Here is a 51,176-nt window from a genome sequence, read left to right on the forward strand (position 1 = left end):
ATTTTTATTGGGTATTCCGCTGAAATCAACGATAATGTAGTAGGGTTTGGTGACGCATTGGTTTTGCCAGGGTGCTTGTTTTGTGTCACCGTTGATTTTTTACCATGGAAGATTATCGATCAATACGCATTTCTGCACTGGCAGAAGAAGACCGGCCAAGGGAAAAATTATTACTCAGGGGCAAGTCCCATTTAACGGATGCGGAACTGATTGCCATTTTAATTGGGTCTGGTACCCGGTACCTCAGCGCTGTGGACCTGTCCAGGATCATCCTGAAGAGTGTTGGCAATGACCTGGCCCAACTGGCCAAACTTTCTGTCAATGATTTAAAAAAATTCAAAGGCATAGGGGAGGCAAAAGCCATAAGCATCGTCAGCGCCTTGGAATTGGGTAGGAGGCGAAAGGTATCTGAACCCCAGAAAAAAACCAAAATCAGCTCTTCGGCAGATGTCTACCAGTTGATGCGTCAGGAATTGCAGGACGAATCAGTCGAATTTTTTTATGCCTTATTTTTAAACCGCAGCAATTTGGTCATCAAAAAGCAATTGATCAGCCAGGGCGGCACTTCGGCCACTATCGCTGATCCCAAATTAATTTTTAAATATGGAATGGAATACCTTGCCAATGCGATAATATTGGTACACAATCACCCTTCAGGAAGCCTTAAGCCGTCTACAGCGGATATTAACCTCACCAAAAAATTGTGCCTGGTGGGTCAAAATTTGGAGCTTCCTGTATTAGATCATGTTATTTTCACAGATGTTGGCTATTTTAGCTTTGCAGATGAAGGCATGATTTAAATGAAAATGAATAAAAACAGCATATTTTGGACTTTAGTTGCCCTGGTGATAGGGATTTCCCTGATTTATACCTTTACAGGTACGGAAAACCCAGAATTGTATCAGGAGACCATAGAAGCGGAAAGAGAACGACAATTTAAGTTTTTGAAGTACAACCTGGAGTCCCCTCTCAAGGAGGACCAGAAACAAGAGCTGGACTCCCTGGATTTTTATCCCATTGATCCATCTTATAAAGTACGGGCAAGGATGGTGCCTGTCGCAAATAAAAGAATTCTGGAGATTCCCATGACAGATGGATCCATTGAGCGCTATATCAGGCATTCTTTTGCGGAATTTGAGTTGTCAGGAAAACCAGTAAAGTTATTGTTGCTTCAAGCCGAGGATGAAACGGATCTGCGGAATTTTTTTCTTGCTTTTGCGGATGAAACCAGCGGGGAAGAAACTTATGGGGGAGGTCGGTATTTAAACCTCAGGCAAGATGGGCAATCTTCCATTACCATTGACTTCAACCTGGCTTTTAATCCCTATTGCGCCTACAACCCTGATTTTGCCTGCCCTATTCCGCCTCGGGAAAATATTCTTGAAATTCCCATCAAGGCGGGGGAGAAAAATTACGATAAATAACCTTTCAGTAGAGGCCAATTATCGTAAATTTGTATTTAAGTCAAAATCATAATAATGAAAATTTCGATCAACCGTCTTAAAGATTATATTCCTTTTGATCATTCTTCTGAGGAAATTGCCCATTTATTGACAGCTTCCGGATTGGAAGTGGAAGGAATGACGACCTATGAATCCATAAAAGGAAGTCTTAAGGGGGTAGTCGTTGGGGAAGTTGTCAGTTGTGAGCCCCACCCCAATGCGGATAAACTTAGCCTGACAAAGGTGGATATTGGTGGTGAAATTGTGCCCATAGTATGCGGCGCACCCAATGTGGCCAAAGGACAAAAAGTGCCTGTGGCTACTGTAGGAACAAGCCTTTACCCAAATGATGGCAAGCCATTTGAAATCAAAAAGGCTAAAATCAGGGGAGAAGTTTCTCAGGGAATGATTTGCGCCGAGGATGAATTGGGGTTGGGTAGCAGCCATGAAGGTATTCTGGTTTTGGACACTGATTTACCCAATGGAAGCCCGGTTGTTAAATTATTTGACATAAATACCACAGATGTGCTGGAAATCGGACTCACTCCTAACCGGGCCGATGCAGCTTCCCATTTGGGCGTGGCCAGGGATTTGAAGGCATTGTTGGGCAAAGCATTGGTTTTACCAGATATCAGTGACTTTAAAGTAGACCATGAAGAGCGAACCATCAATGTATCCGTGGCCGATAGCGGAGACTGTCCCCGGTACGCCGGATTAACCATCAGCGGTTTGAAAATCGGTCCGTCTCCCAAGTGGCTGCAGGATTATCTGAAAGCACTGGATCTGGATCCTATCAACAATGTGGTGGATGTGACCAATTTTATTTTGCATGACCTGGGCCAGCCCTTACATGCTTTTGATGCGGATAAAATTAAGGGAGAAGAAATACAGGTAAAGAAATTACCTTCAGGAACAAAATTTATCACCCTGGAGGGAAAAGAACGAAAGCTGACCGGAGAGGAATTGATGATCTGTGACCGGGAAGAAGGGCTGTGTATGGCAGGTGTCCTGGGAGGACTGGATTCCGGGGTGAGTGAAACTACCAGCTCAATTTTCCTGGAAAGTGCCTGTTTCGGTGCTGATATTATCCGTAAAGGGGCACAACACCACGGAATCAAAACAGATGCCTCTTTCCGCTTCGAACGTGGCACAGATCCAAACATGCCCGTCTTTGCACTGAAAAGGGCAGCCATGCTGATCAAAGAACTGGCAGGAGGAGTCATCAGTTCCGGAATTACAGACCTTTATCCCGAGCCTGTTGCCGACTTTCAGATTCCGGTAAAATTCAGGCATATCGACAGGTTAATCGGTAAGTCAATTGACAGGCGGGAAATCAAAAAAATCCTGGAATCCCTGGATATCCGGGTGAGTAGTGAAACAGCCGAGGGATTTGTGGCATTGGTTAAGCCTTACCGGGTAGATGTAACAAGGGAAGCAGACATCATCGAAGAAATACTCCGGATCTACGGATTTGAGGCCATCCCTCTAGAGGAAAATTATCAGTCTGACTTTTTAGCAGAACATCCTGAGAAGGACTTGAACAAATTGCAATACAGGGTTTCTGAAATGCTGGCAGGGATCGGGTACAGTGAGATAATCACCAATTCACTCACGAAATCTTCTTACTCGGAAAAGTCCTCCTTCCTGGATTCCAGGGAAGATGTGGTGATATTGAATAAGTTGAGCGAGGACCTGGGTGTTTTGAGGCAAACCTTACTTTTTACCGGGCTGGAAGTTTTGGCGCACAATATCAACAGGAGACAAAAGGATTTAAAATTTTTTGAATTTGGATCCGTTTATTCGAGAAAGAAAGAGGGGTACAGAGAGATGAAAATGCTGTCCCTTTTTATGACTGGAAATTCCAGGCATGAAAACTGGATGGAGGCAGTGAGACCGGTAGGTTTTCCGGACTTATATGCCATAGTAGAAGCCTTATTGACCAAGCTGAACATCCATCAAACGGAGGTAGATGTGGTTGAGGATGCTCCGTATGCTTATGGTCTTGTATTGAAAGCAGGGCAACAGGAGGTCGGAAGAATAGGATTGCTGGAAGGTGCCCTGAGCAAAATGGCTGAAGTGAAGCAGGAGGTTTATTTTGCCGAACTGAACTGGAATGTGTTGGCTAAGCTTGCCAGAAGCAGGGAGAAATTCCAGGAGATTTCAAAATTTCCGGAAGTCAGAAGAGATTTGTCTTTGGTCATTGATGAGGCCGTAAGTTTTGATCAATTGCGTCAATTGTCCTTCAAGGCAGGCGGGAAGTTACTTAAACGGATCAATGTATTTGATGTTTATAGGGGAGATAAAGTGGAAAAAGGTAAAAAGGCCTATGCCTTGAGTTTTTATCTGCAGGATGACCAACAAACTTTAACAGATAAGGTAATAGATAAAACCATGAATAAATTAATGGCCATGTTTGAAAATAATACCGGTGCTTTGATCAGAAAATAAAATGAGGGTTTTCGATGAGCTTCAAAGGTTGGAAAGGTTGTCTGAGCAGGTTGAACAGAAGGTCAGCAGGCTTGAAGAGGAAAATATTGCCCTTAAAAATCAACTTTTGGAGTACCAAAAAAAACTATCAGATCAGGAAGAAGCATTGGAGGATTTTAAAAATCAAATTAAAATTAGTAAAATTGTAAGAAACATACCGGTAGAAAATAAAGCGTCTGCTGAATTGAAGGGAAGAATTGATGACTATATAAAGGAAATCGATAAAATTATTACTTACCTGTCTGAATAAATATGGAAACACTTTCGATCAGAATAAAAATAGGAGATAGGGAATATCCTATGAAAGTGAAGGCCGATGAGGAGGCCAGAATCAGGCGGGTTGGAAAATTAATTAACGATAAAATTAAAAAGTATAGGGAAGAGTTTGGACTAGAGGACCGGCAGGACCTGCTGGCCATGGTGGCATTTGATTGCATGGTAGAATCCATGGAGTTAAATGAAGATCATACCGAGGGCAGCGAGCAGGTTAAAAATGTGATCCTGCAGGTAAACCAACGCCTTGAAGCCATACTTTAATAATTATAGCCGCTTTTATCCCATCACAGTGGACGATGTTTTTTTCCGGTAGATAAACTCAAATATATCTATGGGAATACCAATATACATCATTTTATCAGGAGCTGTGGGCATTTTGCTTGGAGCTTTGCTCGCAGGGCTGTTTATCAAAAATAACAGCAAAAAGTTAGAAGCTGAAGCCAGGGAAAAAGCCAAAAGCATTATAAGGGAAGCCGAAATTACAGCTGAAGGGCTTAAGAAGGATAAAATACTGGAGGCCAAGGAGAAGTATATTCGACTCAAATCCGAATTCGAAGACGAAGTTGGTAAAAAGAAAAACATCCTCATTACCAACGAAAACAAACTCAAGCAGAGGGAGCAGGTTTTGTCTAAGGAGATGGAACAGCTCAAGCGCAAAGAAGCCGAACTGGACAGCAAAAAGGAAAATTTAAGTGCCCAGTTGCATGCTGTTCAGGTTCGGAAGGACGAGCTGGATAAAGTAACCCAGCAGCGGATTACCGACCTGGAAAAAGTGGCCTTGCTCACCCGTGAAGAAGCCAGGGATCAGTTGATAGAAATGCTCAAAGATGAAGCAACTACCAAAGCCTCTTCGCATATCAAGGATATTCTGGACCAGGCAAAGCTGAGTGCCACCAAACAGGCCAAGAAAATTGTTTTGGATACCATACAGCGTACAGCAACAGAACACGCGATTGAAAATTGTGTTTCCGTATTCAATATTGAAAGCGATGATGTCAAAGGAAAAATAATTGGTCGGGAAGGAAGGAATATCCGTGCCCTGGAAGCGGCTACAGGTATTGAAATTGTGGTGGATGATACCCCGGAAGCCATTATCATTTCCGGTTTTGATCCGGTTCGCAGGGAAATAGCCCGCTTGTCCTTGCACAGGTTGGTACAGGATGGCAGGATCCACCCTGCCCGTATAGAAGAAGTGGTTGCCAAAACGGAAAAAAATATTGATGAGGAGATCATAGAGATCGGAGAAAGAACCTGTATTGACCTGGGCATCCATGGCCTGCATCCGGAATTGATCAAAATGGTAGGCAGGATGCGTTTTCGCTCATCCTATGGACAGAACCTCTTGCAACACTCAAGGGAAGTGGCCAAGCTCTGTGCTACCATGGCTGCAGAAATGGGCATCAATGCCAAGCTGGCCAAAAGAGCCGGATTGCTGCATGATATCGGGAAAGTGTATCCCGAAGAAGCCGAATTGCCACATGCCATTTTAGGAATGGAGCTGGCCAAAAAGTACAAAGAGCATCCCGAGGTCATCAATGCCATTGGAGCCCACCATGATGAGATTGAAATGACCTCCATGCTTTCACCCATTGTGCAGGCCTGTGATGCCATCTCCGGTTCCAGGCCAGGAGCCAGGAGAGAGATCATGGACAGCTACATCAAAAGGCTCAAAGACCTGGAAGACCTGGCCCTGAGCTTTGATGGTGTCAACAAATGTTTTGCCATGCAGGCGGGCAGGGAGTTGCGGGTTTTGGTAGATGCAGATAATGTGGATGATACGACTGCCGGTCGCCTCTCTTTCGAGATATCTCAAAAAATAGAAAAAGAAATGCAATATCCCGGACAAATTAAAATCACGGTGATCCGCGAGATGCGGTCTGTGAATTATGCCAAATAGGGTGTAGTTAACGGCATTTCAAAGAATATTAATAGGATATCGGTCCGGAAGGAATGGCTACCCTTTTTTCATTTCAGGTTAAAAAGTGCAAAATATTTTTGTTTTAAAAATTATTTTTTTAGTTTTATTGAGTTCTAGATAAAAAGATCAACTAAATATTCAAATTCTGAATATGCTTTCCACAAGCTGTTTCCAACCTGTCCTGATTGTTTTGCTGATCAGTTTGAGTCTTTCCTGCAGCAGTATCGGTCATGAAAATAAATCAGGCGATGACTTTAACCCCTAAAAAATGACACCATTTCGTCTGGTCATCGCCTTTTTCGTAGTCTCTATCATAGGCTTCGCCTTACTGCCGGAATTGTCGGTGGACCTCAATCCAAGAGAAAAGGAGCCGGTTTTGAATATCAGCTTTTCTGTAAGAAGCGCCTCTCCGGAGTTGGTGGAAAAACTCGCCACTTCTCCGTTGGAAGGCGCAATATCTCAAATTTCTGAACTTAAAAAGACAACATCCGTCTCCAACTATAACCAGGGATCCATTCAGCTTAGGTTTGACAAGCGCACGGATATGGAATACAAGAAATTTGAGGTGGCGGCATTGATCCGGCAGGTATATCCCTCCATGGACAGTAAAGTCAGCTACCCGGTTATCACCCAGTCCTCGCAAAGGAGCATCCAGGAAAAAAGCCCCATCCTTACTTTTAGTATCAATGGCCCGTTCGCCTCTTTTGAAATTAAAAAAATTACAGAGGATGTATTGGTAGCCTCCCTGAACAGTATGGAGGCCATTGAGGAAATGGAGGTCAGGGGGGCCAATGAACTGTACCTTTTCGTAACCTATGATATTCAAAAGCTTCAGGCATTTCAGTTTTCCAGGTCCTTTTTGGAAAATAAATTGCGGAATTCATTTGGCAAAAATTACCCTGGCCTGGCCATGAATGTGTCCGGTGAATCGCTTTTTTTGGAAATTGACCGTTCCCTTCATTCCCTGGAGGCCCTGGAAAATCTGCTTATAGGCAGGATTGAGGGTAAGGATATTTTCCTTAAAGACGTAGCTACCCTGACCATGGAAGAAGCGGCTCCACAGCGATACTACAGGATCAATGGCAACAATTCGGTAAATCTGACCATTTACAGCCGGGATGGGGTTAACAAGGTGTTGTTGGCCCAAAACATCAAAGACAAGGTAAATGCTGCCAAGGCCTTATTTCCAGAAGGCATGGATGTAAGGCTGGAATTTGACAATACCTCTTTCCTGGAAAAAGAACTCCAAAAAATCTATAAAAGATCGGGTCTATCCATATTGATATTGATTGTATTTATCTTTCTGATCAACAGAAACCTGCGCTATCTGCTTACCTTATTTCTGGGTATTTTGGTGAATGTTAGTCTCACTGCCATCATGCTTTACCTGCTTGAAGTTGACATTCACCTGTATTCACTGGCCGGGTTGACCATTTCATTTGGTTTGATTGTAGACAATGCCATTATCATGATAGACCATTTGCACAAACATAAAAACAGAAAGGTCTTTTTAGCATTGCTGGCAGCCTCGCTGACCACCATTGCAGCTTTGTTGATGGTGTTTTTGTTGCCCGAGGAAGACCGTAAAAATTTAGGGGAATTTTCTATTGTCGTGGCCGTGATGCTGGGCAATTCCCTGTTGGTAGCCTTGCTGTTTACGCCGGCCATCTATGATTTGCTTTTTGGGAGGGCCCGGGCCCGGGGCAGGAAACTTACCGTTTCCAGGTTGAGGAAAAGGGTCAGGGCATTCGATGTGTTTTCTCGTACCATTTCATTTTTTGCCAGGTACAGGAAAGCCTTCATTACGGCATTGTTGCTCCTTTTTGGATTACCCATCTTTTATCTTCCCGCAAAATGGGAGGATAAGGAATGGTACAATAATACTGTGGGTAGCACGGTGTATCAGGAAGAAATACGTCCCTATGTGGACAAGGTATTTGGTGGTACCCTGCGGATGTTCGTTCGCGGCGTATTCGAAAAATCAGCCTACAGGGAAGCCGAAAGGACACGTTTGATTGTCAACGCCAGTTTGCCATTTGGCAACACCCTGGATCAGATGGATTTTATCATCAGGGAATTTGAAGACTACCTCAAAGGAGTGGAGGGGATAGACAAGTTCGTGACCAGTGTCAATTCGGGGCAAAGTGCCAGGATAGAGATCACCTTTAAGGAAGCCCACGAAACCTCTGCTCTTCCCTACAGGCTCAAAGGGAAACTGGCCATGAAATCTACAGACTGGAGTGGGGTAAGGTGGAATATTTATGGAGTAGGGCAGGGCTTTTATACCGGTCCCGGAGGGGAAGGGATTCCTTCATTTCGGGCTGAATTGAGAGGGTACAACTTCACGGAGTTGGAAAAACAAGCCGATATTCTGGCAGAAAAACTATTGTCTCATCGCCGGATACAGGAAGTGAACACCAATGAAAGACTGAGTTATGGGGAACAGAAAACAGAGGAATATGTCTTGAGGCTGGACCAGCAACGGCTCGCCATGGCCGGGGCCAATCAGTATGAGCTGGTGAATGCCCTCAATGACATGTCCAGACACGAACAGCCTTCTTTGTTTTTGGAGGTGGCCTCAGCGCAATACGGCTTGGTAGTGAGAGAAAAACAATCTGACAGTTTTTCCAGGTACGATTTAGAAAACAGCAGCCTTATCACAGGGGAAGATAGGATTTTTAAAGTGTCAGGCTTTGGCTCTCTCCAAAAAGAGACTACCACCAATGCCCTGCATAAAGAAGACCGGCAATACATTCGCCTGGTTTCCTTTGATTACATGGGATCTGCCAAATTTGGCGGGGAATACCTGGATGAAGTATTGGAAGAAATGAAGGCCAGTATGCCTATAGGCTATTCCGCGAGCCGGCAAACCTATACCTGGAACTACGATCAGGCCAAAAGACAATATGGCTTGCTGCTGGTGCTGGTGTTGGGGATCTTCTTTATCTGTTCCATTTTGTTTGAAAATTTCAGGCAGCCCCTCTTTATAATATTCATCATTCCCATTTCTTTCATAGGCTTGTTCCTGATTTTTTCGGTATTTGATTTTTATTTTGATCAGGGGGGATATGCAGCCTTTGTGATGTTGGGGGGATTGGCGGTCAATGCAGCTATTTTTATAGTCAATGATTTAAATAACAGGACGGCAGGAAAGTATAACAGAAATGTGTTAAAAGCAGTCGCCGGGAAGGCAACCCCAATTTTATTGACCGTATTGTCTACCTGTTTTGGTCTGATCCCTTTTGTCATGGAGGGGCAGAATGAAATTTTTTGGTTTTCTTTGGCCATAGGGACCATTGGAGGCCTTCTTTTTAGCATGGTAGGTGTTTTCCTGGCTTTACCTGTTTTCTTGTGGAAAAAGCAGCCTTCACAAAAAAATACCATAAATGATTAATACCAGGTTTTTATGAACAAATGCATTTACGCCCTTTTATTGTTCTTCTTTTGCAATGCCTGCAACAGGTCTGAAAATCAGAAAGAATCTGGGCCAATGACAAAACTGACTTTGGGCCTGGTGGACAGCATCATGGTAGACGAACTCAGTCCCCTGGTCATTGATGATTACCTGGAAAGGACAGGTCATTTTTTGATGCGGGGGACCAGGAGCAGAAAGCCTTATTTGGTAAACGATAAAGGCTTTGTATTAATGGAATATGACATCTTGAATGAAAGCCCAAACGGGGTGGGATCCAATGGGGCATTAGGATATGGATTTTTGGACCAGGACCGTTGGGTGGCCCAGGGAATTTTCAATGGCTACCACATTTTTGACATGAAAGGAAACAAGGTGAAATTTCTGGAACCCATTCAATTGGATATTTACGCCATGTCCATTTATAGTTATCGCACTTTTTTCCGAAGTTTTACTAAATCGGGAAAGGGGATTATTATTGGGCAGGAGCAAAATTTATTTGATCCCAAAACCATCGAAAAGGATAAAATTCAAACGCCGGAATATTATGAAAAGGTAAAAACAGTATTTGCCTATGCGGTAGAAAACGGGCAATTGGACCTTTTGGAGACCTATCCTGAGGAATGGACCCCCCGCAAATTGGGAGAATTTGTCGGGCAAAGCCAACCCATTGTTGCTTATCACCGCCACCTGCATGAAATGGCCATTTTACCTGCAATAGGCAATCAACTTTTTATATACGATTTTTCCAAAGCAAATCCTGAATTGAAAAAGGTGGTGGAATTGTCCCATCGTTTTCTGCCTGAAGGACTTCCGGTACGGGAACATGAAGTGGAAGGGTACTCAGATTATCCCAATTTTACGGATGTCAGGTATGTTGGTGAGCGGTTACTGGTTGAGTTCAAGACAAAAATACCTGTAGATCTCATTGCCCAGCTGAGGGCCAAATCAGAGCAATACTACAATTTACCAGAATTTAAAGAGGCCCTGAGGGCTTTTGCAAAACCCTATTACATGGTCGTGGAAAACGGAGAACAAATTGGGGTTTTGGAGGGATTACCAGTGCATGGGGCACTGGATTTTGCAGATGAAAATGGTTTTATTTATGTTAATGATAATCTCGAACCCGAGGTGGAAAGGGAGTACAATATTTTTTATAAACTGAAATTCAATGAATTAGATTAAATAAGATGCTGTTCCAGCTTTTATTTTAATATTATTCTATTTTCGGGTGATTTTTACCACTAAAAAAAATTTTATTTTGTTGAATTCTGTATTTGGAGTGAAAAAATCAACCTGTTGCTGGTTTTTTGTACCCTGCAATCACTACTTCCGAATTTTGGAATACATAATATTTAAGCCTCAATATTAATTAATAGTTAATTTATACATATTTTCATTGATATATTTGCAATGTAAAATCCTCTCTGTTACATTTGTGTCATACTTACGTAAGTAATTCAATTACCCGCCCAAAATAATTAGCCTCAAACAAAAATTTTTCGGGAGGTTCCCGGGAAGAGGTTTTAAAAGTGTCTAAACCTTTAAAAATTTATTACCATGAGATTAATTATTGTAACATTACTCGTTTTTTCTTTAAGCACGGCGGTATTCGCTACAGCACCTGTTGAAAACCCTATCGTTACCCTTGAAAAGGTAGGTGAAAACAAATTCCAGTTGAAATACATGGGAATTCCCGAGGGAAGAATCACTGTGGCATTCAAAAATGAAGACAACAGGGTGATTTTCAGGGATATCATTGAAGCTGAAAAGGTTTTTTTCAAAAATTATGATTTGAACAAATTGGATTTGGGCAACTACCAGGTTGAGGTTTTTGCTGCTGAAGCAGGAAAACTGGAAGATTTTGAAGTTTACTTAGGTCCTAAAAGTGTCGAAAAAACCTATTTTGCAAAAGTGCAGGTTCTGGATAACCAAACGCTCGCATTTGTTTTGAAAAATCTGGATGGTACCGAAAAGAAACTTGAGATTTTCGAAAGGGGAAAATTGATTTTCGAAGAAGCCATCTCAGGGGATACTTTTGGCAAAAAATTCAAGTTTGAAAAAATAGGATCGTTGGAGAACATCAGCTTCAAAGTATCTGATAAAAGCGGATTTGGAAATTATATTTCCGCACTATAATATAAATTTAGCCACCAACAATGCAAATAGGTTGCCTTCGGGCAGCCTATTTTTTTTATGAGATCCTGAAATCAGAAATCCAGTCCGTTTTATGGATAATTCCATTTAAAATCAATCCGTTTTGAAACGGAATTTTTTTCTTGCCCCCAACCCAATTTCATGAAAATATAGTCTTCTCAAACCTTGACGGCTGGAAAATTTAAAACCCGGGTTAGATGGGGTTTTTCAATCTATTGAATTACAATTAATTCACCTGAATTTCATCGGAAGACTCAAAATGAGATGGGCCAAGTAAGCCCATGTTAAGAAGGGGTTACCACATCTTTTTCCCGCATAAAAGAGCCGCAAAAAAGGGTTTTAGGTGAAGGTTCATGCGGTCTTTCAGGTAATTTTGTCCCCCTCTCTACTTTGTAGGATCAATGTCAGGGATAATACAAACAGGCAATGGGGGAGTGATCCGTTTATTTATTTTGAAATTTATTTTCCCTTTACCTTGTTTAAATACCATGCATAAAGTCGGGATCAAAAACATGGTATGCCCAAGATGTGTCATGGCTGTACAGGAGGTTCTCAAATCCATGATGGTGGATTTTGAGCGGGTTGAACTCGGTCAGGTGATGTTTGAGCAAAGGCCTGATGGATCATTTTTAAAAGACTTTGAAGAAAAGCTTGGGCCTTTGGGATTTTCTTTGGCCAGGTCCAGGGAAACAGTTTGGGTAGAAACGACGAAGCTTACCTTAATTCAGCTTTTGGAGGGGGGTAACATAAAAGGTGAATCACCGCTTTCAGACTTGCTGTCGAGTAAAACAGGTCTGCCCTACAGCAGGTTGAGTCATCTTTTCAGCAGTTTGGAAGGAATGTCCATCGAGCAATATTTTATCGGCTTAAAAATTGAAAAGGCAAAGGAATGGCTGAGTTACGAATCAATGAATATCAGCGAAATCGCCTGGAGTCTGGATTACAGCAGCGTACAGCACTTTTCTGCTCAGTTTAAGAAAGTAACGGGTTTAACGCCCAGCCAGTTTAAGAAATTGAATCAAAAACCCAGGATATTTTTAGATCAGGTGGGTAAGTCTCAACATTAAGTGGGATATCGTATGACTTTCAAAAAAGACGAATACCCAATGAAAGCATCAATTGATTTTGCCTTTGATCTGTGGCGAAACCTGCAATGGAGTCTGCATGCTTCCCCAAAGCACCTTCATATTTAAAATCTAAAATCATATTGGCAATATCTAATCCAATACCAGCCTGATAGCCTAAAGTGGTGCTGTTATAATCCGGATCAAAGCTACCGGGAGTATTATTGACTGAGCTGAACTCACTGTCAATGATAAATGTGGCCACCGGGCCGGCCTGAACCCTGAATACACGGGCGATTTTAAATCCGCCCATCAGAGGGATATCAATTCTATCGAAACTGGCGGTATAGGTAACCGTGTTGTTTCCCTGTGAATTTTGAAATTCGCCCCCTGTATTGGTGTAAAGCACTTCGGGTTGGATATAAATACGGTTGCCACCCAGTCTGGCAAATAAACCCGCATGATACCCCAGTTTTTCATTGCCTTTGGTAAAGTCTGTCCCGTTTACGGAAATATTTCCCTGAGATATACCGATTTTGGGTCCAATAGAAAATTCCTGGGCATGTGTTTGGACGAAAGCCAACAGGAATATCATTAAAATAAGGTTATTTTTGAGCACCTTTTTCATGGTGGATCCTTTTAAGTTGAGTTGCAGCATGAAATAAACCAGCTTTGAAACGATCAGGATACCGAGATGGTATTATTTTTTTATTGACAGAATACAAAATTGCTTGATTTTATATCAAATACAAAATTATGGGCATAAACTTGCCACAGTAGCTTGTTATTTCGCAAAGGTTCCTTTAATTTGTCTTTATACTGAAGGTTAGTCACCTGCTTCCTTAATATATTGATGAAAAATAATTAAGTTTGTAAGAAGCCTAAATTTCAAAGAAATGGTTTGTTTAACTTTCTAAGGTCTTGATAGTTTTTAATCTTATATTTAAGAAAAAGGACTTGGTAAATTGTTTTATAAAAGATAAAAGCAAATAAAAATTCCATGATAGAAGTAATAAAGTACCCCAGTGTATTGGAAAGCAGTAATCTTGAGCTCAGGAATGTGGCAAAGGATTTGGTCTCGGGACTTAAAATTTACCATGACAATATTGGTTATTTGGTTGGGGACTTGGCATTGTCCGAAGGCACATCGCCTCACAGGAACATCAATAGTTCACCTGAAGAAATTGATTACAAAATCTTTTTGAAAGCCGGGCTTCTTTTGGCCTCCCAGAAATTGGGCAGTCCCATTACTGTGACTACAGGTTTTCCATTTTCCACTTTTCAGGTTTTTAAGGAAAATGCATATCGGTTGTTGGAAAATGAACACATTATAGAATACGATACCCAGACCTTCGGTGGAGGCGGCAGAAAAAAAATGGCTGTTGAAGTAGACAGGGTAGCGGTAATACCCGAAGTGGTGGGTTGCAGTATGGCTGTAAGGCAAATGTACAGTGATGCACCAAAAAATTTCTTTATGATAAGTCTGGGCTATGGTACTATGGAAGCCATTTTGAGCACAGAAGGAGGCTTGGTACAAAGGTCAAGTGTGTCCACCTTTGGACTGCGGTATGCCATTAATCTGATTACCAGGGAGCTTCAGAAGGACAATTACCTTGATCTGAAAACCGAACATCAGATCGATCAATACTTTAGTGAGGGTACAATTATATTAAACAGAAAACGTTTAGACTTAAGAGAATTGCGCAAGCAGGTGATCACCCAATATTACAATGACGTGATTTCCCCATCCATTAGAAAAGCTTTCTCCGATAGTGATTTTTCTAAATCCGCAGATCTCTATTTGGCCGGAGGTGGGGCCAATTATGTGGAGTTGGTGAATCTTTTCAGGGATGAATTTGATGGGTTGTTAAATGTGCATGTTCCAGATTCTCCAGAACAAATGGCTTCAATAGGTTATTGCTACAATAGTTTGGCCATAGGTGGAGGAGCTAAGGATAAGGCTGTTGGGTTGGACCTGGGAAACAGCTCAACTATCCTTACTACATTCAAACAGGAAAAAGAAGATTAGTCATATAAAATCGAACATGGCTCAGCCGACACACAAATGGATGAATTCCATCATGCGAGAATCTCCTGAAAGTCGGGAACCTTCAGTAGGTACAAAATATGACCTTTGAAAATCAAAATATAATCAGATGAAATTTGGATCCAATAAGCAACAAAACGAAGAACCAAATGTGGGAAAAGTGACGGTTTTGTCACTTGGATTTGAACTTACAGGAGACATCATCTCTAAAAGTGATATACGTGCGGACGGAATATTGGTAGGCAGTATTCGCACTGATAAAAGAGTAGTGGTGGGAGAAAAGGCCTCTATTACCGGCGATATCATTGCAGAAGAAATCAGCATTAGCGGAGAAGTTGTTGGTGACTTGTTCATTAAAGGTGAAACGACCATTTATGCCAATGCAAAGGTTTCAGGTAATATCAAAACCAGTTCCATTTTTATCCACAAAGGAGCCCAAATCAATAGTGGTATTCAGGTATTGGAGCCCAAAGAAGTGGAGGAAGCTTCCAAATCAAGTAAAATCAATTCGGTAAGCAGAGAGGAGCTTTATTCCATGTTAGATGATCGCTCCACTACGAAGCGAAACAAGGAGGTGCCGGTGAAGCCCATATCCCAGCCCAAAACAAAGACGTATACCGATTCTTCAACAGATGGCGATTCTGATACTAACATGGATTATCCCAGGTCCTGGTAAAGTAAATTCACAGATTTTCTAAGGAAAATAAAAAATGGCAATCCCAGAAGGGATTGCCATTTTTTTATGCATATTCCGCCAAATAATCTTAGCCACCTTCTCCCGGTTCTCCAAAAACACCTACCATGTTTAACAATACGAGAATGATCACGATGGGGCATATCCACTTGATAAAAAAGATCCAGGCCTTTTTTGGGAAGCCTTCAAAAGAAGCTGAACCCATGGATAACTCTCCTGCGTATTCCTTGACATTTTTTATCCAGCCGGTATAGAGACTTAGCATCAGACAAATGACCACAATGGCTAGCGTCCCGAAGAAAAAATCCATTAAATCAAAGAAGCCTGAAATTTGTTTTCCAAAAAAGTTGAAACCCATTTTGTTAAAGAAATTGCCCTGTACTGCAGCGAGGGATGAGGGTATGCTTAGGACCATGGCGGCAATACCTATGGTCCATGCGGCTTTTTTTCTGGACCATTTTCTTTCATCAATAAAATAGGCTACAGGTACTTCCAGCATGGAAATGCTCGATGTAAGGGCCGCTACGAGCAAGAGAAGAAAGAACATGCCTCCTATGATATTTCCAAATGGTTCGATTTGATCAAAAACCCTGGGAAGAACATTGAATACAAGAGCGGGACCTTCGTCTGGACTCACTCCTGGCAAAAGGGCAAAGAGGGCCGGAAAAATCATCAAACCACCCATTAAGGCCACCATACTATCCATACCGGCTATCCATCCGGATGAACGGATTACATTGTTATTTTTGGGCAAATAGGAACCAAAGGTTATCATTAAGCCCCAACCAACAGATAAACTGAAGAAGGCCTGTCCAAGGGCTGAAAGGATTACTTTTCCGTTGATTTTGGAAAAATCCGGAGAAAGGTAATATTCTATACCCGCACTTGCTCCGGGCAAGGTTACGGCCCTGGCTGCAATGAGGATGATAATGAGAAACAAAACGGGCATCAAAAATTTAGCAGCTTTTTCAATACCACCGGAAATGCCTCCCAATACCACCATGATGGTCATGAGTATAAAGACCATGCACAGGGGAATAACGTATAAGGGTGTTTGGACAAAATCTTCAAAGTCGATCGGTATATTGATCAATTCAGTAAAAATATAACCTATGGTCCATCCCGCAATGACAGAATAATAACTCAAAACAGCAAAGCAAACCATGACACACAAAACCCCTGCTGATTGCCAGAATTTACTTCCCCCTGTTGTTTTGATCGCTCCGACAGGGTTTCTGCCTGATTTTCTACCCAATGCAATTTCATTCAGGAGTAGTGGAAGACCTATTAATAAGACGCAAAGCACATAAACAAAAACAAATGCACCACCTCCATTTTGACCTGTTATATATGGGAACCGCCAAATATTACCTAAACCCACTGCCGATCCTCCAGCGGCCATTATAAAACCAAATGAGGATCCCCATTGCCCTCTTGAGGGTGTTTTAATAGATTTTTGCATATAGTTAATTGAGTTGAGTGATGTACAAAAAGAAAAAAGATGTCAGGTTTTATATTCAGCTAATTTAATTTGTTTTGCTATAATACCAATTCCTTCGGCGAAACTTTTTGGACTAAAGCCCAGAATTTCTTTGGCTTTGGAAATGATTAGCCCGGTTCGTAAGGGTCTGTTAGCTACCTGACCAAAATGGCTGGAATCTGTTTTTTTGATTTTTGTGGCATCCAGATGGAAAAAACCTGCCGTTATAATAGCCATGTCATAGGGGGTAAGTAACTCCTCTCCGGACAAATTAAAAATCCCACTGGCCTTTTTGGCCACAATGAGAAGGCAGCCTTCCGCCAGGTCCTCTGCCAATGTTGGTGTCCTGAACTGGTCGTCTACCAATTCAAGCGTTTTACCTTGTTCCAATCCTTTTTTAACCCAAAGTATGATATTGGAACGGCTCATGTCATGGGAAATGCCGTATACCAGATTGGTCCTTACTATAGCCCATTTGTAAGGGTACTTTTGGATGGCAATTTCTGTTTCCAGTTTGGTTTGGCCATAATAATTTAATGGGTTTGGTTTGTCTTCTTCATCATAGGGGCCATTTTTGCCATCAAAAATAAAATCAGTGGAAATAAAGATCAGATGAGATTGGCATTGGGTGGCAGCCTGAATAATATTTAGTGTGGCTTTCACATTTTGCTCGTAACAGTTGTGCCTGCTTACCTCGCATCTGTCTACATCTGTCATAGAAGCTGAATGGATAACGTATTGCGGAGAATAGATGCGGAATACCTGCATTACCTCTTTGAAATGGGTAATGTCCATTTCCTCATAATCATATCCTTCCCATTCCCCTGGCAACCTGCATGATCCTATTCCTGTGGCTATGACATCATACTTTCCGTCAATAAGGATTTTCTTGACAATTTTTTGTCCTACCAGACCATTGGCTCCCGTAATTAATATTTTTGGTTTTTCACTCTTCAGGATATTGATATCCATAATCTTCAGATATTTTCTTCTTAGCCACTAATTCAACATTTACTTTGATGTAAACGGGTGTAACAGGTTTGTCATTCGGTCCTTTTTCCAGTTGCGTTATCGCTTCCATTACATCAAGGCCCTTGATTACTTTTCCAAAAACGGTATAGGTGTCATCCAAATGTGGGGTCCCCCCTATACTGGTGTATGCCCTGACTTGATTTTCCCGGATGTCTTTTCCCAAATTTAAGTTAAAAAATTGTTCCATCATTGCTTTTTTGGAAAGCATTAGCGCATTTAAACTATCAAATTCCTGACTTTGGTAAAGTTTACTGTATTTTTCCCTTAATCCCATATTGCTGTCCAGCTGTATGTATTTTGAAAAAGCCATTTGCAGCTTCCGCATATCGGTAGTTAGCTCTTGCTCTTCATATACCCTGCCTTCCACAATGTAAAATTGACAACCACTGGATTCCCGTTCCGGATTCAGGTTGTCACCCTGCCTGGCAGCGGCAATACTTCCTTTTTCATGGATAAGGGAAGGGTCAAACTCCGCAGGCAGTGTGTACCATTCTTCTTTTGGTAAGCCTTCCCTGGTAAAGACGTCGCCTCCCTGGATCATAAAATCATCGATGATCCTGTGAAACTCAGTGGAATCATACCTTCCTGAACTTGCCAGATCAATAAAGTTTTCCTTGTGCCGGGGTGTTTCATCATACAAAACGGCATACATCTTCCCAAATTTGGTGTCTATGGTCACCAGGTAATCCTTTTCCGTGGCGCAGGAAAGGGACAAGCTAAGGTAGGCCACACAGCTTATCCATTGGATTATTTTCAACCTATTCATTTAGCGTTTTCTTGATTTCCTTTAAAACCTGATCCCCTCCCATGGTCAATATGCTTTCCGCAAGTTGGTGACCCAAACTTTCAGCATTTTGTTCCGGACCAATAAAGTGATCATAAAGTCTGTTTTTCCCATCCAGTGACATCAACCCGCCCTTCAGTTCCACCAGGTCCCCTTTCCATTGGGCCAGGGCAAAGGCAGGAATACTGCAGCCACCTTCCAAAACCTTTAGAAAGCTCCGCTCCGCCCGCAGGCAGACGGCTGTCGGAACATGGTTGACGGCCAGAGAAATGGATTCCTTAATTTCCGCAGGGAGGAGTTGGTGGGCTTCTATACCAATACTGCCCTGGCCCACTGCCGGAATAAATTGCTTCAGGGTCAATTCTTTTCGGATCAGGTGGTCATACCCCATGCGGTGTACCCCGGCAAAGGCCAATAGCAAACCATCACAGACCCCTTTTTCCATTTTTGCAATTCTCGTTTGCAAATTCCCCCGGATATCTGTTGTTTTTACATTTGGATAATAATGCTTTAAAGTAGCGATTCTTCTCGTGGATGAAGTGCCCAGCACCAATGGTTTTTCCCGGTTATTGAGATCCGGGAATTCTTTTTGGTGGCTGATGATGACATCATTCACCTTTTCCCTTTCGGTAAAAGCAATGATTTCAAATCCTTCGGGAAGTCGCGAAGGTAAATCTTTGGCACTATGCACGGCAATGTCTACCCCACCTTCAGCCAACTGGTTTTCTAATTCTTCGGTAAATACCCCTTTACTGCCAATTTTTGAAATGGCCACGTCGAGTACCTTGTCCCCTTTGGTTTCAATGATGACAATCTGAGAGGAAATCCCTTTCCTTGTCAATAAGTCTGCTACATGGTGGGCCTGATAAAGAGCCAGTTTGCTTCCCCTTGTCCCTATGCGAATCGGATCCATTACTGCTCGTTTTTTCTTTTTATGGTTTTTTTCTCCACTGCACTTTCAATATAGGAAATGATTTTTCCGGCAATATTTATTCCTGTTGCTTTTTCGATCCCTTCCAGGCCCGGAGAACTGTTTACCTCTAAAATCAATGGACCGCGGTCAGATTGGAGCATGTCCACGCCGGCTACCGAAAGGCCGAGCGCTTTGGCAGCATTTAAAGCGGCTGCTTTTTCCAGTCGGCTCAGTTTTATGACTTCTGCTTTTCCTCCCCTGTGTAAATTAGACCGAAATTCCCCATCTGCTCCCTGTCGCTTCATGGCACCTACCACCCTGTTGTTTACTACAAAAGCCCTGATATCCGCTCCCTTGGCTTCCTTTATGAATTCCTGGACAATAATGCGTGCTTTAAGGCCATGGAAAGCTTCAATGACCGATTGGCTGGCTTTTCTGGTTTCAGCCAATACAACTCCCAGACCCTGAGTACCCTCCAGCAGTTTGATGATAAGCGGTGCACCTCCAACCATCTCCACCAACTGTTTTTCTCCACCTTTCGAAAAATTGGTAAATGCCGTTTTTGGCATTCCCAGACCCTCTCTGGATAAAATCTGTAAAGATCTCAATTTATCCCGGCTGCGTACTATAGCCTGGGACTCAACTGCAGAAAAAACACCCATCAATTCAAATTGTCGGACCACAGCAGTTCCATAAAAAGTAACAGAAGCCCCTATCCTGGGAATAATGGCATCAATTGATTTGAGCTTCTCTCCTTTATAAAGAATATAAGGACCATTTTGCTCGATAATCAAATCACAGGCAGAGTGGTCGATCACCATGGCTTCATGGCCTGCTTCCCTGATAGCCTGTATCAATCTTTTGGTAGAATACAGGTTTGAATTTCGGGACAATACGGCTATTTTCATCACTGATTTTTATACTTAGGGTTTCCGGCCAAATTAACTTTATCCACGTCTACCAAAAACCGGCCTTTCAGGATTTTTCTTCCCAACAACACGGCATTTTTCATATTTGATCGGTTAGAAAGGGTAAATGCTGCCGGAAAGGTAGCGTCTCCAATAGCCAGAGAGGTAAGCACCAGGTAGCGTTTTTCCATCTGGCCGAAGGAATTTTTCACTTTTTTCACTTTATACTTTGCGGTTTGTATTTTTTTTCCTGAAAAGGATTTATGGGAGGGTTCCAGAGGAATAAACTCCAATAATTTTTTTCCTCCTTCCTGTATTTCATTGGCCAGTGAGACGTGAATGGTGCAATTGTATGCACCGGTATCTATTTTTGCATTTATTTTACCAATGTCCCATTCCGGCAGACTAATGCTTTCTTTTCTCCCTAAAATTGTTTTTTCCATTGGTTCAAAGGTAATTTATTTCAATAACTTACAAGGATAATTCCAAAGCTTTATGGGCTAGACTGTCCGGATTATTTTGGCAAGGTTAAAAGCCATGTCCAAAAACAGGATTTTGGAATTTGCATTTCTTTCAATATGGTAGTGGCCATCATTGAGTACCCGATAAATTTCCATGATTTTTTCATCATTCAGCACGGTATTGCTAAAATTCACAATAAACTCCCTGTCAGTTTCGCTGCTCCGCATCAGGTTTGTTAATTGGGTCCTGTTGAGCAGGGATTCTCTGATTACGTTTATACCAGTCAATAAAATAGATTTTTGTACATCTTTACTGCCAGTCCCAATTAGTTCTGCAAAGTCAATAAGGGACTGAATATCCGCTTTATAACAATTTCTCAACCAGTCCCTGAAGAGCAAGGTATTTTTGTCTGCAACATTTTGGGACAGTAGAATAGCCTCGCGCAGGTTGCCGTCTGTCAGTGGGGCAATCTGCTGCGCTTCCATCCTCCCACAAAGTGATTGATCCACCAGATAATTTTGGATTTCTTCATCGGTAAAATTTCTGACATGGATTTTTTGGGTTCTCGATAGTATGGTTGTCAATAGACTTTCCGGCTGTTGACTGACCATTAGGAAGATGGTTTTTGCAGGTGGCTCTTCCAGGATTTTAAGCAGGGCATTGGCGGAAGAAAGGTTCATGGTCTCCGGAGCCCAAATTAACATCATTTTGTAGCCGCCCTCAAAGGATTTAAGGGAGAGGGTTTTTACGATTTGCCTTGCTGCCGCCTTGGAAATACTCAAAGGTTTGTTGATACCCAGATGTAAACTCCAATCCTGAAAATTACCATAGGGTTTTTCCAAAGCAAAATTCCTCCAGAAGGCTGGAAAATCAGGTTGTTCCTCCTCTTTTTTTTCTCCTTTCTTTTTTGAAGGTGCAGGCAGCGGAACCGCGAAATTCAGGTCAGGGTGGACCAGTTTTCCCATTTTTAAACAGGAGGGACATTTGCCACATGCATCTTCCTCTCCTGGCTGACTACAGTTGATATAGGTAGCCATGGCCAAAGCCAGAGCCAGGTTTGGGCTGCCTTCTTTTCCATGAAAAAGTAAGGCATGGGCCAGATGGTCTTTCTGAATGGCCTTTATAAGCTTTTGTTTGGTTTCCCCGAGGCCGGGGATAGATGAAAAAAGCATGGTGTTGTTATTTAAAATTCCTTATCCCAAATCCGGTAAGGCCTGGTGAGCTCAAATACCTTCTGCAATATAGCCCTTTCTTTTTCATCAAATTCCATTCCTTTAAAGGCCATCGCTTTTTGAGCAGTTTCTTCAAACCGCATCAATTTAAAGGTACTGAATCCCGAAGCACCTCCCCAGGCAAAAGAAGAAACAAATTTCCTTGGAAAGCCTTCCCCAAATAAATTAGCCCCTACTCCGATAACGGTACCAGTATTCAAGGTGGATCCAATACCCAATTTAGCATGGTCTGCTACCATTGCCCCGCAAAACTGCAATCCGGTATCGCTGAAACCACCCTTGGTATAATCCCATACCTTTACGGGCATGTGGTTGTTTTTTAAGTTAGAAACTACTGTGTTGGCACCAAAATTACACCATTCTCCAATCACACTGTTTCCCATGTAGCCATCATGCGATTTATTACTATGGCCCATGAAAACTACGTTGGAAACTTCTCCGCCTACTTTGCATTTTGGACCAACGGTAGTGTTTTCCCTTATTTTTGCTCCCATGCTGATAGTGGCATCTTCACAAAGGGCAAAAGGGCCTCTGATCAATGCACCTTCCATTATCTCTGCGTTTTTACCTATGTATATGGGACCATTTGTAGCATTTAGTATGGCGGCCTTTATTTTTGCGCCCTTCTCAATAAAAATATTGGGTTCCTGATACAAATGCGTGTGTGGGTCGTCAGTGCCCCAGGATACACGTCTTTTTGTCAGCAGGTCAAAATCCCTGCGGATTTCATTACCGTTCCATTGAAATATGTGCCAGTTTCTACTTAGTAATTGAATGTCTTTTTCATAATTCACCTTTTTTTTCTGAGGCAAATGGTCAGTTTGAAATTGCTCAGGGCTATCCAGATTGCTGGCCAAAAGGGTGTCCTGGTGCCAGAGGGATTCATTGCCCTTCAAGGCTTCTATAGCATTCACCAAATCCTCATCCGGGCAAAGGGCACCATTGATGTACAAGGCTGGTCCATGGATGGCTGGATATTTTAATTGTAAATAATCCTGGGTCAGAAACCCCATATTTTTTGCTTGCAGGCGGGTTTGCCATTTTTCACAAATTTTTAAAATCCCAACCCTTATTTCAGCTACTGGACGGGTAAAGGTAAATGGCAGTAGGTTACCCCTGCTGCGGGGGTCGTCAAACAACATGATATGATCCATGGTACAAAAATAAAAAAGTCTACCGGAATAAAGCTTCCGGTAGACTTAATCTCAGGCAATATCCTGAAGAAATTAATTTTTCTTGTACCTTCTGTTGAATTTCTCTACTCTTCCGGCAGTATCCAGCAACATTTTCTTACCGGTGTAAAATGGGTGTGAGGCAGAACTTACTTCCACTTTTACCAGGGGATAATCTTTGCCATCTTCCCAAGTGATGGTGTCACCGGTCTCTATGGTAGATTTGGTAATGAATTTATAGTCGCTTGAAGTATCCAAAAATACAACGTCTCTGTAATTGGGATGAATTTCTTTTTTCATTATATGGTTTGTTATTTTTTTACTCCTTCAAATTGAGGCACAAATTTACCTTATTTTATGATTTTCTCCAAAACATTCTCTTTCAAATATAAAATACTTCCTTAATTTTATGCGAAAGTTGATCTTTTAGGACAAGTCGCTATGAAACAGGTATTTCCTTTCAAGGGAAAAGCCCTTTGTAAATGGCCAAACCTTACTGAATCATAATATATGAGATTATTTTTTTTCTTAGTTTTACTGGCAGCTCACCCGATTACCCCTAGCCTGGCACAAAGCCCATTTGTTCCTTTTGACAGGGATTATTACCAGTTGATCGAACGGTATGAAATCAAACAGGGTTTTTTTACTCCTTCGTTTCACACTGGCACAAAACCTTATTCCAGGGATGAGGTGGTTGAGTTTTTGGAAGCGTATAAAAAATCCTCCGGAACGCTTTCCGATACCGATGATTTTAATCTTGATTTTCTAATTCAGGACAGCTGGGAATATGCTTCAGATTCCCTTCCCCTTTCCAGGAATACTATCGGGAAGCGTTTTTACCAGCGGCCTGCTGATTTTTTTTATTACCGGGATCAGTCTCTGGATGTACACATCAACCCGGTTTTGTATTTTCAGGTAGGGGCCGAGACACAGGAAGATAATCTCAGGTTTAGAAATACCAGGGGGCTTTCAGTAAGGGGCAGCATAGATCGCAAAATCGGTTTTTATACCATGTTGGCCACAACGGATCTTGTCTTTCCTTCATGGATCAAAAGGTATGTTACCCATCATGGCGCCTTGCCCGGTCAGGGTTTTTGGAAAAGATATGGGGAGCAGGGGTATAGTTTTTTTTCTGCCAGGGGTCACCTTAATTTTAAAGCAACCGAACATGTTCAGGTGGTTTTAGGGCACGACACTCATTTTATAGGGGATGGGTTCCGGTCATTTGTCCTCTCTGATTTTTCCAACCCTTTTGCTTTTTTGAAGATTAATACCCAGATCGGTAAAATCAATTTTACGAATCTCTGGGGACAAATGACCGCGGATATCATCACCGACCGGGGCTTTCCAACAGATGGCAGGTATCCCCAGAAATGGTTTTCTTTTCATCGCCTGGGGATTAATTTGGGAGAGCGTTTCAACCTGGGAGTTTATGAGTCTGTAATGGCCAGTCAAATGGATTGGAATTACCTCAACCCAGTGATTTTTTATCGTTGGGTGGAGCACCAGTTGGGAACACCAGACAAGGTCATGCTGGGGACTGATTTCAAATGGCATCCGGTTAAGGGAATGCAGCTTTATGGGCAATTTGTATTGGATGAGTTTGTGTTCAATGAGTTTTTCGGGATTTCGGGCAAAGGCTCCAGTCGCAACAAACACGGTTTTCAGCTGGGATATAAGTATGTGTCCGTAGCAGGCATCAATAACCTGGATGTGCAGGTCGAATACAATCATGCCAGGCCCTACACCTATCAGGAGAAATTTGCTTACCAATCCTACACCAACTACCGCATTCCACTGACCCACCCTCTGGGGGCAAATTTCAGGGAATTGATGGCCAGCAGTACCTTCCAGCCCCTTCCCAAACTCAGGTTGAAAGGAATTTTCCTGTTTCAAATGAAAGGTAAGGATCCTGAGCCTTCGGCTAATTTTGGAGGAGATATTCTGAAAGACAGGCTGGAAACCAGTACAACACTCCTTGGTAATTTTATTGGGCAAGGGATAAGGCAGGAGACTTTGATGGTTACCCTTCAGGCGGAATACATGTTGCGCCATAATTTGTTTGTGGATTTTTCCCATACCCTGAGAAAAAATAGTGGCGGGGCAGTTGCTATTCCAGACGTTGCGTTTGGTCAAATAGCTTTAAGATTGAATATGGGAAGATTTGACCCTCATTTTTGATTACTGAATCGTCAGGGAGCCCCAATACCTTTAAAAAGTTGTAAATTGCGCCCCTTAATGAGATAAAACCGTATGAATACCTATTTGCGAATACTTGCCTATGCCCGTCCATACAGGCGGTATTTTCCCATTTATATACTCTATGCCCTGTTGGCCATTGTTTTTGGTTTGCTGAACTTCACTTTGTTGAAGCCACTTTTCGATGTGATATTTGAACAGGTTGGGCCAGACGAATTGCAGGAATACAGCACCAGGCCTGAATTTTCCTTTTCCCTGCAATATTTCATGCACCTGTTTAACCATTATTTTCTGGAAATAGCGACCATTTATGGGAAATTTGGCACACTGGTTTATGTTTGTATCATTATTGTAATTTCGGTTTTTTTAAGTAATCTATTTGCCTACCTGTCGGGAGTGGTCCTGGCAAGGGTTAGGGCAGATATCATTCAGGGTATGCGTATCCATATTTTCAATGCGGTCAGCAACATGCACCTGGGATACTTCTCTGATGAGCGAAAGGGAGATTTAATTTCCAAAATGACCAACGATATTCAGGAAGTGGAAAACAGTATCGTGCAATCTTTGCGGGTAGTGTTCAAGGAGCCGGTTACTGTTGTACTTTATTTTGCGGTGCTCTTTTTTATGTCAGTGCAGCTCACCTTATTTACCATATTGCTTATTCCGGTTTCAGGGGCAGTAATTGGCTATGTGACCAAGAGGTTGAAAAAAACCGCTGAGCAAAGCCAGGAGTCACTGGGAAGAATTGTTAATATTCTGGACGAAACGATTGGTGGGATGAGGGTGGTAAAGGCTTTTGGTGCAAGAAAATTTGTGCAGGATAAATTTGAATCAGAAACAGCGCATTACGCCAATGTAAATGTTGCCATGGCCCGGAAATATGAATTGGCTTCACCTATCAGTCAATTTCTTGGCGTGTCTGTAGTGGCAGGGATCCTTTTATACGGAGGTAATCTGGTATTGAACAATACCTCTTCGTTAAGTGCCAGTGAATTCATTGCCTACATCATCCTGTTTACCCAGGTTTTGAACCCGGCCAAAGAAATTTCAAGAGCTCTCAGCAGTATACAGCGTGGTTTGGCCTCCGCCAGAAGAATTTTCGGAGTGGTGGATGCCAGGCCAAAGATAGCGGATGAACCTGATGCCAAAAATCTGTCGGGATTTTCTGATTCGGTTGTTTTTGAGAATGTGGGTTTCGCCTATCAGGAATCTTTTGTATTGAAGGATATTAATTTTGAACTCAAAAAAGGAAAAACAATCGCTCTGGTGGGGCCTTCCGGTGGGGGGAAATCCACTTTAGCCGACCTGTTGCCGCGATTTTATGATCCCACAGCAGGTCTGATCAAAATTGATGGAATGGATTTGAAAACCTTAAAGATTAATGACATCCGCAAAATCATGGGTATCGTAACCCAGGAATCCATTTTATTCAATGATACGGTATTTAATAATATTGCCTTTGGTATGCAGGGAGTTGCTCCCGAAAATGTGGAGAAGGCAGCATCCATAGCCAATGCCCATGATTTTATCATGGAGCTGGAGCAGGGATACCAAACTACCATAGGGGAAAGGGGAACGAAATTATCCGGGGGACAGCGGCAGCGCCTGAGTATTGCCAGGGCGGTTTTAAAAAACCCGGATATTTTGATTTTGGATGAGGCCACATCTGCTCTGGATACGGCTTCCGAACGGTTGGTTCAAGAGGCATTGGCCAATTTAATGGCAAATAGAACATCTCTGGTGATTGCCCATAGGCTGAGTACCATTCAACATGCGGATGAAATTTTGGTGATTGACGGAGGAAAAATAGTAGAAAGAGGCACCCATGAGGAATTGATTCTGGAAAATGGATTGTACAATAAACTTTCCCAAATGCAGTCTGTTTAGTATATTGTGTTTAGAAACCCTAATCAAAAGTTTTATGAAAAAAGTCAACAGCATATTTCAGCTTTTAACCGCATTGTTTTTTGGCCTCGGCCTGGTTTATTTTCTGACCTATGAAAGAATGTGGAGTGGAAGTCCGGAGGCAGGGGAAGTAGTATCCTGGTTGTTGGCAGGTTTGGTGGTGTACCTGATTACCTGGGGGACAGGCTGGGGGCATACCAGTAGTTTAGACAGCAGGATCAGGAAGTTGGAATTGGAAAAGAAAGAGTTAAAAGCCATGGTTTTTGATTTGGAAAGAGGGGTGAAAATGGGACAGTTGGACAAAAAAATCGAAGAGCAGCCGGATGAAAAAGATTCTTCTTCCATAAAGCCCAGGGAAAATTTTAAATAACAGTCCAATTTTGATGTTGGCCTGAATCAAGTTTTTCAATTGAAGCCGTAGCTATGGTAGCCAAGACTTTTGGAAGTGCAGTATCCGGAGTAGACGCCAACCTGATCACTATTGAAGTCAATGTGGGTCAGGGTACCAGTTTTTTTATGGTGGGACTTCCGGATAGTGCCGTTAAGGAGAGTCAGCAGCGGGTAGAATCATCGTTAAAATTTTACAATTTCCGCATGCCGCGGCAGAAAGTGGTCATCAATCTTGCTCCTGCAGATATCAGAAAAGAGGGATCTTCCTATGACCTTCCCATTGCCATGGGTATTTTGCAGGCTTCAGAACAAGCCTTTTTCCCCGCATTGGGAGAATACGTCATCATGGGAGAGTTGTCTCTGGATGGAAAGCTGCGTTCCATAAAAGGCGTACTGCCTATTGCCATTGAAGCCAGGAAAAGAGGCTTTAAGGGGTTTATTTTGCCAAAGGAAAACGCCAAAGAGGCCTCAATAGTCAATAAACTGGACATTATTGGTGTGGAATCCCTGCAGGATGCCATTCACTTTATGGAAGGGAAGGAGGATATTCCGCCGCTGGTGACGGATACCAGAAATATTTTTTATCATTCCATGGAGGATTATGCCTTCGATTTTGCAGATGTACAGGGTCAGGAAAATATCAAAAGAGCCATGGAAATTGCCGCAGCAGGTGGCCACAATGTCATCATGATTGGTCCACCGGGTGCAGGAAAAACCATGTTGGCCAAAAGGTTGCCTTCCATTTTGCCTCCCCTTAGCCTACAGGAGGCTCTGGAGACAACAAAAATTCATTCTGTGGCGGGGAAGTTGGGGGTGGAGGCTTCTTTGGTGGCCCAGCGTCCATTTCGCTCTCCCCATCATACCATTAGTGATGTAGCTCTGGTAGGAGGGGGCGGTAATCCCCAGCCAGGCGAGATTTCCCTTTCCCACAATGGGGTACTCTTCCTGGATGAGTTGCCTGAATTCAAACGGACCGTGCTGGAAGTAATGCGCCAGCCGCTTGAGGAACGTAAAGTAACCATTTCAAGAGCTAAAATTTCTGTGGATTTCCCGGCTAATTTTATGCTGATAGCCAGTATGAACCCCTGTCCCTGCGGGTTTTATAACCATCCTGATAAGGAATGTGTGTGCGGGCCAGGTGTGGTTCAGAAATACCTCAATAAAGTAAGCGGACCACTACTGGACAGAATAGACCTGCATGTGGAGGTCACACCAGTTAATTTTGATGAAATGACTTCCGAAGGGAAATCAGAGTCAAGCAAATCCATCAGGGAAAGGGTAACCAAAGCCAGAGAGTTACAACTGGCCAGGTTTAACGATAGCCCTGAGGTACACTGCAATGCGATGATGCCGTCTCATACGGTTAAGGAAGTTTGTAAAATCAATCAGGCAGGCAAAACGCTTCTGAAAACAGCAATGGAAAGATTGGGGCTTTCTGCCCGGGCTTATGACCGGATTTTAAAAGTATCGAGAACGATTGCGGATTTGGCCGGAGCGGAAGAAATCAGGGTGGAGCACCTGGCTGAAGCCATTCAATACCGCAGCCTGGACAGGGAAGGTTGGGCAGGTTAACCAACTGATCATCTTGATTATTTGGGCTGAATCACTATGGATTGTATTCCTTATTTGCCTATATTTGCTCCGCCTACTGGTTGTTTGTTACTGATACTATAGGGGTTAAATATTGGTATTAAAGATAAAAATGAGCAGTTGATTTTATGTGGACCAAAGAACGAAAAATTCAGGATGAGATGGAAATGGCTAGCGCAACTTCAGTTTTTGCACCGGGATTGAGTATCAAAGGTAATGTAGAGGCAAGCAGTGATATCCGGATTGAAGGAGAAATCGCAGGAGATGTCACCACCGGTAGAAAGGTGATTGTTGGTGTTTCCGGCAAAATCACCGGTAATATCAAAGCCTCAGAGGTCTGTGTGATGGGGGAGGTCTTGGGAGATATTTTTGTACAGGATCTTGCCAGGTTTACCGCCGAAGCCAGGATGAAAGGAAACGTTTATTCAGGAAAAATTGAAATCGAATCAGGAGCGGATATGGAAGTGACCCTCTCCAAACCAAAGAAAAGTAGTGCAAACTTTACCCTTCCTTCCACAGAAAATCAGGCTAAACCCGCAGAAAACAAGGATACAACCAAAAAAACCGGAAAGGAAATGGTCAGAATGGATCATTAAAATTGGCCCAGGGCCTGCTCCAGGTCTTCCAATAGATCCTCAATATTTTCTATCCCTACTGACATCCTGATTAACTGTTCGGGAATTCCGGGAACTACCCCTTGTACCCTGGATCGTCTTTCAATCAGACTTTCAACTCCCCCCAGACTGGTGGCATTGGTAAAATAATGCAATTTGTCAATCAGCTTATCCGCATCTGCTGCATTGCCCTTGATGACAAAAGACAACATCCCCCCAAAACCCTGCATTTGAGAATTGGCGATCAGGTGCCCATCATGTTTTTCCAAACCAGGATAATAAACTTTTTCCACAAAAGGATGTTGGTCTAAAAAAGTGGCAATTTTTGCTGCATTGGCAGCATGGGCCTTCATGCGATAGGGCAAGGTTTTGATGCTTCTGGTCAGGAAATAGGTATCAAAAGGAGAGGGTACAGCTCCTGCCAGAGCCTGTACATTTTTGATTTGCTTCCAAAAATCATCTTTTTCTTTGGTGATTAAAATACCTCCGACCAGGTCACTGTGTCCCCCAATGTATTTGGTACTGCTGTGCATCACCAAATCCGCCCCCAAACCAAGTGGTTGCTGGAAAACAGGGCTCGCAAAAGTGCTGTCGCACACTACTCTAATGCCATGCTTTTTGGCTTTTTTTGACAACTTTTGGATATCAGAAATTTTTAACAGCGGATTTGAGGGGGTTTCGATCCATAGCAATTGGGTATTTTCACGAATGGCATCCGAAAGTAATTCAGGCTTTGTGAGGTCAATAAAGTCTACTTCAATTTTTTGATTGAAAACTGTCAGGAGGAGGGATTTCAAGCCATGATACATATCGTCTGGTGCGATCATATGCGATCCTGCGGGTAAGGCCTGAAATACTGCATTAGCGGCAGCATTTCCAGAGGAAAAGGCCGCTGCATCATTGCCTTTTTCCAATGCGGCAAGCACGGTTTCCAATGACTTTCGGTTTGGGTTTTCCAGCCTGCTGTAAACCATGGATCCTTCCTGGTGGCCGAAGGTACTGGACAGGGTAATGGGTTGAATGACCGGATTTAAAGGATCATTGACGATGTTTCCCCCGTGGATGGCAATGGTTTCTGTTTTCATTTCAATTTGTTTATTCCGGTTGAAGATTCTTGCCAAATGCCCATTTCAGGAAAATGTCAAATCACCTGATTCTGTCCACCGAACGGATAAGCATTTCATCCTTTCGTATAAAACGGTTGGCAACCAAATTCATTATCAGGGCAAACGCTATGGCATAAAAACCCAGAACAAATGAGCCGCTAACCGCAGGATTAAAATCTTCATTGGCTTTAAAGCTGGTGTATACCACCAAGCCTAAAGTCAGACCCATTAGCAAGGCATTGATCATGTTAAGCATCAGCTGTTTTTTTCTGTTTTTAAATTGCAGCATGCTAAAAATGGCGATAACTGCCGCCAATAGTGCCAGAATTCCAATGTAGATATTACTGGATTGAGAAAGGGTGTTTTTCTGGGGCAGCTCACTGATAGTAATCTGCCATGCGGTCATTTCCATATATTGGTTTCCCATTGCATTTACCTGCAACCAGATCGGGGTAGCCACAGCAGCGATCATGGCGATAGCCACGAGAAGTAGAAATAGGGTCTGAATTCTTTGAATCATGTTATTAATCTTTTGACAAAGAAAACGGGTTATTTGATTTTTCGCAAGGAATACCTTAAATCTGACTTGATCTGTGGGTATATTTTTATCTTTGCGTCTGAAATGAATGACTTCAAACGCTATTTTATCGAGCTTGCCTACAATGGCACAAATTACCATGGATGGCAAATGCAGAAAAATGCTGTTTCAGTACAGGAGAAATTACAAGAATCCTTATCCCTGCTTTTTCGGAAACCAATTGGGATAATGGGAAGCGGAAGGACAGATACCGGCGTGCATGCCAAACAGCAATTTGCTCATTTTGATTTTGACGGAGAAATGAGGAAGGGGGAATTTTTAAAGAGAATAAATGGTTTATTGCCAGGTGACATAGCGGTATTTGATGTGTCACCAGTTACACACAAAGCGCATGCGAGGTTTGATGCGACCTGGAGGAGGTACGAGTACCACATTACTTTCAGAAAAGATCCATTTCAGACCGGAAAGGCATGGCATTGTTATTATGATCTGGATGTTTCAAAAATGGAATCCGTTTCCAAACTATTATTGGGATACCAGAACTTTGAATGTTTCAGCAAAACAAAGACTGACGTCAAGAGTTTTGATTGTGAAATAAAAGAAGCCTTTTGGGAACAAACAAGCCATGGATTGATATTTCATATCAAAGCAAATAGGTTTTTGCGCGGTATGGTGAGGGCAATTGTGGGAACCTTAATCAAAGTGGGTCGGGATCAATTGGACAAGGAACAATTTGTCTCCATCATTGTGGGCAAAGACAGGTCAAGGGCTGGAATAGCTGCCCCTGCACATGGGCTATATTTAAGTGAGGTCAATTATCCTGAAATTATTTTTAAGTAAACTATAGCACTTTGGGACTGGGAAAAGAAAATGTAAAAAGCGGTGATATCATTGATACCAAAGTTTTGAAAAAACTGTATCAATTTGTTAACCCGTATAAACAGCGGTTTTATTTTTTGGTTGTGCTTACCCTGCTATTAGCTGTGTTGGCACCAACAAGGCCGCTATTGATTCAAATTGCCATAGATGATTACGTGGCTTTAGGGGATGCAGATGGTCTTTTGACCATGATGTACTTTTTGGTGGGGCTTTTGGTTTTGCATGCTTTGGTGCAATTTGGCCACACTTATTTGTCCGGATGGATCGGCCAGGTGATCATCAGGGATATCAGGATCAAACTTTACAGGCACCTGCTTAAAATGCGATTAAAGTATTTTGACAATACCCCCATAGGTCGACTGGTTACCAGAAATATATCCGATGTGGAAACGCTCTCAGATGTATTCAGTCAGGGTCTTGCAGAAATTATCGGAGATCTTTTGCAGTTGGTATCTATTCTGGCAGTCATGTTCTATGTGGACTGGAAACTTACCCTGGTCAGTTTGTGTACCCTGCCACTGTTGATCATATCCACCTATGTTTTCAAGGAGAAGGTTAAAGTGTCCTTTAATGATGTGAGGAATGCTGTATCCAATTTAAATTCTTTTTTGCAGGAACACATCACCGGGATGAATATCATTCAGGTATTTAACAGGGAAGACAGGGAGTACGAAAAATTTAAGGCAATTAATAAAGAGCACCGGCAGGCTCATCTGAAATCGGTATTGTATTACTCCATATATTATCCTGTGGCGGAAATTATCCAGGCCATAGGTATTGGGTTGGTAGTCTGGTATGGTGCGACAGGAGTTTTCGACATGCAGTTGAAAGTAGGCGTCCTGATTTCTTTTATCATGTATCTTCAGCTCTTTTTTAGGCCCATCCGCATGATAGCCGATAGGTTCAATACTTTGCAGATGGGAGTGGTAAGTTCATCCAGGATTTTTAATATCCTGGAAAATGACGAGCAAATCCCCAATGAGGGCACGCATACTCCTGAGAAGATCAAAGGGAATATTTCTTTTGAAAAGGTATGGTTTGCCTACGAAAAGGAGGATTGGGTACTGAAAGATATCAGCTTTAATGTCCGTCATGGAGAAACCATTGCTTTGGTGGGTGCCACTGGCGCTGGGAAATCATCAACCATTAACCTGATCAGCAGGTTTTATGATATCAACAAGGGACAGATTAAAATAGATGGAGCACCAATATCTTTTTTTGAACTTTCTACATTAAGAAAACATGTCGGAGTGGTATTACAGGATGTATTTCTTTTTTCAGATACCATATTTCAGAACATCACGCTGGGGAACCCTGATATTTCCAAAGAGCAGGTATTGTATGCAGCAGATTTGGTAGGTGCCAGAAAGTTTATAGAAAGACTTCCCGGAGGCTTGGACTATGATGTAAAAGAGAGAGGTGGCACCTTGTCTGTGGGGCAAAGACAGCTTATTTCTTTCGTTAGGGCCATGGTGTATGATCCGGAAATCATCATTCTGGATGAGGCCACTTCTTCGGTAGATACGGAAACTGAAGAGATGATTCAGGCTGCCATTGAGAAAATGATGCAGGGAAGAACCTCCATTATTATTGCCCACAGACTTTCCACCATCCAAAAAGCCCAAAAAATAATTGTATTGAACAAGGGGGAAATTGTGGAAGAGGGTACGCACGATAAATTACTGAAACTGGATGGCTATTATGCGCAGCTTCACCAGATGCAACTGAAGACAATGGTAATTGGCTGATTTTTTGATTGCTGTGCTGAGGCTGAAAAAAGTTTTGTAATGGCCTGTAACATCCCTCTTCAATGCTTCGTTGCAAGAGAAGTTAATGTAAATAAATTCGATTGGTATCGCTCATGAAACATCTCTTTTTTCTTGCTCTGATGATCGCAGGGTATAGTGGTTTTGCACAACAACATCAGGTAGGGCTAAGGTTGGGAGACCCCTACGGGATTTCGTTTAAAACAGCATTAAGTCAGCAATATGCTGCCGAGGTAATCCTTGGAAGGGGAAGTCCGAACAGCAGCCAGTATTACAGAAGGACCTTTGAACAAAGCAAGCCCCTAAGCTCCGCCATTTACGACGGGCAACAAGTATCAGGAGCTTTTTCCTTGCAGGCAAGACTATCTTATGAGGAGTCGCTGAACGGGGAATTTGATATTGTGGAGGGTAATTTAAAGGGCTTTGCAGGAATCGGGCTACAGTTGAGAAGTGTAGCCCTCAGTTATTTTTACCATACGCCAAATCCGGGGGACATTCCATTGGGAAGAGTTGAAGAGAGGTCAGATATTGATTTTGGCCCGGAAGGTTTTATTGGGGCCTCTTATTTGTTTGAAGATTTGCCAGTCGTTGTTTTTGCCGAAATGGGGCTTTTCATGGAACTAATAAACCGATTAGGCCATTTGAAGGTGCAAGGAGCCCTTGGTGCCCGGTATAGATTTTAAAAATCATGAAGTATAAAAAAATTATTTCATTAGCAGTGGTCTCAGGACTAATACTGTGTGGGATATATGCTTACCTGGGTGGGTTTAATGCCGTAAGCCTTGAGTTGGTAAACTGTCAGGAAATTGAACTAATTGGCTTGGAATACCAGGGTACCCCACAGGATGAAGGAATAGGCTCGATTTTTCAAAATGTAGAAGCGGAGAGAAAAGGAAGCCCCCTTTATACCATTTATTATGTAGAACCCTCCGGAAAGCGTGATACCCTACATGTTTTCGTAGGAGTGGAGGTGGAAAATAGTTTCAATAACCTTTACGACGGTTGGGTTAAGAAAACTTTCGATTGCCAGCGGGCCATAAGAGCCTCTATGGAAATGCATCAATTGGTAATGCCAGGAGCAAATAGTGTAAAGCAAAAGATCAATGATTTTGCAAAGGCGAAGGGGGTTAATCCCAAAGGGCATTTTATAGATAAAATCATTTCCCGGAATAAAGTTGAAGTGTTGGCGCCAATATCGGATTAAAAAAAATTATAAAAATTGGTATTCTGCATCCAACGTGTGATTGAAAAGAAAGTGAGCGGATATGTTGGTTTTAAAATTTGTTAATTTATACTGCTTTTAGCGGCTGTTGGTATGATTTTAGAGAAGGATATACTGATTTCAAACTAAACCTGAAATATAATGAGAAAAGCAAATTTGATGACACCTTCCAGAATAACCTTACTATTTATTTCCGCCTTACTATTTTGGAGGTGTGAAGGCCCCATAGGACCAGAAGGCCCTCCGGGTGCTGATGGCCTCGATGGAGTCAATATTGTAGGCGAAGTTTTTGAAATCGTCGGGGATTTTATTCCCGGGAGTGATTTCCGCCTTCGTGGAGAGTACGGCTTTGATTTATTGGAATCAGATAAAGTTTTGATATATCGATTGGATGGTACAGACCAGGAGGGTACTGATATCTGGAGGCTTGTCCCACAGGTAGTTTTTCATGAGGAAGGTATCTTCACCTATGATTACGATTTTACCTACTTTGATTATACCATCTTTTTGAATGGTGACTTTGATTTGAACAATCTGGAGCCTGCTTTGACCGATGATCAAATATTCCGGGTACTCATTATCCCTGCTGACAGGATTGATTTGAGAATGGATTTTTCAGACCATCAGGGCGTACTTGAAATGCTGGAAATCGATGAGGAGGATATAAAGCGAATTTCTTTAAAATAATAATACCTGAAAAGATTAACATTATCCGAGAAAAACAGTTTATCATAAGGTAAGCTGTTTTTTTTTGTTTGTTGTTGGATATACAAAAATTACCCTTTATCTTTCAAATAAAGCATTATATTATTCAGGTAAACCAAGATTTATGAAAAAGATTTTATACTTGTTAGCATTCGTATTAGTGTTGTCTTTGCCGGCATGCGAGGGCCCCGAGGGACCCCAGGGTCCTCCTGGTCTGGATGGAGTGGACGGTGAGGATGGAGAAGATGGAATAGAGGTCTTGAATTTGGTATTTGAAGGAGTGGTGACCTTCTCCGAGGAAAATGATTTTGCCATTGGATCACAATTTGAACTGGGGCAAGGGGACAATTTGCTGGTTTTTCTGGAATGGGCTCAGGCCGAAGGGAATTCCTTGTGGAGGCATCTTCCACAAAATGTTTTTTTTGATGAGGGTGCAATATTGACTTACAATTATCAATATACGACCACTTTTTTCAATGTGTTCATGCAAGGAAATTTTGATCTTACTCAATTGGAACCGGAATGGACAGATAATCAAAGAATAAGAATAGTATTGCTTCCAGGGTTCTTTGTTGATGAGAATGCGAGAGTAGATTTAAGTGACTTCGATGCAGTTATGAAATTGATAGGTAAGGATGAAAGCGATATCCTAAAGATTGATTTCGATTGATGGTCAGAAGAATTATAAGATGATCTTTATATGCCTTTTTAGAAATAGAAAGGCATTTTTTTCATTTTAATGCATGTTTCTTTTTTGAAATAACTTGGGCTATATTTGTGCCATGCAATTAAAGAATGACCTCCTGTTAAGGGTAATCAAAGGGGAAAAAGTAGAACGCACACCGGTGTGGCTAATGAGACAGGCGGGGAGAATTTTGCCCGAATACAGGGCGGTGCGCAATAGCGTAAGTGGTTTTATTGAACTGGCAAAGACTCCGGAACTAGCCGCTGAGGTAACCATTCAACCTGTTGATCTTTTAGGTGTTGATGCAGCCATTATTTTTTCAGATATTTTGGTAGTGCCGGAGGCCATGGGCTTAGCCTATCAGATGATTGAAAAAAAAGGGCCATGGTTTCCTGAAACCATAAAAAATAGTTCAGACTTAAAGAGATTAAGGGTAGCTGATCCGAAGGCGGATCTCCATTATGTACTGGAAGCTATCCGTATGGCAAAAAAAGGACTAAACGGAAGGGTCCCATTGATCGGCTTTGCGGGTGGGCCGTGGACCATTTTTGCTTATATGGTGGAAGGGTCTGGCAGTAAAACCTTTTCTAAAGCAAGGGCCATGTTGTACCAAAATCCTGATTTGGCGCATCAATTGTTGGAAATGATTACCCAAACCACTATAAGATATGTTAAAGCTCAAGTGGAGGCAGGTGCCAATCTTATTCAGCTGTTTGATAGCTGGGCAGGTATCTTACCAGCCTATCATTACAGGGAATTCTCAATAAGGTACATGGAAAAGATTTGTGAAGCTGTTACAGAAGTTCCCGTGACCATTTTTGCCAAGGGAGCCTATTTTGCGATCAATGAAATCCTGGAGCTCTCCTGTGACACTATTGGGTTAGATTGGAACATGAATATCGAAGAAATCCGCAAACAGGCAGATGGCAGAAAAACCTTTCAGGGAAATTTGGATCCTGCGGTTTTGTATGCGCCTGATGATGTATTGGTCAAACAAACTCATGATATGTTAACGCAATTTAAAGGGAGCAGGCATATTGCCAATCTGGGTCATGGAGTATATCCGGATACAAATCCTGAAAAAGTTCGACTTTTTATACAAACTGTAAAAGCTTTTGAATAAAATCATTACCCGAATCCTATTTAGTTTAATCATTTACAGAAAAATATTAACTTTATCAGGTCGTTTCCAGAATTATCCGTCATAAATGATTTATTTTACTATTTTTCAATATTAGTTTTAATCCCCGTAAAGAATTTAGCCCAGATAATTTGTAATTGTGAACTTAGCTGAATATATTTGCTAAAATGTATTTTGCATACATTAAAACGATTTATAGTTTTATCGGGGGTTATCTCAATTACGACAATGGAAAAGTTTTTACGTAAGGAAAAGGAGCCTGATTTTTTATCCAGAAGGCTTAGCGGATACATTACCCCTGAAGGAGCCGTTTACCTTACAGATCCCCAAAAATTGCTGGTTAAAAGTTTCATTGACCTGACAGTTTCTGTTTTGTTTGTGGTTTTTATTTTATCATGGGCATTTCCCATTATCGCATTAATAATCCGTATAGATTCTAAAGGACCCATTCTTTTCAAGCAATTGAGACATGGGAAAGGAAACAAGGCTTTTTGGTGCTACAAATTCAGGACGATGAAGACAAATACAGAGTCGGACCTCCTGCAAGCTTCAAAAAACGACAAAAGGGTTACTCGCGTGGGGAGGTTTTTGAGGAAGTCAAGTTTGGATGAAATTCCGCAGGTGTTTAACGTGCTGTTAGGGGATATGTCTCTTATCGGCCCAAGGCCACATGCGGTACCGATGAACCACGTCTTTTCCAACGAAATCAATAATTACATGTTTCGCCATGTGGTAAAGCCTGGTATCACAGGACTTGCTCAATCCAGGGGGTTCAGAGGGGAGATAATTGATCACTTTGACATTTATGGAAGGGTAAGGCTGGATCACTTTTACATCAAAAAGTACTGTCTGTTTTTGGACCTGAAAATTGTTTTCTGGACACTTTCGACCATCCTTTTCAAAAACGGTAAAGCCTATTAAACATTTTTCTTTTTAGATTGAACATGCAATGATCGCGTCCAATGAGGTTTTTGGTTTTTAAAAGTGATCTTGCCATCTTTTAAGTCGCTCGATTGATGCAATCCCCAGGTTTGGATTTTCAACTACCAGATAGCGTTTTATGACGCATCCCTACCTCGAGTAACTGTTTTAATACTATAAAAACGGATTTTAAATACAAAAAAACGAATTTTAATTAAAAATATTTCTCCAAAGTCTTGCGTGCTGCTGAAAGTAATTATATATTTGTAAAAATGTATTTCAGATATATAAAAATGTTTTTTAAACAAGTAGTTTGGTTTTGAAGTTGAATGTAAAGATTGTTAGAGATGGAAGATGTTTTGATAGGCCAAAAACTTGGCCGTTCCGGAAAAACGGAAAATTTTGTTAAACAGCAGCAGCGCGTTAAAATTATCAATTTGTATGGTCAAAATGATAATTTGAGGAAAAGAGCAATGAAAAGAACTTTTGATTTGGTAATTTCTCTTTTCACAATGGTTTTTATTGTTTCCTGGTTATTTCCTATCGTGGCACTATTGATCAAATGGGATTCCAAAGGTCCGGTTTTTTTCAAACAGTTACGTCACGGAAGGGGTAATAAAAAGTTTTATTGCTACAAATTCAGGACAATGGTGAAAAATAAGGAAGCAGACACCAGGCAAGCCACTCAGAATGATGCCAGGATAACAAAAATCGGCAAGTTTTTAAGGAAAACGAGTTTGGATGAATTACCTCAGATTTTTAATGTGATCCTGGGAGAGATGTCGATTGTAGGTCCCAGGCCACATGCAGTACCCATGAACCTGGAATTTGCCAAGGAAATTGAAAATTTCATGCAGCGGCATCAGGTGAAACCGGGTATTACCGGCTTGGCGCAGTGCAAGGGATTAAGAGGAGAGATTTCTTCCTTCCAGGAGCTATACTCTAGGTTCAGGTTGGATTTTTTCTATGTAAAAAAGTGGTGTTTAATTTTTGATATCAAAATTGTGATTGAAACAGCTATTTCTTTATTGACCAAAAACGAGAAGGCTTATTGATTTAAGCTGAAAAGTAAGTTTATCAAAATAAAAAAAACAGCAGGTTAAGGGATCAAAAACCATTTTTGATCCCTGTAAATTTCCCTTAATCAATGCATATAATTGTATTTGGTGCGATGTTTGCTGCAGATGATCGAATTTACATGGATATTGCACCAAAACCCTCGTTTAAATGGAATTATGGATGTTAAGCTTGTTTGCCTTTACGTATTGAAGGGTAGATTCATTTACCATTCTTTTTCAGGAATTGTACATTATATTAAAAATATTCACCAAAGTTCTTATTGTTCTGATAATTAAGTAATTTGCGGTGTCATTGACGGTTTAAGGTTTTAAGAATAATTGTTTAGCTTTTTCGCCTGCTATAAGTACGGTGAGTAAAATTGATGTAACAGTCTTTATATTTTATGAAAAAAAATACTTTATTTAACAGCTTGGTTTTGATTGTTTTGTTTTTCGGCCTTGTTGGTTGTGCAAAAAGGAATCTGGTTTATTTTAGTGATATTGAAGCCGGTTCTGATTTTTCTACTGAGATCCCCGATTTTCCAGAACCTAAGATTCAAAAGGGCGATTTGTTGAAAATTACGGTAAGCAGTTTAAATGCTGAATCAAATCTATTGTTTAATGCAGGAGTAATGTCCTCTTCGGATGATGGAAGAATGATGAATGCAGCAGTCCCTATAAACGAGGGTTATCTGGTGGATAAAAATGGGCAAGTTAATTTCCCGGTGTTGGGAATGATCGTTTTGGAAGGCTTGACGAAGGAAGAAGCCATTGAGAAAATGGCACAGCGATTGGAGGAATATGTTAAAGATCCAATTGTTAATGTTCAATATCTCAATTTCAAGATAACTGTGATAGGAGAAGTATCTAATCCCAATACCTTCACATTGGAGACCGACAGGATTACTATTTTGGAGGCTTTGGGTCTTGCAGGAGACATGACTGAGTATGGAAAGCGTGAGAACGTATTAATTATTAGAGACGAAGATGGTGTAAGAAAAGCGGTAAGATTAAATCTTAATGATAAATCCATTTTAAACTCCAGATATTTCATGTTGCATCAAAATGATGTGATTTACGTTGAACCTGATAAAATTAAAGCTGTTCAGGCGAGTACCAACCAACGTTCATTAGCAGTGATGGGATTATTGGTTTCGGTAGGGGTTTCCCTTCTGTTCAATTTACGTTTCTACCTGGAATAAGATTATAATATTATGAAAATGTCCGATATGTTAATGGATGATTTTCAACCGAGAGAGGTTGAAAAAACAGATTACAAACACCTGATTATGCAATACCTAAAATTTTGGTATTTGTATGTTCTGGGTTTACTTTTTTGCCTTAGCCTGGCTTACCTATATTTACAGTACGCAACACCCGAATATCCCGTTGGGGCGACTATTCTGATCAACGGCAATAAAAGTTCTGATTTTTCTCAGAATGCCGTCTATTCAGAATTGGAAACCTATCAATCTGTTAAAAAAATAGAAGATGAAGCGGAGGTATTGAAATCAGTTAGTTTAATGGCTGAAGCCATTAAAAAACTAGATCTTAATGTATCTTATTTCGTAAAGGACAATTATTTCAGGGATAAAGAAATTTTCGGGGCTCAGCTTCCGATTAAAGTTCATCTTGAAAGGTACGATTCTGCGGCATTTTTTGACAAGGAAATGCTGACCAAATATAAAGTTCATATTCTGGATGAAGAAAACTTCCAACTGGAGGATGAAGAAGAAAAGACTTCCAATCATCAGTTTGGGGAAAAGCTTGCTTTTCCTTTTGGCGAATTTTATATAGAGCAGGTAAAAGAAATTGAATATCCAAGTACGGTTATTATCAATTTCAATAATCCCTATTCCCTTCCTGGCAGATATAGTGGAAAGTTAGAAGTTTTGATTGTCAATAAACTGGCAAGCGTGTTACGTTTAGGGTTTACGGATCCCGTTCCTCAAAAAGGTATTTTGGTGTTGAACAGTCTCATTGAAGCCTACAACAGAGAGGCCATGCTGAATAAAAACCAAACAGCAAGAAACACCATTGATTTTATTAATGAACAGTTAGATTCTGTTACCAATGATTTGTTGAAAATAGAATCACTGGCAGAAAACTATAAAAAAGAAAATAAAATTACGGAGTTGAGTTCCGACGCTGAACTATATGCTGCAAGCTTTAACGAGGGAAAGGAGCAATTGGCTGAATATTCTATTCAATTGGACGTTTTGTCTTCGATTGAAAATTATTTGATGGATCAACAGGAAGAATATCAGGCTGTTCCAAGTTCTTTTAATATTCAGGATCAAACCCTGAAGTCCTATATCACCCAATTTAATGATTTACACAGGGATAGGGAAAGGATGCTCCGGACTACTCAGCCAGGTAATCCCCTGGTTTTGGAAAAAGACCAGCAACTGCGTACCGTCCGAAGAAACATATTGGAAAACATTAAAAACATTAAATCCAGTGTAGAGATTGCCCGAAACAATCTTTTGGCAAGGACTACGGAGTTGGAGATACAAAGTGGGAAAGTTCCTGAAATTGAAAGAAGGTTATTGGAAATAAACAGACAGCAGGCCATCAAACAGGAACATTACCAATACCTGGTTAAAAAAAGAGAGGAAGCCGCTATGTCTTTGGCTGCTACAACTGTCAGCAACTCCAGAATAATAGATCCTGCCATGGCTGGAAGCAATCCCACTAAGCCAAACAAAATACTGATCCTGGGATTTGCATTTTTTCTTGGATTTGGAGGTCCATTGGGTTTGGTATTTATTTATTATCAACTCAATACAAAAATAAAGGTTAGGAAAGATGTGACCTCCAAAACAAATATTTCTATTTTGGGAGAGGTTTCTCATCATGATGATAAAGCTCCCATTGCTATTTCAAAAGGAGTAAGGACACCTGTGGCAGAGCAATTCAGGTTAATCAGGACCAATCTTCAATTTGCCTTACCCAATAAGGACAAAAAAGTGGTGTTGGTTACCTCCAGCACAAGTGGTGAAGGCAAAACCTTCTTTTCCCTAAATTTGGGAGTAAGCATGAGTCTTGCTGACAAGAAGGTGGTAATTTTGGAATTTGACTTGAGAAAACCACTGTTGTTGGAATATCTGGGAATGATGGGAGAAATTGGTATTTCTGATTATTTACAAAATGATTCCCTGACGATTTCAGATTTAATAGTTAAAAGTGATAAACTTCCCGAAAATCTCGACATTCTTGGATGTGGTACCCTTCCCGAAAACCCTTCAGAGTTGATGCTTTTGCCTAAAGTAGGATATTTTCTTGATCAATTAAAGGACAGGTATGATGTCATTATCATTGATTCTGCTCCGGTGGGTCAGGTAGCAGATGCATTTTCCTTATCCAAATTTTCAGATATTACCACCTATATCATGAGGTACAATTATACCACTTCTGATATGATTGATTTCATGAATGAAAATAAGAAGGAGAAAAAACTCAAAAATCCCGTCATTGTGCTAAATGATGCCAAGACAAAATTGAGTTATGGCTACGATTATTATCAAACTGGGGATATCAAAAAGAAAAAGCGTACGGTTTATAAAAAGATGGCGAAAAAAATATAGATCATTTTTATACAGTAATAAAGAAATCTTTTTTGAATGAGTAATCAATTTGCTTCGCTTTATTTATTTATTAATAAAGCAATAAATAAGGGACATAAAAGAAGCGTTAAGGCCAAAAAAAATATCCTGGCTTCTTTTATTATTAAAGGCGGCAGTATTGCGATAGGTCTGATACTTGTTCCATTGACAATTAATTATGTAAATCCAACTAGTTATGGTATCTGGCTTACGCTGAGTTCCATGGTGGCTTGGTTTGGGTTTTTTGATATTGGATTTGGTCATGGCTTAAGGAATAAATTGGCTGAAAGTATTGCTAAGGAGGAATTTGTGCTGGCAAAAAAGTACGTTAGTACCACCTATGCTATTCTTAGCCTAATCATAGGTGGCGTACTGGTTTTATTTATGGGGATAAACCCCTTTTTGAATTGGGCCAGTATCTTGAATACTTCCGAAGCTTTAGGAGATGAGCTGGGTGTTGTGGCGCTTATAGTGTTTTCCTTTTTTTGCATGCAGTTTGTGCTCAAGTTGATTACAACGGTGTTGACGGCTAACCAGGAACCGGCGAAGGCTTCTTTTTTTAATTTTTTAGGAAGTTTGTTTTCTCTTTTGGTCATTTTTATCCTCACAAAAACCACAGAGGGCAATTTAATTTATCTGGGGGCCGCACTGAGTTTTACCCCTGTTTTGGTGTTGACCTGTTCTAGTGTTTGGTTTTATACTCAGGATTATAAACGTTATGCACCGTCTTTTCGCCAGGTAGATTTTAGTCTGGCCAAAGATTTAATGTCCCTGGGCGCTAAGTTTTTTGTAATTCAAATAGGCGCGTTGGTACTTTTCAGTACAAACAATGTAATTATAACCCAACTTTTTGGTCCGGAAGAAGTGACTCCATTTAATATCGCCTTTAAACTTTTCAATATTGTCACAATGGGTTTTGGCATAGTGGTGACTCCGATGTGGAGTGCCTTCACCGATGCATATGTTAGGGAGGAGTTTGACTGGATCAAGCAAACGCTTGCTAAGATGAGGAAATTCTGGTTTTTGGCCATTCTTGGCTCAATAGGCATCTTATTTGCTTCACCATTTTTGTATCGGATTTGGGTTGGCGATTCAGTGGATGTTCCATTTGAACTTTCAGTGGCTATGTGCCTCTATGTAATCGTGGCCATTTGGCAAACCATGCATGTTTTCTTCTTGAATGGAATTGGTAAAATTAAGTTACAACTGTATTTGGTTACCTTTACTGCCATAATAAATATTCCTTTGGCCATACTTTTGGGCAGATGGTTTGGTTTGGTGGGCATAACCATGACCAGTACCTTGATATTTGGTATCATGGGGATTGTATTTTCTATTCAAACACATAAGATTTTAAATAAAACGGCAAAAAATATTTGGAACGAATGAGTTTTTTTAAACCCATATGGAATTTTATATCTAACCTTTATTTCCTTTTTAAGATTTCGGCTAAAAATGAAAAAGTTTATTGGGAAATTCTGGGAAGTAATATGCACAATAGCCATATTCATCCGCAGGCCAGAATTTTTAAATACCATGTATTAACCAATACCCGTGTAGATAAAGGCACTTATATATCCTTAAATGCAAGAATCTACAATACGACAATTGGGAAATTTTGCTCTATAGGACCTAATTTGGTTAGTGGTTGGGGAGTTCATCCTATTGATGGTATATCGACTTCGCCTGTCTTTTATTCTACCAATCGACAGGTAGGTTTTACTTATTGTAAAAAGACCAAAGTTAAAGAGTTAATTCCTGTAACCATTGGGAATGATGTTTTTATAGGCGCAAATGTCACTATCCTTGATGGTGTCAAAATCGGGGATGGTGCAGTTATTGGTGCAGGTGCCGTGGTGAGTAAAGATATCCCGCCTTATGCTGTTGCTGTTGGTTGCCCGATAAAAATCATTAAATATCGTTTTGATGAAAAAACAATAGATTCTTTATTGAAATCAAAGTGGTGGGACGGAGACGAAACGACCTTAAAAAAGGTTGAAGAAATGTTTTTCGATGTTGAAAAATTTGTAAAAGAGGTTTAAGCGAATATGAATACCATCGAATACGCTGCCAATTATCAAAAGTATATAAATGAGCTAAATTTCAATTATAAGTTATTTTGGTTTTCCGTACTCATCTATAGTTTTAGTTCAGGTCTTGGTAGTACATTTATTAATAGTTTATTTATCGTTGAGCAGTTTTTTCAATCCCTGGCGCTTATTGGATTGTTTTATACCAGCTATAATATTGTCCAGTTTAAGGTAAATAATAAGTTTCTCGGCATTACATTGGTGATTTATTTCTTATGGATATTCTTTATCACCTTTTATGGTTTTGAATTTACTTATGCGAATACCAAATCGGTTATTTTTGGAGGAGTTTTTAAATACTTTTTCCCAATTTTTCTCTTTTTCCCTAAAAATCTTTATTTCTATAAAAAGTTATTCGTGGTTGTTTCCTTTATGGCCATTGCTTTTATTATATTCAATTTGATATTTCTTGAAGAAGTCACAGCTCATTACGATTCAAATGTAAATGAAAAATTTATTTTTGAAGGATTTACAAGAAATTTTGGGCTGCCTTTGGGGTTTTTATTGTTTACTTATATCTATCACAGCAAGACAAAGAATATTCTTGTTCTTTTGGCGCTCCTTTTGATGCTTGGTATATCTGCATACCGGGCTAGGAGATCCATCATGGTAGTTTCGATGGTCTATCTACTTATTTTTATGGTAGTCTTATATATCTATTCAAATCGAAAGGTTTTAATAAGTATGATCTTTGCCGTTTTTTTATTGGTGGCATCTGTATTTGCTGGTCAAATTTATGAAAAACTCCGGTTTAGCTTTTTTGAAAAAATTGAAGAACGTAATACTATAAACACTCGAGAGGGTGTAGAAGCAGCCTTTATAAGAGATTTTGAATTGCAAGACTGGATCATAGGTAGAGGTATCAATGGGAAGTATTGGTGTCCTAATATAGACATAAATGATACTACCGGATACAGGACAATGATTGAGACAGACTATCTGAATATGATTTTGAAAGGAGGAGGAGTCCTGCTTTTTTTGATTCTTTTGATATCTATTCCTGCCGCTTTTAAAGCATTTTTTTATTCTAAAAATTTATTATCAAAAGCTGCAGGTATTTGGATAGTTCTTTGGATTTTGAGTTTATATCCTATGAACGTTTTCTTGTTTTCAGTGAATTATATTTTGTTTTGGATTTGTGTAGGTATTGGATATTCCAAGGATATGCGATATTTATCCGATGATACCATTAAAAAGGCGTTTTTAAATTAATTTCCAATTATAGATAATGGACTTTCCAAAGATTCTTATTTTGATTCAACCCTTCACCAATAATACAGGAGGTGGTATTACTTTGGGTAATTTATTCAAAGGTTGGCCCAAAAACAAATTGGCTGTGGCCAGTCTCCCAGGGTTAATTAATACCAATATAGATACTGATATTTGCGACACCTATTATCAATTAGGGGAGAAGGAAATGACCTGGAAATTTCCTTTTAATATGATTAAAAGAAAATACACTTCAGGTTTGCTTGATTTTCAAAATCATTCGGTCCAGGAGATTGTTCCAAAAAAATCCAAACTGCGATCCAGGGTTTTAATCAATTATATCGAACCTTCTCTCAAGTGGTTAGGTTTAATGGAGACTATTTACAAACTTGATTTATCGGAGGAATTTTGCAATTGGCTGGATGAATACCAACCTGATATAATTTATGCTCAAGCTCATGGAAGAAACAGGGTGAAGTTTTGCTCCAGAGTAAAACAGTACACCAACAAACCAATGGTTTTTCACATGATGGATGATTGGCCTGAATTTGTAAGAGGTGAAAGTATTTTTGGTAAATATTGGGAAAAGGTGGTGGACAAAGAGTTTAAAAAACTGCTTGAAGTTTCAGATTTACATTTGGGAATTAGTGAGTTAATGGAAGTGGAATATCTCAGAAGGTATAATATTCAATTTAAAGCTTTCCACAATCCTATAGATTTTGATTTTTGGAAAAAGGGTCAAAAGTCAAATTGGGAGATAAATGGTGAATATCCTAAAATATTATATGCAGGAAGAATGGGACTAGGTATTGAGAAATCTTTGAAACTTCTTGCAGAAACTATTTCTATAATCAATAAAAAATCAGGCCGTTCTATTCAGTTTATTTTGCAAGTGGCTGAAAAGAAGAAATGGATGAATAAATTTAAGTGTATAATACACCGACCATTTGTTCCTTATGAGGAACTTCCTGAAAAATTTGGAGAGGCTGATATTTTGTATTTGCCTTATGATTTTTCGGAAAAAGCGGTTAAATTTATTAAATATTCAATGCCTACCAAAGCATCTGAGTACATGATTAGTGGGACACCAATTCTTATTTTTGCTCCTGGAGATACAGCCCTTGTAAATTATGCTGAAAAGTATCATTGGGCCAAAGTTGTCAAAAATGAAGATATTGAAGAGTTGGTAAATTCAGTAGAGAAATTACTTGATTGTCCAGAGGAGCGGGAACGTTATGGTAAGTCGGCCATACTTTTAGCTAAGGATAAACATGAAGCATTTAAAGTCAGAAACGATTTTAGAAAAGCATTGATATCTGTTATAGAATAATAAATTATAATGAAAAATATTTTTTTATATCCAAAGCACAATAAATATTATAAGTCTCCTAATCCATATATTTTTGATTTTCACAGAGAACTTGCTAAAAGGCACAGGATTGTAAATAAAAATGCTTCAGGTTTAGGTATTCTTAACCTTTATATTTACTTTTTTTCGACCGACATTTTTATATTTAACTGGATAGAAACCTTGCCTCAGAAGATGTTGGGACGTTTTCAGGTGGCCGGATTTGTTCTTTTTTTATGGTTTGTTCGGGTTTTCAAAAAGAAAATTGTGTGGGTATTACACAACAAGGGTTCTCATCATCAAAATGACAATAAGTTAGTAAAGAAGGTTTTTGATTTGATGATGAAAAGATCAGACAAAATAATAACTCACTCAGAATCAGGAAAATCTTTCGTCAAGGAAGTCTATCCAGATCAGGCTAGTAAGGTAATGGTTATTATGCACCCTATCAGGGAGTTGTTTCCGCTGCTTAATGTGGAAAAAACAACAGATTTTTTAATTTGGGGTAGTGTTTACAAATACAAGGGTATCGATAAATTTTTAAATTTTAATTCAACTTTATCTTCAGACAGGCAATTTAAAGTAAAAATTGCAGGTAAATGTTTTGACCGGAAGTACCTGGCTGAAATTGAGGGTCTTTTAGGCGAAAACATTGAATTTTATAATGCGGTTCTCGATTTTGAAGAAATATATAGGTTTGCCCAGGAATCCAGGTTCATTTTGTTTACCTATAATTCCGATACTGTGATAAGTTCAGGGTCCTTAATAGATTCAATAAGAATGGGGAGTATGATTTTAGGTCCCAATCATGGCGCATTTAAGGATCTAAATCACCTAAGTTTTGTAAACACGTATGAAGACTTTAATCAGATTCCTTCAATAATTAAAACAATTGATCAGGATGGATACAGGCTTGAATCCGAAAGGCAAGCTTTTTATGAAGAAAATAATTGGAAGAAATTTATAGAAAAACTAGATTCCATTCTTTTAGAACTTTGATTGAATTTATTTTTCTTAATGAAATATTGTCTATATGATGTTTTTATGTTAATTAAGTAAAACATAATTTTTCCGCTGTTAAGCGCCCAAAGTAATGATTTGTTTAAGTATTTATTTAATAAAAAGGATTAGTTAAAGAAGTGTGATTATTTCATTCAAAAATTATTAATATCCTTATTTTTCAATTTATACGTTCAAGTATTTAATGGACTTATTTTGGTTTTAATGTCTTTCCGATAGATAATTTTATTTTAATGCAATTATTTTTGCTAGTATTTTATTGAACAATTAATTTACTATTAAGGTTATTAATTATTATGTATATACATTAAAAGCTATTTATTAAAGCAGAAAATATTCTGTTGATTTTTGTCGCTATTTGAAGGTGTTAGTTATATTATTATTAATTATTTTATAATGAGGGTTTTATTGATTAATAGTTATTCCATGGAGAATGCTTACCAGCTTTGGAGAGAAGGGAAGAGTGGTAGTCACCATGTTTGGGGTAAGATTGAGCTTGAAAAAATCAGTCAAATCAATATGGTTATTTTTCCTCATGAAAAATTTAAATGGCTCAACAAGCTTGGAGGCTTGTTTGGGATCACTCATTTGGATCAACAAATTAGAATTTTGTTTTCATCCTCCAAATATGATATATTGTATGCTCCCTATAGCACCCAAAATACCAAATTATTGTTAGTATTAAAGCTATTTAGAATTTACCGGAAACCTATTGTTGTTACCATACATAGTCCCTTTTTAGGTACAAATTATGATAATTCGTGGGTGAAGTGGATTTCAAAAAAATTGTTACTTACTTATGATGCCAGTATTTATTTAAGTGATAATCTAATGAAGCAGGCTATAGAAAAGCTTGGAATTCGACGTGAAATTTCCTCTAAAAGGATTTTTACTGCCCAATGGGGTCCAGATCGGAATTTTTATAGTAATTTCATAGGTAAGAATTCAATGAGTGATAGGTACCTAATCAGTGCAGGACATACTTCACGTGACTATGAAACTTTGATTGAAGCCTTTAAGCAATTGGATTATAAACTTAAAATCTTTTGTACGCCCAAATCAATTCCCATTGTAGATGAAATTCCCCATAATGTTACTATTCATTCCGAATTCATCCCTTATAGTGAACTAATGAATTATTATTTAAATTCAAGTGTAATACTCATACCCTTAAAATATGATTCAAGAAATGAAGGATGCCAGGGGATGACAAGTATTCAGGATGTTGTGGCACTTGGTAAGCCGACGATCATTACAAAAAATAAAAATTTAAATCTTGATGTTGAGAAAGAAGGGTTCGGTATCTTTGTTGATATGGGTGATGTTTCAGGATGGGTAAATGCTGTCAAATTACTAATGAATGACAAGGCGAAAATGAAGCATATGGGTGAAAATGCAACTGCTGTATACCATAGTAAATTCAATGCAGAAATATTCGGAGCGCGACTGAAAAATGTTTTTTCTAATGTATACAATAGTTATAAATAGTTAACGGCTATTTTAAAAAGAGTCTTTTAATCTTATATTGGATATTTAAGGAATAATAATTTATATTTGTAATGAAAAGATATTTTATGTTAATATTCGATTCCAAATATGGTTTTTGCAATAAATTAACCTTTAGTTATTTAAATTGCCTGATATTTACTACTCCTAAATTTTAAATGAATTAGGAAATGACTCTAATCAATTTGAAAGTTAGGTT

At 40.2% G+C, this 51,176-nt stretch carries 46 protein-coding genes; 34 read left to right on the plus strand and 12 right to left on the minus strand.

Annotation, left to right across the window (positions count from 1 at the left end):
- Positions 1–104 precede the first annotated feature (104 nt).
- The 10 genes from radC to HUJ21_RS19110 all read left to right on the plus strand — a co-directional run bounded on the left by radC (position 105) and on the right by HUJ21_RS19110 (position 12,759).
- Positions 105–800 carry a DNA repair protein RadC gene (gene radC / locus HUJ21_RS19065; RefSeq protein WP_291372118.1) on the plus strand — a complete coding sequence of 232 codons (696 nt, stop codon included), beginning with the start codon at positions 105–107 and terminating at the stop codon, positions 798–800.
- A gap of 6 nt (positions 801–806) precedes the next feature.
- Entirely contained in the window at positions 807–1,424 is a 618-nt protein-coding gene (locus HUJ21_RS19070; protein WP_291372158.1) for a DUF1684 domain-containing protein, read from the plus strand.
- 54 nt (positions 1,425–1,478) lie between these two features.
- Positions 1,479–3,890, plus strand: coding sequence for a phenylalanine--tRNA ligase subunit beta (gene pheT / locus HUJ21_RS19075; RefSeq protein ID WP_291372119.1), 2,412 nt, complete (start codon positions 1,479–1,481; stop codon positions 3,888–3,890).
- Position 3,891: 1 nt separating this feature from the next.
- Entirely contained in the window at positions 3,892–4,179 is a 288-nt protein-coding gene (locus HUJ21_RS19080) for a hypothetical protein (RefSeq protein WP_291372120.1), read from the plus strand.
- Between the two features lie 2 nt (positions 4,180–4,181).
- On the plus strand, positions 4,182–4,466 hold the full coding sequence (locus HUJ21_RS19085; protein ID WP_166142482.1) for a cell division protein ZapA: 285 nt from the start codon (positions 4,182–4,184) through the stop codon (positions 4,464–4,466).
- Between the two features lie 70 nt (positions 4,467–4,536).
- A complete protein-coding gene (rny, locus tag HUJ21_RS19090; RefSeq protein WP_166142484.1) occupies positions 4,537–6,102 on the plus strand; it encodes a ribonuclease Y in 1,566 nt (521 codons plus the stop codon).
- A 289-nt stretch (positions 6,103–6,391) separates the two neighbouring features.
- Positions 6,392–9,517: an efflux RND transporter permease subunit gene (locus HUJ21_RS19095; protein ID WP_291372121.1), complete on the plus strand. Its 3,126-nt coding sequence runs from the start codon at positions 6,392–6,394 to the stop codon at positions 9,515–9,517.
- Positions 9,518–9,613: 96 nt separating this feature from the next.
- Positions 9,614–10,720 carry a hypothetical protein gene (locus HUJ21_RS19100; protein WP_291372122.1) on the plus strand — a complete coding sequence of 369 codons (1,107 nt, stop codon included), beginning with the start codon at positions 9,614–9,616 and terminating at the stop codon, positions 10,718–10,720.
- Positions 10,721–11,095: 375 nt separating this feature from the next.
- Complete coding sequence (locus tag HUJ21_RS19105; protein ID WP_291372123.1) at positions 11,096–11,674, plus strand: hypothetical protein; 579 nt, start codon at positions 11,096–11,098, stop codon at positions 11,672–11,674.
- A gap of 506 nt (positions 11,675–12,180) precedes the next feature.
- On the plus strand, positions 12,181–12,759 hold the full coding sequence (locus tag HUJ21_RS19110; protein WP_291372124.1) for an AraC family transcriptional regulator: 579 nt from the start codon (positions 12,181–12,183) through the stop codon (positions 12,757–12,759).
- Between the two features lie 19 nt (positions 12,760–12,778).
- Here the strand turns inward: HUJ21_RS19110 and HUJ21_RS19115 are convergent, their stop codons facing one another.
- On the minus strand, positions 12,779–13,384 hold the full coding sequence (locus HUJ21_RS19115) for a porin family protein (RefSeq protein WP_291372125.1): 606 nt from the start codon (positions 13,382–13,384) through the stop codon (positions 12,779–12,781).
- 351 nt (positions 13,385–13,735) lie between these two features.
- On the opposite strand from HUJ21_RS19115, the gene HUJ21_RS19120 reads away from it, so the two are divergent.
- The gene (locus HUJ21_RS19120; RefSeq protein ID WP_291372159.1) at positions 13,736–14,785 is read left to right on the plus strand and encodes a ParM/StbA family protein; all 1,050 of its coding nucleotides are present in this window, start codon (positions 13,736–13,738) and stop codon (positions 14,783–14,785) included.
- A 127-nt stretch (positions 14,786–14,912) separates the two neighbouring features.
- Positions 14,913–15,479: a polymer-forming cytoskeletal protein gene (locus tag HUJ21_RS19125; protein ID WP_291372126.1), complete on the plus strand. Its 567-nt coding sequence runs from the start codon at positions 14,913–14,915 to the stop codon at positions 15,477–15,479.
- An 88-nt stretch (positions 15,480–15,567) separates the two neighbouring features.
- Here the strand turns inward: HUJ21_RS19125 and HUJ21_RS19130 are convergent, their stop codons facing one another.
- The 9 genes from HUJ21_RS19130 to HUJ21_RS19170 all read right to left on the minus strand — a co-directional run bounded on the left by HUJ21_RS19130 (position 15,568) and on the right by HUJ21_RS19170 (position 23,780).
- A complete protein-coding gene (locus tag HUJ21_RS19130; protein WP_291372127.1) occupies positions 15,568–16,959 on the minus strand; it encodes a sodium-dependent transporter in 1,392 nt (463 codons plus the stop codon).
- A gap of 42 nt (positions 16,960–17,001) precedes the next feature.
- The gene (locus HUJ21_RS19135; protein ID WP_291372128.1) at positions 17,002–17,949 is read right to left on the minus strand and encodes an SDR family oxidoreductase; all 948 of its coding nucleotides are present in this window, start codon (positions 17,947–17,949) and stop codon (positions 17,002–17,004) included.
- Entirely contained in the window at positions 17,924–18,775 is an 852-nt protein-coding gene (locus HUJ21_RS19140) for a peptidylprolyl isomerase (protein ID WP_291372129.1), read from the minus strand. Before HUJ21_RS19140 ends, HUJ21_RS19135 begins: the two co-directional genes overlap by 26 nt.
- Positions 18,768–19,706 carry a hydroxymethylbilane synthase gene (hemC, locus tag HUJ21_RS19145; RefSeq protein WP_291372130.1) on the minus strand — a complete coding sequence of 313 codons (939 nt, stop codon included), beginning with the start codon at positions 19,704–19,706 and terminating at the stop codon, positions 18,768–18,770. The genes HUJ21_RS19140 and hemC overlap by 8 nt, the downstream gene beginning before the upstream one ends.
- A complete protein-coding gene (gene rimK / locus HUJ21_RS19150; protein WP_291372131.1) occupies positions 19,706–20,614 on the minus strand; it encodes a 30S ribosomal protein S6--L-glutamate ligase in 909 nt (302 codons plus the stop codon). The genes hemC and rimK overlap by 1 nt, the downstream gene beginning before the upstream one ends.
- A complete protein-coding gene (locus HUJ21_RS19155) occupies positions 20,614–21,057 on the minus strand; it encodes a RimK/LysX family protein (protein ID WP_291372132.1) in 444 nt (147 codons plus the stop codon). The genes rimK and HUJ21_RS19155 overlap by 1 nt, the downstream gene beginning before the upstream one ends.
- Before the next feature lie 57 nt (positions 21,058–21,114).
- Positions 21,115–22,248, minus strand: coding sequence for a hypothetical protein (locus HUJ21_RS19160; RefSeq protein WP_291372133.1), 1,134 nt, complete (start codon positions 22,246–22,248; stop codon positions 21,115–21,117).
- Between the two features lie 11 nt (positions 22,249–22,259).
- On the minus strand, positions 22,260–23,462 hold the full coding sequence (locus tag HUJ21_RS19165; RefSeq protein WP_291372134.1) for a GlmU family protein: 1,203 nt from the start codon (positions 23,460–23,462) through the stop codon (positions 22,260–22,262).
- A 72-nt stretch (positions 23,463–23,534) separates the two neighbouring features.
- On the minus strand, positions 23,535–23,780 hold the full coding sequence (locus HUJ21_RS19170) for a type B 50S ribosomal protein L31 (RefSeq protein ID WP_163378111.1): 246 nt from the start codon (positions 23,778–23,780) through the stop codon (positions 23,535–23,537).
- A gap of 210 nt (positions 23,781–23,990) precedes the next feature.
- On the opposite strand from HUJ21_RS19170, the gene HUJ21_RS19175 reads away from it, so the two are divergent.
- The 5 genes from HUJ21_RS19175 (at position 23,991) to HUJ21_RS19195 (ending at position 30,160) form a co-directional block, all read left to right on the plus strand.
- Positions 23,991–25,661: a hypothetical protein gene (locus HUJ21_RS19175; RefSeq protein WP_291372135.1), complete on the plus strand. Its 1,671-nt coding sequence runs from the start codon at positions 23,991–23,993 to the stop codon at positions 25,659–25,661.
- A gap of 72 nt (positions 25,662–25,733) precedes the next feature.
- On the plus strand, positions 25,734–27,566 hold the full coding sequence (locus tag HUJ21_RS19180) for an ABC transporter ATP-binding protein (RefSeq protein WP_291372136.1): 1,833 nt from the start codon (positions 25,734–25,736) through the stop codon (positions 27,564–27,566).
- Between the two features lie 34 nt (positions 27,567–27,600).
- On the plus strand, positions 27,601–27,954 hold the full coding sequence (locus HUJ21_RS19185; RefSeq protein ID WP_291372137.1) for a hypothetical protein: 354 nt from the start codon (positions 27,601–27,603) through the stop codon (positions 27,952–27,954).
- Positions 27,955–28,007: 53 nt separating this feature from the next.
- Positions 28,008–29,546, plus strand: coding sequence for a YifB family Mg chelatase-like AAA ATPase (locus HUJ21_RS19190; RefSeq protein WP_291372138.1), 1,539 nt, complete (start codon positions 28,008–28,010; stop codon positions 29,544–29,546).
- A gap of 146 nt (positions 29,547–29,692) precedes the next feature.
- Entirely contained in the window at positions 29,693–30,160 is a 468-nt protein-coding gene (locus HUJ21_RS19195) for a polymer-forming cytoskeletal protein (protein WP_291372139.1), read from the plus strand.
- Here the strand turns inward: HUJ21_RS19195 and HUJ21_RS19200 are convergent.
- Together HUJ21_RS19200 and HUJ21_RS19205 are read right to left on the minus strand one after the other, a co-directional pair.
- On the minus strand, positions 30,157–31,263 hold the full coding sequence (locus HUJ21_RS19200; protein ID WP_291372140.1) for an aminotransferase class I/II-fold pyridoxal phosphate-dependent enzyme: 1,107 nt from the start codon (positions 31,261–31,263) through the stop codon (positions 30,157–30,159). The genes HUJ21_RS19195 and HUJ21_RS19200 overlap by 4 nt on opposite strands.
- Before the next feature lie 61 nt (positions 31,264–31,324).
- On the minus strand, positions 31,325–31,804 hold the full coding sequence (locus tag HUJ21_RS19205; protein ID WP_291372141.1) for a DUF4293 domain-containing protein: 480 nt from the start codon (positions 31,802–31,804) through the stop codon (positions 31,325–31,327).
- Positions 31,805–31,816: 12 nt separating this feature from the next.
- Here HUJ21_RS19205 and truA point away from each other — a divergent pair, with 12 nt between their 5' ends.
- The 17 genes from truA (at position 31,817) to HUJ21_RS19290 (ending at position 50,959) form a co-directional block, all read left to right on the plus strand.
- Positions 31,817–32,662 carry a tRNA pseudouridine(38-40) synthase TruA gene (gene truA, locus HUJ21_RS19210; RefSeq protein ID WP_366483742.1) on the plus strand — a complete coding sequence of 282 codons (846 nt, stop codon included), beginning with the start codon at positions 31,817–31,819 and terminating at the stop codon, positions 32,660–32,662.
- Between the two features lie 11 nt (positions 32,663–32,673).
- Positions 32,674–34,449: an ABC transporter ATP-binding protein gene (locus tag HUJ21_RS19215; protein WP_291372142.1), complete on the plus strand. Its 1,776-nt coding sequence runs from the start codon at positions 32,674–32,676 to the stop codon at positions 34,447–34,449.
- Positions 34,450–34,562: 113 nt separating this feature from the next.
- Positions 34,563–35,150, plus strand: a complete 588-nt coding sequence (locus tag HUJ21_RS19220; RefSeq protein WP_291372143.1) for a hypothetical protein — start codon at positions 34,563–34,565, stop codon at positions 35,148–35,150.
- Positions 35,151–35,155: 5 nt separating this feature from the next.
- Positions 35,156–35,671, plus strand: a complete 516-nt coding sequence (locus HUJ21_RS19225; RefSeq protein ID WP_291372144.1) for a hypothetical protein — start codon at positions 35,156–35,158, stop codon at positions 35,669–35,671.
- A 159-nt stretch (positions 35,672–35,830) separates the two neighbouring features.
- Positions 35,831–36,376, plus strand: coding sequence for a hypothetical protein (locus HUJ21_RS19230; RefSeq protein ID WP_291372145.1), 546 nt, complete (start codon positions 35,831–35,833; stop codon positions 36,374–36,376).
- A 142-nt stretch (positions 36,377–36,518) separates the two neighbouring features.
- A complete protein-coding gene (locus HUJ21_RS19235; protein WP_291372146.1) occupies positions 36,519–37,064 on the plus strand; it encodes a hypothetical protein in 546 nt (181 codons plus the stop codon).
- 112 nt (positions 37,065–37,176) lie between these two features.
- Positions 37,177–38,202 (plus strand): uroporphyrinogen decarboxylase, encoded by a 1,026-nt coding sequence (gene hemE / locus HUJ21_RS19240; protein WP_291372147.1) that lies wholly within the window; start codon positions 37,177–37,179, stop codon positions 38,200–38,202.
- A 246-nt stretch (positions 38,203–38,448) separates the two neighbouring features.
- Positions 38,449–39,141, plus strand: coding sequence for a sugar transferase (locus tag HUJ21_RS19245; RefSeq protein WP_291372148.1), 693 nt, complete (start codon positions 38,449–38,451; stop codon positions 39,139–39,141).
- 473 nt (positions 39,142–39,614) lie between these two features.
- Complete coding sequence (locus HUJ21_RS19250; protein ID WP_291372149.1) at positions 39,615–40,196, plus strand: sugar transferase; 582 nt, start codon at positions 39,615–39,617, stop codon at positions 40,194–40,196.
- 407 nt (positions 40,197–40,603) lie between these two features.
- Entirely contained in the window at positions 40,604–41,401 is a 798-nt protein-coding gene (locus HUJ21_RS19255; RefSeq protein WP_291372150.1) for a polysaccharide biosynthesis/export family protein, read from the plus strand.
- Between the two features lie 12 nt (positions 41,402–41,413).
- On the plus strand, positions 41,414–43,786 hold the full coding sequence (locus HUJ21_RS19260; protein WP_291372151.1) for a polysaccharide biosynthesis tyrosine autokinase: 2,373 nt from the start codon (positions 41,414–41,416) through the stop codon (positions 43,784–43,786).
- 36 nt (positions 43,787–43,822) lie between these two features.
- Complete coding sequence (locus tag HUJ21_RS19265) at positions 43,823–45,193, plus strand: oligosaccharide flippase family protein (RefSeq protein ID WP_291372152.1); 1,371 nt, start codon at positions 43,823–43,825, stop codon at positions 45,191–45,193.
- On the plus strand, positions 45,190–45,846 hold the full coding sequence (locus HUJ21_RS19270) for a CatB-related O-acetyltransferase (protein WP_291372153.1): 657 nt from the start codon (positions 45,190–45,192) through the stop codon (positions 45,844–45,846). The genes HUJ21_RS19265 and HUJ21_RS19270 overlap by 4 nt, the downstream gene beginning before the upstream one ends.
- Positions 45,847–45,852: 6 nt before the next feature.
- Positions 45,853–47,106 (plus strand): hypothetical protein, encoded by a 1,254-nt coding sequence (locus tag HUJ21_RS19275; RefSeq protein ID WP_291372154.1) that lies wholly within the window; start codon positions 45,853–45,855, stop codon positions 47,104–47,106.
- 16 nt (positions 47,107–47,122) lie between these two features.
- On the plus strand, positions 47,123–48,433 hold the full coding sequence (locus HUJ21_RS19280) for a glycosyltransferase (protein ID WP_291372155.1): 1,311 nt from the start codon (positions 47,123–47,125) through the stop codon (positions 48,431–48,433).
- A gap of 9 nt (positions 48,434–48,442) precedes the next feature.
- Positions 48,443–49,450, plus strand: a complete 1,008-nt coding sequence (locus HUJ21_RS19285) for a hypothetical protein (protein WP_291372156.1) — start codon at positions 48,443–48,445, stop codon at positions 49,448–49,450.
- A 447-nt stretch (positions 49,451–49,897) separates the two neighbouring features.
- Complete coding sequence (locus HUJ21_RS19290) at positions 49,898–50,959, plus strand: glycosyltransferase (RefSeq protein ID WP_291372157.1); 1,062 nt, start codon at positions 49,898–49,900, stop codon at positions 50,957–50,959.
- The last annotated feature ends 217 nt before the right edge of the window (positions 50,960–51,176 follow it).

This window comes from Cyclobacterium sp. (assembly GCF_014762705.1).
Taxonomy (GTDB): domain Bacteria; phylum Bacteroidota; class Bacteroidia; order Cytophagales; family Cyclobacteriaceae; genus Cyclobacterium.

Coding starts and splice junctions, on each gene's coding strand:
- radC (WP_291372118.1), top strand. CDS start 105: ATGGAAGATTATCGATCAATACGCATTTCTGCACTGGCAGAAGAAGAC.
- HUJ21_RS19070 (WP_291372158.1), top strand. CDS start 807: ATGAATAAAAACAGCATATTTTGGACTTTAGTTGCCCTGGTGATAGGG.
- pheT (WP_291372119.1), top strand. CDS start 1,479: ATGAAAATTTCGATCAACCGTCTTAAAGATTATATTCCTTTTGATCAT.
- HUJ21_RS19080 (WP_291372120.1), top strand. CDS start 3,892: ATGAGGGTTTTCGATGAGCTTCAAAGGTTGGAAAGGTTGTCTGAGCAG.
- HUJ21_RS19085 (WP_166142482.1), top strand. CDS start 4,182: ATGGAAACACTTTCGATCAGAATAAAAATAGGAGATAGGGAATATCCT.
- rny (WP_166142484.1), top strand. CDS start 4,537: ATGGGAATACCAATATACATCATTTTATCAGGAGCTGTGGGCATTTTG.
- HUJ21_RS19095 (WP_291372121.1), top strand. CDS start 6,392: ATGACACCATTTCGTCTGGTCATCGCCTTTTTCGTAGTCTCTATCATA.
- HUJ21_RS19100 (WP_291372122.1), top strand. CDS start 9,614: ATGACAAAACTGACTTTGGGCCTGGTGGACAGCATCATGGTAGACGAA.
- HUJ21_RS19105 (WP_291372123.1), top strand. CDS start 11,096: ATGAGATTAATTATTGTAACATTACTCGTTTTTTCTTTAAGCACGGCG.
- HUJ21_RS19110 (WP_291372124.1), top strand. CDS start 12,181: ATGCATAAAGTCGGGATCAAAAACATGGTATGCCCAAGATGTGTCATG.
- HUJ21_RS19115 (WP_291372125.1), bottom strand. CDS start 13,384: ATGAAAAAGGTGCTCAAAAATAACCTTATTTTAATGATATTCCTGTTG.
- HUJ21_RS19125 (WP_291372126.1), top strand. CDS start 14,913: ATGAAATTTGGATCCAATAAGCAACAAAACGAAGAACCAAATGTGGGA.
- HUJ21_RS19130 (WP_291372127.1), bottom strand. CDS start 16,959: ATGCAAAAATCTATTAAAACACCCTCAAGAGGGCAATGGGGATCCTCA.
- HUJ21_RS19135 (WP_291372128.1), bottom strand. CDS start 17,949: ATGGATATCAATATCCTGAAGAGTGAAAAACCAAAAATATTAATTACG.
- HUJ21_RS19140 (WP_291372129.1), bottom strand. CDS start 18,775: ATGAATAGGTTGAAAATAATCCAATGGATAAGCTGTGTGGCCTACCTT.
- hemC (WP_291372130.1), bottom strand. CDS start 19,706: ATGGATCCGATTCGCATAGGGACAAGGGGAAGCAAACTGGCTCTTTAT.
- rimK (WP_291372131.1), bottom strand. CDS start 20,614: ATGAAAATAGCCGTATTGTCCCGAAATTCAAACCTGTATTCTACCAAA.
- HUJ21_RS19155 (WP_291372132.1), bottom strand. CDS start 21,057: ATGGAAAAAACAATTTTAGGGAGAAAAGAAAGCATTAGTCTGCCGGAA.
- HUJ21_RS19160 (WP_291372133.1), bottom strand. CDS start 22,248: ATGCTTTTTTCATCTATCCCCGGCCTCGGGGAAACCAAACAAAAGCTT.
- HUJ21_RS19165 (WP_291372134.1), bottom strand. CDS start 23,462: ATGGATCATATCATGTTGTTTGACGACCCCCGCAGCAGGGGTAACCTA.
- HUJ21_RS19170 (WP_163378111.1), bottom strand. CDS start 23,780: ATGAAAAAAGAAATTCATCCCAATTACAGAGACGTTGTATTTTTGGAT.
- HUJ21_RS19175 (WP_291372135.1), top strand. CDS start 23,991: ATGAGATTATTTTTTTTCTTAGTTTTACTGGCAGCTCACCCGATTACC.
- HUJ21_RS19180 (WP_291372136.1), top strand. CDS start 25,734: ATGAATACCTATTTGCGAATACTTGCCTATGCCCGTCCATACAGGCGG.
- HUJ21_RS19185 (WP_291372137.1), top strand. CDS start 27,601: ATGAAAAAAGTCAACAGCATATTTCAGCTTTTAACCGCATTGTTTTTT.
- HUJ21_RS19190 (WP_291372138.1), top strand. CDS start 28,008: ATGGTAGCCAAGACTTTTGGAAGTGCAGTATCCGGAGTAGACGCCAAC.
- HUJ21_RS19195 (WP_291372139.1), top strand. CDS start 29,693: ATGTGGACCAAAGAACGAAAAATTCAGGATGAGATGGAAATGGCTAGC.
- HUJ21_RS19200 (WP_291372140.1), bottom strand. CDS start 31,263: ATGAAAACAGAAACCATTGCCATCCACGGGGGAAACATCGTCAATGAT.
- HUJ21_RS19205 (WP_291372141.1), bottom strand. CDS start 31,804: ATGATTCAAAGAATTCAGACCCTATTTCTACTTCTCGTGGCTATCGCC.
- HUJ21_RS19220 (WP_291372143.1), top strand. CDS start 34,563: ATGAAACATCTCTTTTTTCTTGCTCTGATGATCGCAGGGTATAGTGGT.
- HUJ21_RS19225 (WP_291372144.1), top strand. CDS start 35,156: ATGAAGTATAAAAAAATTATTTCATTAGCAGTGGTCTCAGGACTAATA.
- HUJ21_RS19230 (WP_291372145.1), top strand. CDS start 35,831: ATGAGAAAAGCAAATTTGATGACACCTTCCAGAATAACCTTACTATTT.
- HUJ21_RS19235 (WP_291372146.1), top strand. CDS start 36,519: ATGAAAAAGATTTTATACTTGTTAGCATTCGTATTAGTGTTGTCTTTG.
- hemE (WP_291372147.1), top strand. CDS start 37,177: ATGCAATTAAAGAATGACCTCCTGTTAAGGGTAATCAAAGGGGAAAAA.
- HUJ21_RS19245 (WP_291372148.1), top strand. CDS start 38,449: ATGGAAAAGTTTTTACGTAAGGAAAAGGAGCCTGATTTTTTATCCAGA.
- HUJ21_RS19250 (WP_291372149.1), top strand. CDS start 39,615: ATGAAAAGAACTTTTGATTTGGTAATTTCTCTTTTCACAATGGTTTTT.
- HUJ21_RS19255 (WP_291372150.1), top strand. CDS start 40,604: ATGAAAAAAAATACTTTATTTAACAGCTTGGTTTTGATTGTTTTGTTT.
- HUJ21_RS19260 (WP_291372151.1), top strand. CDS start 41,414: ATGAAAATGTCCGATATGTTAATGGATGATTTTCAACCGAGAGAGGTT.
- HUJ21_RS19265 (WP_291372152.1), top strand. CDS start 43,823: ATGAGTAATCAATTTGCTTCGCTTTATTTATTTATTAATAAAGCAATA.
- HUJ21_RS19270 (WP_291372153.1), top strand. CDS start 45,190: ATGAGTTTTTTTAAACCCATATGGAATTTTATATCTAACCTTTATTTC.
- HUJ21_RS19275 (WP_291372154.1), top strand. CDS start 45,853: ATGAATACCATCGAATACGCTGCCAATTATCAAAAGTATATAAATGAG.
- HUJ21_RS19280 (WP_291372155.1), top strand. CDS start 47,123: ATGGACTTTCCAAAGATTCTTATTTTGATTCAACCCTTCACCAATAAT.
- HUJ21_RS19285 (WP_291372156.1), top strand. CDS start 48,443: ATGAAAAATATTTTTTTATATCCAAAGCACAATAAATATTATAAGTCT.
- HUJ21_RS19290 (WP_291372157.1), top strand. CDS start 49,898: ATGGAGAATGCTTACCAGCTTTGGAGAGAAGGGAAGAGTGGTAGTCAC.